This window comes from Nostoc sp. NMS8 (assembly GCF_017115045.1).
Classification (GTDB): Bacteria; Cyanobacteriota; Cyanobacteriia; order Cyanobacteriales; family Nostocaceae; genus Nostoc.
The window spans coordinates 57672-115342 of the sequence record NZ_JABXKK010000105.1 but is presented as its reverse complement, the minus strand read 5'-3'; the positions used below and the strand labels follow the sequence as shown (position 1 = coordinate 115342).

Sequence of the window (57671 nt, the reverse complement as noted above, 5' to 3'; positions counted from 1 at the left end):
GCAAATGATTTATTTAACAGGTGCAGCATCAGAATTAATTAGTGATGAGCGAGTTAAAAAAGATTATTTAGGGTGATGATTATAGTAGAGTAATAACCCAATAAATTTCTTATGACCTGGATTAGTGTCGATGAAATAAAACGTGACTTATTAGGCTATCTTCAGCGCGTTGAAGCTGGGGAAACTCTTGTAATTATACGTGGTGGAAAGCCAATTGCTGAAATTAAACTGACGGTAAAAGCACCTGATCTCTCTAGACCATTCGGGCTCTGTGCAGGAGAGTTTATTGTACCCGATGATTTTGATGAACCACTGCCAGAGAATATTATAAGTGAGTTTGAGGGTAAATGAAACTCCTACTAGATACCCATATTTTCCTCTGGTTTATTAGTAGCGATAGCCTTTTATCAAATACGTTTACAGAGATTATTCGTAATGCTGATAATGATGTATATCTAAGTATAATTTCTATTTGGGAAGCAACCGTTAAGTATCAATTAGGCAAATTACCTTTGCCTCAATCACCTGAGATTTATCTACCGATACAGCGTGAACGGCATTTGATTACTAGCCTTCCTTTAACAGAGGATAGTGTTGTACAACTTAGCAAGCTTCCTAATATCCATCTCGATCCGTTTGACCGAATGCTAATTTGTCAAGCTTTGCAGCATGACCTTACTATTGTGACTGTCGATGATGCAATTCGTGCTTACCCAGTTAAAATTTTAAACGATACATAATTGTTGTATGTAAAAAATTAGGAAGTACAAGCAGATGGTAAAATCACCAACTAAACCCCTAACTTTAGAAGAGTTCTTGAAACTACCAGAAACAAAACCTAGCTCAGAATACATCAACGGTCAAATTATTCAAAAGTCAATGCCACAAGGAAAACATAGTATTCTTCAGGGTGAACTAGTCAGTAATATCAATTCTGTAACCAAACCTCAAAGAATTGCCCTTGCATTTCCAGAATTGCGATGTACTTTTGGCGGACGTTCAATTGTCCCTGATATAGCTGTGTTTGCTTGGGAACGGATTTTATTAGACGAGCGTGGAGAAGTGGCAAATGTCTTTAAGACATATCCAGACTGGACAATTGAGATTCTTTCGCCGGATCAAAGCCAGACTAAAGTAACCGGAAATATTCTACATTGTTTAAAACATGGTAGTCGCTTCGGTTGGTTAATTGATCCAGATGAGCATTCTGTTTTAGTTTATCCGCCAAAGCAGCAACCAGAACTTTTACAAGAAGAACAAGAAATATTACCAGTTCCCGATTTAGTTAGCGGTTTTCAGTTAACTGTAGGGCAACTATTTGGATGGTTGAAGTTATAAGCAATTGTAGAAATTCATATTTATCTTCATCCTATTTGATTTGTGAGAAGTGCAACCCAGAGATCCCCGATTTCTTTTGATTCAGGATTGCTATGGCCAATTTTTATGAATAAAACTATACTGACACCAGTAATAACTTTTCCTAATCATTAGTATTATTAAATATTATTACGATTTTGTCATACTATATTAATATTTGTAGCCCTCCTTGCAGATATCTATTATTTGTTTAGCGGCGAATTATATTCACCGGAATCATTAAACCTATGAGTCAAATAGTCTGGATAGCAAGACACGCTAACCGCCTCGATTTTGTAAACCCTGATTGGTTTCTTACCGCCGAACGACGCTACGATCCACCCTTGTCTGACGATGGTATGCTTCAGGCACAGCAATTAGCGAAACGATTGAAAGGAGAAAAGATTGGCCATATTTTTGCCTCTCCTTTCCTGCGAACTGTACAAACTGCAAATGCAGTTGCAGAAACGCTCAAATTGCCGATCAAACTCGAAACAGGCTTGAGTGAATGGCTAAATCCAGTTTGGATGACGGAAGAACCCGAAAGACTCTCAACTCCAGCCTTAGCAAAATTATTCCCCAGAATTGACACCAGTTACACTTCGCGCATCGCCGCTAAATATCCTGAAACTCACGAAAAAGTGCGAGAACGTTCTGGGCAAACTGCGAGATGTTTAGCTACTGAATTCTTCCCAGAGGATATCCTGCTAGTGGCACATGGCGCATCTGTGTTGGGTGGGGCAATGGGGCTAGTGGGGGAAATTGCCAAAACAGAAGTCAAAGCTTCTTTGTGTTCTCTGGTAAAAGTGGTACGCCAAGACCCAGAATGGTTATTAGAACTAACGGGAGATACTTCCCATTTAACCCACATAGAAGAAGTTATTCGATTTGCTTAAACCTTTGATAGAGATTTGCGTTCATGGCTTCTGGTACTTTGGGTATATCCTACAAAAAAAGTAATTAATTCACGAATAAATTCTATGACTTTGTTACTAGCGGGAGACATCGGCGGTACGAAAACTATTTTGCGATTGGTTGAAACATCAGATTCACCAGCTTTACATACTATTTATCAGGAAAGTTACCACAGTGCTGATTTTCCCGATTTAGTACCGATAGTGCAGCAGTTTTTGGCCAAAGCTAATACACCAATACCAGAAAAGGCTTGTTTTGCGATCGCTGGGCCCATTGTCAAAAATACTGCCAAGCTAACCAATTTAATCTGGTTCCTAGATACAGAACGTCTACAACAAGAATTAGGTATCCCGCATATTTCTTTGATTAACGACTTCGCCGCCGTTGGCTACGGCATTTTAGGTTTACAAACACAAGACTTGCACACGTTGCAAGTTGGCAAACCTCAACCCGAAGCTCCCATTGGCATTATTGGTGCTGGTACTGGTTTAGGACAAGGATTTTTAATTAAACAGGGAAACAACCATCAAGTCTTTCCCTCAGAAGGTGGACATGCTGACTTTGCCCCTCGGAACGAAATCGAGTTTCAACTGTTGAAATACCTGCTGGGTAAACATGATATCCAGCGCATTTCTGTGGAGCGCGTGGTTTCTGGGATGGGAATTGTGGCAATTTACCAATTTCTGCGCGATCGCAAATTTGCCACCGAATCACCAGATATTGCCCAAATTGTCAGAACTTGGGAACAAGAAGCGGGACAGGAAGAGAAAAGCGTCGATCCTGGTGCTGTTATTGGTACGGCTGCATTGCAAAGTAGCGATCGCCTCTCGGAACAAACTTTGCAATTATTCATAGACGCTTATGGTGCAGAAGCCGGGAATCTTGCCTTGAAACTCCTACCTTATGGAGGCTTATACATCGCTGGCGGAATTGCGCCCAAAATCCTGCCCTTAATCCAAAACAGTAGTTTCTTATTAAATTTCACCCAAAAAGGTAGAATGCGCCGCCTCCTGGAAGAGATCCCCGTGTATGTAATCCTCAATTCGCAAGTCGGCCTAATTGGTGCTGCTTTATGTGCTGCTAGGTTATAACAGCTGGCATCATCAGTGAGATCGGCATCTCAAAAGGTAAAACTTATGACAGTTAAAAGTCTGTTGCCACTAATTGCCGCCACCATAGTCTGTGGTGGCTCTATTCTTGTGGAAGCGCGTCCAGTCAAACCTCCGGTGGCTGTTGTCAAACCAACAGTTTCTCAACCCGTACAGCCACAATGGAAATTGTACAACGCTCCCGATGGACGCTTTAGTATTTTGATGCCGGGAAGCCCAAACAGAAATACTGAATACCAAAAAACTTACATGGGGGAAATTACCTTAGAAATATTTGTTGCTCAACCACCAAAACAGCAAGTAGCATACATCGTTGCTTACAATGATTTTCCTTATAGCTATGGTCAAATGGCTGACCCCCAAGCTGTACTTAATAATGCACGGGATATGGCTTTAAAGACGACGAAAAGCAATTTAATTAGTCAACGAAATATTCGTAGTTACAATAATCATCCTGGCAAAGAAATTGAGTATATTAATTCTGGAGGGAAAATCACTAAAAGTAGAATGTATGTTGCCGAAGGCAGACTATATCAAGTAATGGCAATAACTACAAAAAAACAGCAGAAGACATTAGCTAAAACCATTAATGGATATTTAAATTCCTTCCATGTAGTTTTGAAAAAGTAAAATAATTCAAATATCATTAGTCTGAAATAGCTTATCTCTCGTTCCCATGCAGAGCATGGGAATGCCTATTAGAGGCTCTGCCTCCAGTCAAAGATTGATGATATCAAGCGTATTTGTAACCTGAGTGAGAAAACTATCAGGGAAGGTTTGAACGAGCTGGAAGAACTCAAGGTACTTAGCCGTATTGGAGCGAACGTCCGCCGGAAATACGTGTTAAATGAGATGTACATCAAGCGTGGTAAATAACATAAGTAAAATCTCGCAAATGACTGGAGATCGCACACATTTTACTTATCATTTCGCTTCAACTTCTAGCATGGCAGCCATTGTAGCCAGCCGCTCAGCACTCGAAATGTTCTTCGTAGTGCACCAGTTTTTACCTTATTCTTATAAGCGTTCTTGATGAATCACTTTTAGTATTATCTGCATTGGATTTCAACCAACACTCCTGTGTATCTGAAACTACATCTGAAACTACAATTGCTACGCACTTGGGATTATTTTTACATTCTTCTGTACATTTTTTCTCAGTGGTCTTTAATTCATGTTTAATATCATTACCAAAAGCATCTATGCCATAAAATTTGTTGAGATTTTTAATTGCAACAAAGCCTAAAATTATACCAACAACTAAAAGGAATAATCCAAGGAAAATAGCTAATTGTCTTTGCTGTGATGAAACTTCAAGCGTACCAAATTTATTTACGATTCCTAAAATAAGGAACAATAGTCCTACCACAATTACTATAGTAGGAACAGGCATATCTTTAATTACATTAAGAATTCCAATAGCATCCATGTTGTTTTTAACCTAATAAGTCTAGGTCATATAATACCACTTGGTAACGTCACATCTAATGATGCTACTACTGTCTGTATCCCATCCCCATATTTAACGATCATATTATTGCCTAGATATTATCGCCATATCCGACGATACTGGGGGTTGCTAAAAATCCAGTAGGGTGAGACTATATAAAAATGCTAGGAAACGGACGTAAAAGAAGAATGTTAGCTAAAAAGATTTTTTAGCGGAAAACAAGGAGAACATACTTTAAAAACGCAGGTTATCATCCACCAAAAAAGTAGCCAAATCATCTGTTTAGGGCATGGCTTGGGGAGAATTCATGATTTTAAGCTATTTAAAACCAGTAATGTAAGATTTGGGGAATTACTCAAAGTCATAGCGGATAAAGGGTATCAAGGGATAAAAAAAATCCATCAATTAAGCGAAACACCAATTAAAAAACTGAAGGGTAAAAAGTTAACAAAAGCTCAGAAGAAATATAATCGAGAACTCAATCGATTAAGAATTGTTGTTGAACACGTAAATCGTCGTATAAAGATATTTAAAATTTTGTCTGATAGATAACGAAATCGTCATCGACGTTTTGGGTTAAGATCGAATTTAATTGCGGGAATTTATAATCACGAATTAGCCCTATAAATCAGTGTAAAAAATCAAATAAATTAAATAATTTCAGTCCTTGATTAATTACTGAAATGATGTTTGCTGCCAATTTATTTAGTTATTGATCACTAGATAATACTTAATCAAAGAAATTGATAAATTCTGACTATTTTAATTGCCAATAACTGAAATTAAAACAACCCTTAATCATACCACAAAATATTTATGCAAGAGTTCTATTGAGTCAGAGACTCAATGAATGCATTCCCAGTCGGAGACTGGGAACGAGGAAAACCCTTGCAGCTACCACTTGTGTGTACATCGTAGCGGATAAAGGGTAAAGAAGCATATTTGCGATCTTCCCTCTTTATAGATGGGAATTAAGGGGGGTAATTCGACTTGTATATAGACGGTAGAGATGCTTTGGCGGAGTGAGGTTATTATTTGTGATTTACGCAAGTGGTCAATTAATAATAACTGCCAGATTTGCGATGCTCTAAAGCAGTGATACCATCACTTTCCAATACTTCGCCGTGATTGATGACAGCATAAATTAACCATCGATCGCCACATTCAAGCTGATTTTGCACCGTACATTCTAAATAAGCTAATGCCTCATTTAGAATCAGACAACCATTAAGAGCAGTTTTTGTGGCAAGATTTGCAAAGGGATTATCTCCTAAAGTGCTATGACGAGAAAAATAGCGTCGCAAATTTTTTCCTTCTTTGAGGATATTCAGCACAAATTTATCACCAGGATGATGCATCAAATCTGCATTTTGCTTGTTAGCGATCGCAATCATAATTCCTGGTGGGTTAAAAGTTGCCTGAGATATCCAAGAAGTTAAAACCCCTTTGTGAGTTTCTTCATCACGAGTTGTCACAACACATAAAGAACCAATAATTCGCCCCACAGCTTGTTCTGTACGATCTACATGGGTTTCTGTGACAATCTGGTGGGAAGTACGCAGCTTTTTGGTTTTCTTCAAGTTTTGGGCAAAGGAAGCGCCTGCTTCTTGACACTGCTGGAGAATCTCAGGAGTAGGACTAAAACGCACCCGAATTGTTTCAAATCCTAGTTGATAATTTGCATCTTTGAGCTTGCTTTCGATTAAATCGATTGCTTCTCCACTCCAACCGTAAGAACCAAACACCCCTGCTAACTTAGTTTTAGCTGTCACCGAGAGGACTATTCCTAAAGCTGTTTGAATTTGAGTTGGTGCATGTCCGCCTAAAGTGGGTGAACCGATAATCAAACCATCACAGGTTTCAACAATACGGGTAATTTCTGCCGAGTCTGCTAGTTCACAGTTAATTGATTCTACATTAATTCCATTTTGAATCAAACCTTGAGCGATCGCATTTGCCAAAATTGCTGTATTTCCATAAGCAGAAGCATAAAGCAAAGCAACACTTAATTCTTGAGATTTTTGCCCTTGACACCATTGACGGTAATCATAAGTAAAACGACTCAGGCTGTAACGAACAATTGGGCCATGTGCAGGGGCATAACATCTAGCTCCCAAAACTGATATTTTATCTAATGCTGCTTCGACTTGTTTTGCTTGGGGCGCATGGAGACATTCAAAATAGTAACGGCGTTCTGCATCTAATCCCTTCCAATCTTCATCAAACAAGGTATCTTCGCAAATATGAGCGCCAAAAAGTTTGTCTGTGTAGAGAATTTTTGTGGCGGGATCGTAAGCACAAAGTCCATCCGCCCAACGGGGAGTTGGTACGGTGATAAATGATAGATTGTGTCCTTGTCCTAAATCTAAAATATCCTGCGATCGCATCGCTTGAATAGGTGATTCAAATTCGGGAAAGGCAGTTTTGAGAGCATTGGCGGCGGGGCGAGAACAAATTATCGTGGCTTGAGGAACCAGAGAGAGCAATACTTGTAAGGTTGCTCTGCGGTTGGGGTTGACATGACTGAGAACAATGTAATCGAGGTAGATGAAATCTAGATGTTGTGCCAGTTGCTCAAGGTAAATTTCGGTAAAAGATTCGCCGGGAGGATCAATTAAAGCCTTTTTATCAGCTTGAATCAGATAAGAATTCGCCGTAGTTCCCCGTTGACGGGAATACTCCACCTCAAATTTTAGTCTGTCCCAAGTCCGCGATCGCAAAATCAGAGTATTTTTAGCAATTTCAGCAACTTGTACATCTCTTGGATGGCTGGTAATTAAACTATTTGCAGACATTATAACCTCTGGGAATGGGGCATTGGGCATTGGAGAAGATTCTATTTCCTACAGACGCGATTAATCACGTCTCTACTGACTCCCTACTCTTAATGGCTATTGGTTTGTATTAATTCAGACTTGGCTCGATTCCTATAGCGTTTAGATATTTCTTGTTCCGGATCGATACCTTCAAAGGTTGGGGGTAGCCAAACTCGAAGGAACTGTAGTACTCCCAGTACTAATAAAAAGGCGCAAGTTGCTAAAACTTGACTCCAACTTGCTTCTAGAACACCTTTAACAATGACTTCTCGCAAGGCAGAAACGATAGAAACTTCAACAGCTACCCCAATAGATACTCGATGCTCTTGTAGGTAAATAATCAGCAGTCGGAATAACTCTACTAAGATGAGTAAAAAGAGAATATCGGCAGTAACAGCATGAAAATCTAGAGGTGGAAGCAAGGAAAGAAACATATCTTTCACCTGAAGCACCATAAAGCTAAATAAACCAATACACAAGCAAATCACAATCACATCTTGGATAAATTCCAAGGTTCTCACGACGCGTGCCCGATTGATTTCGTACATGTTAAGTGAGGTATTTTCAACAGATTTATACATAGTTTTTAGGAGTGTATTGTAGAAACGCGACGATTCATCGCGTCTATGGAGAGTAGAGGAGACAAATGACAAATGACCAATGACCAATGACCAATGACTAATTAGTAATGATTGCCCATTTTGCGGTGATGGGCGGCAGTAAGCGCATTTAACTTGGCAATTCTTCCAGTTTGGACTGTGCTATAAATTACCCAATGATCTCCACAATCCATACGGCTAGTAATTTCACATTCCATATAAGCTAAAGCTTCAGCTAAAACGGGCGATTCATTGGTGGCTGGATATGTTTTCACTCCAGCAAAGCGGTCTGCACCAGGAGCAAAACGTTTGAGGAAATGTTTCATTAATCCTTGATATTTACCTTCTTCTAAAACATTTAAGACAAAGCGATCGCCAACGTGCATCAAAGATTCAATTGCCCGATCTTTAGATACTGCGATCGCCACTCCTAAAGGCTCAAGACTTGCTTGTGTCACCCACGAAGCTAGCATTGCACTCTGAATTTCTCCTTTTTTGGCGGTGATAATGTATAATCCTGTGCTAATACGCCCTAAAGCTTTTTCTAGCTCGGTATTGATGGATTTAATCTGTTTAATGGTGCGATCGCGGTTCAACCATTGACCCATATCTGTACCCGCTTCATCACAAAGTTGCTCTGTTGCTTGGGTAGGAATTTCCTTAACTAAGATTGGTGGAAAGGCTTCAATTAATCCCAATTCTTGAAATTTATTGCGTAAGGGATAAACTGGTTCATCTTCTCCTCCTCCTGACTCTAATAAACCAATTGCTTGTTTCTTATGAACAGCAGCTAAAATGGTACTTAAACCAGCTTGAGCCACTCCCGAAGACTGATTTGGCATTCCAATTACTAAACCAGAAGCTTGTGCAACTAATTCTCGAACTTCTTGAGGTTCAGCACTATTGAGGTCTACCAATTCTACTGCTGCACCTGTTTTTGCACATCCATGAGCTATAGTACGGATTAAATGCTCGCTATACCCGTAATCTTCAACATAAAATAGAGCCACTAATGTCTCTGTTTTTGCTTGTTCTAAACTCCAGCTTTGATACCGTCCAAGCCATTCGGAAATATAGTTTTGTAATAAAGGGCCGTGTCCGGTCGCAACTGTGACTATTTCTAACTTTTCAATCCGTTTTAAAGCTGCTAAAACAGACCGGGCATTGGGGCCCATGAGACATTCATAGTAATATTTAAAATCCTCCTCTATTAAGCTAATATTTTCATCATAGGTATGGTCATCACAGTAGTGCATTCCAAACACATCACAAGTGTAAAGAGTGCAAGTCTTGTGGTCATAAGTCAAGATTGTATCAGGCCAGTGTAAGTTAGGTGCAGAGATAAATTCTAATTCGTGTCCGTTGCCTAAATCTAATCGCTCTCCACTTTTCACCTGCATTGATTTAAAAGGCTGGTGAACCATACTTTCTAGAAATTGAATAGCTACCTTAGCACCAACAATAGTAATCGCAGGCGCTAATTGTAAAATATTTTTTACTAAGCCACTGTGGTCGGGTTCTGTATGGCTAATAATCAAGTAATCTATTTTAGCCGGATCTATTAAACCCAGCAATATCTCAATATATTGCTGCTCAAACTTGCGGTGAGATGTGTCAACTAAGGCAATCTTTTCTCCCTGGATTAAGAAAGAATTATAGGTCGTCCCATTCCGTAAACCAAACTCGATATCAAAACGTTCTCTATCCCAGTCGAGACAACGAATAGCTGTGGTTTGAGGAGCAATTTCAACAGTTTGAATCGTCAAACGTCCGGGATTGGGAATAACTTGAGTAAGGTGTGTAAGTGCAACCATAATTTTTCCCCAAAAAAATATTGTCTGGAGCGAGTGTTATGTCTCTTATAATTACCTGAAATACTCAATTAGTAAAATGCTAATTTCTAAAGCTAATCATCAGAAAGATTTATTCTTTTTTTTGATGATCTACCATTGAATTACTCAATGTTTATCATTACTTTTATCTTCAATGATGAACCTGAGAGAATGTAAAATCTAAGTTAGAATGCTGACAGATGTCGTTAATCTTTATTCCTCCTCCTCTACAACTCAACACCAGCGAAATTGCCCGTTACGCTGGTGTTGAGTTGTATGTGCTGCGGCTCGATCTGATGCACCCGTGGGTTAACGGCAATAAGTGGTTCAAGCTGAAATACAACCTTTTAGAGGCTAAGGAGAAAAATTTCACAACGCTGCTGACTTTTGGCGGCGCTTATTCTAATCACATCTATGCAACTGCGGCGGCTGGTAATCTGTTCGGATTCCGTACCATTGGTGTAATTCGTGGAGAGGAAAGGCTACCGCTGAATCCTACACTGAGTTTTGCTGTACAGCAGGGTATGCAGCTTGTGTATCTAAATCGGGAGACGTATCGACAGCGCAATACACCAGCGCTACATGAATATCTGCAACAACGTTTCGGTGAGGTGTTTATCATTCCCGAAGGTGGAAGTAATTTAAATGGTGTGCGCGGCTGCACAGAGATTGTTAGCAAAGCGATCGCCTTTGATTATATATGCGTCGCCTGCGGTACAGCTACTACACTGGCTGGGATTGTTCTTTCCTTACATCAAGGACAAAAAGCGATCGCTTTTCCCGTTCTGAAAAATGGGGCTTTTCTTGCACAAGAAATTGAAAGTCTATTGACAAATTACCTCACCTCTGGTTTACCCGCACCATATAGTTCTCCAGCTTCCTGGGAATTGGTGTGTGATTACCATTTTGGCGGTTATGCAAAGGTTAACAACGAGTTGCGACTGTTCAGCCAGCAGTTTACACAGGAGCATGGCATACCCCTTGATTATGTATATACCGCTAAAATGTTTTACGGAGTGATGGATTTACTAAAGCAGGGATTTTTTTGTAGAGGCGATCGCTTGCTGCTGGTACATACAGGAGGCTTACAGGGTAATATCGGTATGGAGGAGCGATGGAGCGATCGCAATACAGTTTAGTTAAGCCAAAAACCATATATAAAGAGTTTCTACCTCGTGCCTCAAAACCTGTAACTTTGTACTTCATGCAAAAGAAAACTGCTATCAATGAATATTGAGAGTATTCGTCTAAAAAACATCAAACTACAACAAAATAATATACTACAAAAAATTTTTCATTTAGCCTCAAATTCTAATTATGATTCCACCCAAATACGACATTTAAATCAAACTTTAATTAACACAGCAGCAACAATTGAAACAATATGTTCCAGCAAACAAGCAACGCCAGCAAATCTGACTCCTTCATCCCGTAAAATCTACTCGTGGATTAAATTTTTGACAGATGAACAGTATCTACAACTTCACCTGAAAGCTACTGGTTGTATGTTGGAAAGTGCTAAACAACTTCTGAATATACATCGTCAAAACTCACTCCAGCTAATGATTGAAATAACTAATTTAGCTGGACTATACCAGGGTAAAAGGTCTGCGAGTGTAGCGAATATCATTATTAATGAGGGATTTATCAATGCACCAAAAGCAGTTTTGCAAGCGTTAGTAGAATCTGCTCTTGTGGGCAAAAGTCAAGATAATACACAACTTATCAGGTCATTTGCCAGTACAGGAGAATACACCAATATTTTGTTAGAGCTTGATTTGATTGCCGAGGTAGTGGCAGAAAATCCCCAAGGCAAATTTTATAACCTAAATGATTTATTTGATAAAGTAAATCGTGAATATTTCGCGGCAAGTCTTGCCAAACCACGCCTAGCATGGAGCCGAATTAACACTTACCGTAAATTTGGACACTACGAATCAGCAAGAGATAGAGTAGTGATGAGTTTAACCCTTGACGATCCTAAAGTACCTGAGTTTGTAGTTGAGTTTGTGTTGTATCACGAATTGCTGCACAAGTACCACGGCATAAAGTGGGTTCAGGGAAAAAGAATGGTTCACACTAAAGAGTTTCGTGTTAGTGAAAGCCAGTTTAAATCCTACAAGGAAGCATCGAGATGGTTAGAAAAATTGGTATCTTTTGTACATTAAGCTAACTAGCAGCATCATAACTCACCAGGAACTTTTAGAATATCCCCTCTCCAAACCTCTCTCCGTTTCGGGGAGAGGCTTTAAAACCCGCCTTCCCTGTGTTCGGCACGCTGCGCGAACGTAGAGAAGGGGGGTTAGGTGGTGCAAATTTGTGGGATCTAAATCTTTTCTGGAGATGTCTAATAAGGATTTGAATCAATCCGTCCCCTTTTAACACTCCTGAGATAATACCCAGAGGTTGGTCTGTTTCTCAAGTTAAAGGTGTCGCCACTGCGAACTTTCCAAATTTTGTAATTAGAAAAGGTCAAAGGCTTTCGGGGTTCGCATACTTCCGGCTGATGATTGCCAAGTACAAAATACGCCGCACCCCTACCCATAACTTTCACCAAACCGTTTTTATCCACAAGAACCGATGTACTTTCGCTAACCGCTATGCCTAAAACACTGCTAGATACACCATCCTTAATTTGACGGGCAATAAAAGTCATAATTCGACCCATTCTCTCTCGCCTGTCAAAGTGTGTGTCTACAATAGTTCCCTTCAAATTACTCCAATTAAAAAAGTTGTAGGTAAAAGTAATGTCTCGGTAAGGATCTTCGAGTGCGTCTCTAGTTTCAATGCCTTTTTCGGAAGAAGCGCAAGCATCATAGACACAATCACTTTGAATCATTGCACCCGCACTAGTGCCACCGACACCACCTCCCTTCAGGTAAACTGACTTAACGGCGGTTTCAAGCTTGGTATCTTTCCAGTTGCGGATATACTGACATTGGTCGCCGCCAGCAAAGAAAACTACATCAGCATTTCGGACTTTTTCAAAAATCTCGGATTTGTTTGCTTCTTCTCTACTGCTAACCACAAGAGTTTCTACAAAGTTTACGCCCTTCATGGCATAAATTAGCCGATTGTAATCGTGATTACCACTCGTGCGGATAACTACAACATTAACTTTGCTGTTGGAGTTACTACTTCCCCGAACTTGGTTAATCATCCACTGAATAGCATCATCGACATCGGGGCCACCCCCACCCAAACTCAGAACTGGCCCCCCTAAGAAAGGACGGATATCATTGGAGGGAGAGGGGCGGACATCAACAGTGTCACCCAGGAAGTAGCGTTTCCAGTTTTCGATAAAACGGGTTATTAGGAAGGTTCCCATCTTCAACAACTTGATTCCTATATTTTTCAAGCGCCTTGCTATGCTTGGGAATGCCTTTGTCATACTAAGCTTCTAGAGCAAACTGCAATTATTGCTAGGCTGTGACGCATTTTGATGGCTTATTTATTCGTGAAATTCGTCCTTTGTTATTAGTCATTTATCAGTCACCTTTTGTAAATAATCAATAACAAATTACAGTCTTGACGAAAAATGTGCAATCTAGACGCGCCTTAGCTTAACTGTCGCACTAGTGAGGGTAAAATTTCCAGCGTACAGGTCTTGTACTGTTTTTTAACGCAAAATAGCGTAGAGTAATCATTAATTAATTCTCTGCGCTACTGCGCGAAAATCTCCACACTGCTTGTAGCGTTTAATTCCAGCCAGATGAAATCCAAAATAGACTACTAGTCATGCTACCAAACTTGTATTAATCATAACCCCCAAACATAAACAGAGAAACTTGTTCATCAGTAGCATTCATTAAAGCGTGGAGATTACCACCTTTGAGCATGGCAAAGTGTCCAGGTTGTAGTGTACGGATTTCAAAGCAGCGTTCTCGCTCTGGCATTTTGCACCAATCACCTACTACCATAAATCCTTGGCCATCCATCATCAGAAAAACTTCCTGATTATCACGATGGCGATGTAAACCAATGCCACAGCTAGGATTGAGGACGTGTAAATCTATGTAATCTACAGCAAAAAATCGTTCAAAACCGTTGCCATGATTTTTACTACCAAAGGCATTGAAGTTCCATGATTCTAACTGGCGACCCAATTCGGGTTTACTGGAGTAGCGCCCATAATTAGACATCAAATTGCGATATTCCAAAAAGCCAACACCACCGTGAGGGTTAGGACTGATGCCTGTTCCCAAAAAGTGATCCCATCCCCGGAGGGTCATGTTGAATTCGTAGTGGTAGTTTGCCCCATTTTGGGAGTCCCAAATTTTTTCGCTAAAATCTGCCCAAGCAAGTTCCACGTGGAGGGGTAACACAGGATGCATTGTGTTTGTGGGGGCAACGTCCAGTATATAGCGATCGCTTAATACTTCTCGGTTGAAGTCTGCGATGCTGCCATGTACTAAGTCAGTCCGTACCTGGAGTTCGCCGCGATCGAAGGCATTGCGTCCCTTGTCGTCTAGCTGACTTCGCAGATCGTTGCCTGGATAACCCCAAAACTCAATTTCATAGCGATCGCTCAGTGGATTATACGGCACTACAAGCAAAGTTGGAGTTGCTACACCTGCGACTTTAATCCAGAGTTTAATTTTTTCTCCTAGTTTATGGTTGGTAGCAACGGATAACTTTGTATCAGGGCCGCCACGGTAAGAAACTCGCAAAAATGGCCCTGTCCACTCTCCCACTGTCACCAAACCCCGAATTAAAAAGGTGTCGGTACTAACGAAATCCTTGACATTTTGTTTTTGGAAATCTGTTTTATTGTCCTGTTGAGTCGGATCGAGAATATTCGCATCATTTCCCTGAGGCCCATATAAAACCAGAGATTCATAGGGAAATAAATACTGGAACTCCCCAGTTAAATAAAAATCACGTTCCGCCGCTAGTTGGGAACGTTCGAGAAAGTTTAACAACTTCAGTAGCGGATTACCCCGACTATACTCAGGTGGGGTATTGGGATCAACTTTAAAAACACTGTCAGAATGAAGGATAAACATGGCAAAGCTTAAGGTTAGATTGTGTGATACAAGAAAGCGATGAATTTTAGGGGTTTTGTACCAGGGTTACGAATGCCATGCATCCCACCACTCTTAGTAAAAATGATGCTACCTGATTTCACCGGCAGTTCTTTAAATTCGCGTTTCCCCAGTCCCATCACTTGACGTTCTACAGTCGGGTATTTGTCGGTTGCTGGATCGTCGCCGACGCGCATGTAGGCAATACCCTCTCCCTCGCTGATGTAATACAATTCTTCCGTGCCAATATGTTGGTGAGTTCCTTCGACTTTGCCGGGAGGAATTGTTACTTCGTGGAAGAAGATGTTGGAACCACCTAGTTCTCGTTGCACAATCCAGCGCATATCAATAATGTTGTCGTTTGCTCTGTCTGGATTGTCGTCATCCATCATTGCATTGCGATAGCGCACAGGCTGAATGTCGGGTGCTTGTAAAAACCAACCGCGTTGGAAGTTGATCAGGTAATTTTGATCCGAGATTGTATTTTGGGGTGAACTGGGGTCTTGGGTGCGGGGTTCTTGGTGCGATCGCGAATAGTCATTATCCCAAGCTGTCTCAGCATCACTAATTTGGTAGCCAGTTGGTAAATTGCGATCGTTTTCCCGAAATGCCAATTCTATCTGCGTCAGTGCTTTGATATCTTGTAAAGCTGGGTTAAATGCCTTGACTCGCGTAATTGGCCCGTTACGCCCCATCTGATCCAAAATCTGAAAATCGTGGTAGCTGGTGGCGGGAGCTTCTAGGGTTTCCCAAATCTCTACAGTGTAAGCATCAATCCACGGGCAATAGTGCAGCTTGACCCTAGATTCTGCTTTTTTGCTTTGATCTTCCGGTAACAGCCTCACCCAAGCAATCACACCATTACTGAGTAACCGCTTTTTCTCGCGTACTTGCTCTACTAAACGACTGCCTCTGTATTCCAGTCGCAGAAAATTACTGATAAACTTGCCATCAAGATATACTTCTCCCTTCAGGGCATTGATACCCAGGTAGCTACGAACCTCGCGCACATTGTAACGGTAGCGGGGACTGCGGGTAGCGTTGAGGTATTCAGCATGGTAAATGCGATCGGGAAAAAAGACGACTTTGAAAATCTCATTCCACGGATTACTTTGAATATCGTTAAATGCTGGATCCATAAAGTTAAAGCCTCTTAAGTAATTCGTCAGCTACCCGAAAAGAATTGGCCTGAATTGTCAAGGTGGGATTCGCGCCTCCTGAAGTGGGCATAAATGAACCATCGGTGACGTAGAGGTTATCAAAGTCCCAAGCTTTGCAATTGCGGTCTAGCACAGAATCATTGCGGTCATTACCAAACCTTGCTCCCCCAAGAATATGGTTAGCAATCCGTGCCAAGGCATTTTCTGCCAGGTACACGCCACCCTGACCTTTAAATTCAAATTTGAATTCGCCGGGAATTGTATTACCACCCAATTTCAAAATCTGGCCACACATTTCAGCCAAGGTGTCCATGAGATATCTGTCGTGACTGTGCCATTGTTTGATGATGTGAGCTACAGGACGACCCCATTTATCTTGAATTGTGGGATGGAGTTCAATCCGATTGGTCTTAAGGGGTACTTGATTGGCCATAAAGCTGACGGATAAACCCCTGCCTATGTTGTTGTCCAAAAAGTCAGTCAACCCTTGAGCCGCTAAACTGGTATCCTCAATAAAGCCTTTCCAAAGCGTGTCTAAATCTCGACTACCGTGGGTACGTCCGAGAGAAATAGGCAAGGCTTGATCGGAAGTATTGTTGTAAATTGCTCCACCTGCCCAAAGCCCTCTGCTTTTGAGAAAGTCGTCAGTGGCACAAGCATCGGTTGCCCAATCAGCATCGAGAGCTAAGGTTTTATCGCTACGGGTAGGCATGAGGGCGCTAGCACCTCCAAAACAGTGGGTAAGGAAGTATTTACCCAGTAAATCATTTTGGTTGATGCGTTTATTGAATTCGGAACTCAGCTGTGCTGACAACTTCAGCAAGCGAATCGATTCAATGGCAGAACAGGCTACGATTACCAACTTTCCTTGAACAAACCGGGTTTTGCCACTAGGATCGCGGTACACGACTCGGTTGATTTTCGCTCCCTCACTTTCTAAATGGGTAACTACGCAGTTGGTGCGAATTTCAAAGTTTGGTAAATTAGCGATCGGGCTGAGTAAAGATACCCAAGTACTCGATTTCACACCCAAAGGACAGCCAAAGCGGTTCACATAACTGGTTTTGAGGGTTTCGGGGTCTTTGGGAACTTTGCGCCCACTGGGTTCATGGTCACGGGTAATCACCGCTAGGGGTGTGCGGTAAGGCTTAATCGGCTTACCAGCACCCAATTGTTCACCTAGCTTGTCCATGCCCGCTTTGGCATAGTTACTAATTGGGTTAGGTTCTAGGGGCGGTTGATAGCTATCTTTACTAAAAGGCTTGAGTTGGTTGTCAGCAGTGCCGTTAAGACCGACAAGGGATTCAGCTTTCACATAATACGGTTCTAATTCGTCGTAACTGACAGGCCAATCACGCGCTTCTCTCTGGACATCGCCATTCGGGTCATTTTTCAAGTCATTACGTCCAGCATTAAAGCTTTGTAGGCGTAAATCGGTAGGCGTAAACCGCAGGGAAACACCACCATAAAGTTGAGTACCGCCGCCTACTACTTGGGCTGTATAGCCTTCGATTGTGGCTCTATCTTGTCCATTGGGATCGCGGTAGATATGCGGCTCGTCATTAATATCTGGTTCAACGTGGCTAGAATAAAAGGCTTCATTGAAGTTAGCAACTCCCGGAATACGGATGCGCTTTTCTGGGCCATCAGCAAATAATTCGTCACGCTTAAAGTCACTTAACCCTTGCGGACTCTGATATTGGGGTCTAAATAGCGGGCCTTTTTCCAGGATCAGCACTGATTTCCCAGCCTTCGCTAATGTGTAGGCTATGGGTGAACCCCCAGCACCACTACCAATGATCACTACATCAAATTCAGTTTGCATATATCTTCTCCTGAGGAAATCAATTAGCCCCGATAATCGCTGTTAAGCCCAAGGGGTGCTTCTATCGCCCTGCGCCAATCAAATAAGGTTTTGCCGTTCTGATCTCTATACCTTTCTGAGAGATAAGCCCAACCTGTTCCTCCCACATTTCCGCCATATTTCGGATGAGAAAATGCACCTGAAAATGTGTGACGGCGCAGTAATTGGAGGAAGAAACGAGGTTCTTGATATTGCTGATAATTCCAACCATTGACTTGGTTAGTAGCCATTTCGTTATACAGGTCGATGTACAACTCTTTAGAGACATTTTTTGGTTCAACGTAGGGATTGCGCTGTCTCAATATTTGGTTAATTTGACCTAAGCAAATTTTGTAATCAATTAAATGATGATTTTCTTCTCTAGCTAAAATGTTGTCAATAAAGTTTGCTGCTCCTACAGATTCATCTAGACGATAAGCATAGGCATATTGCACTTGTTTATCTTGTTTACCCAAAATATTGTAATAACGGTTCAAAAAGTTTTCCCCTTCCTTGGTTCGGAAAGGCAAAATATGATCTACTAACCGAGTTACAATGTCAAATTCCCAATCTTCAAAGTTTAATGGTTCAGTGCATAATTGGGTAAAAAACCGTGACCATAATTGACCGTTATCAAGCTGGGCGCGTTGGGGATTGATTGGGTCTATAATCGCCTGCCCATCAACGATAAATTTATAGGTATGAAATTGTGCTTTCGGTACCACAATCGATAAAGCATAATATCCTGTGGGTTCCCCAACAAAGTTAACAGGCTTAAGTGGAATTGGCTCATAAAGGTTGGCAAAAGTCCCAATCACAGCAACATTTTTTGGCGGTGTTGCTCCTGGTTGTTGATATACGAAAGTTACTACGTTGGAAGAATAACTTTTAACAAAATCTTTGCCATCGCTGTAACTATCGATAATCGGAAATCGCCAAGATTCCGCAATGCGAGAACGAGGATCATCGTCAGTCAATTGTCCAAAGTTATGACGGGGATCTTTATTATCTCTGGCGATAAATTTAGTGCAGTGGTTAAGTACGTATTGGTCGTCTGTTTGCAGAATTTCAATAGCCATTATTTTTTCGTGGTAGATATTTATTAATGGGTTTTGGCGTCAGAAAAGCTTTGGAGTGCAGTACTTTTACACTCCTTCTTTCATCTATGGCGATCGCTTTTATGAGTGTACTACTCACTTACACAAGAACTCTCTGAAACTCTGATTTTTTTGTATATAACGGCTCCCACTCAAATGCAGTACAAAATTATATCGCAAGGTGTAGGGGCAACTTATGTAGATGCGTACCCCTGCGGGCAATACCCTGCGGAGACGCTCCGCAGGGTATTGCCCCTACGGATGTACCTTACGTCTATATATGCGCCTTTTGCGGTAGCTTTCTCTTTCGGATATCTACGCCAACGCCAACGCTAACGCATCTACGTTTTTCATAATTTTGCGTCAGTCCGATGATTGAGAGAAAATCAAGACGCCATAAGCCCCAATCCCAACATTGGCACGGAAGGGCATACCATTGGAATGATTGGGATTGCTGCGATCTGCAAAGATATCATAACCAGATTGATCGATTGCATCAAACTCCAGCCTTTAGGAATATAATTTTCAGGCTCGTTGTTCTTGCCGTAAATATTACGAATAGTGAGTCTTGTTCAAAAATCAAATAGGAGTCCCATATCACATTTCTATATATAGATTCATACTGCAATTGAGCAACGTCAAAACCAAGTGAAATTTGTACTGCTGAAGAAATTACAGCAGTGCCTCTTGTGGAATTATCAAAAGATGACTAGGAATTTATGCAGGCTTTAACAAAGTTTACATTTATTCACTTACAGCAGTTTGCAAGTCAATGAGGTACAAAATGCTGGGCTCCAGATTCAGATATAAACAGTTTCTATCTCCTGTCTCCTGACTCAAAACCAGTAGCTTTTGTACTTCATGCAAAAGAAAACTGCTGTACTTGATTGATTACCACACAATTTGCGATCGCTCTTGCACCACTTGCTGATAAACTCGATCGGTTTGCTTGGCTAACTTTGGCCAGCTAAAGCGCCGTTCTAAATCTTTATAGGCGTTATCTACCAGCCATTGGCGATAACCTGGATTTTTCAACACTTCCAAAATTCCCCAAGCTAAAGAATCAGGATTGTTCACCCAAGTTACAATACCTGTTTTGGTATGTTGCACCACTTCAGGAAAACCACCAGTATCAGAAACTACGACAGGAACACGAGAAGCAAAGCTTTCTAAAGCCACAATTCCAAAGGGTTCGTAAAGACTTGGAAAAACCGCGCAGTCAGCGACAGTTTGGAATCTATCTAAGTATTGATCGGAGAGAAAACCTGTAAAATAGCAATGATGCCAAATTCCCAAATCCCAGGCTTGGCGCTTGAGATGGTCAGTATTGCCACCACCAACGATGACAAATTTAACGTTACCTCCCATTTGGGAAAGGATCTTAGGTGCAGCATTGAGCAATATAGGTACACCCTTTTCGTAGGTCATGCGACCAAGATAATAAACGATTTGCTCATGGTCTGTGGCGAATTGGCGGCGAAAATTCAGAGCATGAAAATCTACGTTATGCTGTTTCTTTTCGGCTCGGATACCGTTATAAATGACATCGATTTTGTCCCAAGGACTGTGTAGCGCTCGTTCTACTTCTTGGCGCATATAATCGCTACAAACAATAATTCGCCAAGCATTGTAAGCCAGCAAGGTTTCTTTGCCATTTATATAACCTTGAATGTCTGTGTTAATACCGTTGTAGCGTCCGAATTCTGTAGCGTGAATTGTGGCGATTAGTGGTATTTTAAAATTATGCTTCAGAGCGATCGCAACATCTCCAACTAACCAATCATGGGCATGAATTAAGTCAAAGGGCCCTTCCTCCAAAATTAACTTACCACCATGATCTCCCATACTCAGGTTGAGATTGACTACCCAGTGGAAAAAGTCGTTACTATGTGCTACTGGTACTCGATGTACTTTTACTCCCTCAACTACCTCATACATCGACGCTTGACCAAACTCCGCTGTAATCAGATGGATTTCATGTCCTAGCTTTACCAACTCCGGGTACAATTCCGCTACATGCCGCGCAATTCCCCCAATAATCCTTGGTGGAAACTCCCAACTCAATACCAGTATCTTCATCTACTAGACTCCCCGACGTATTACAAATATCTAATATCTAAACAACCACATTTACCTAAAAATACAGGTCTAGCGAATGCAGTGAGTACTTTTACTAAAATTTTTAGATTTTTTAACAGTGATTTCATTAAAGGTTGTCAACTGTAGGCTAAGGATAGGAAGCAATATGATACTAATTCGTAATTCGTAATTCGTAATTTAGGACTATTGCCCGTTTTGCAACTCAGGCTTTAAGAAGGAGTAACGACGGAAACAGCATGAAATCATCGCGCCCTTGCTGTTTAGCGATATAAAGTGCTTTATCTGCTGCATTAATCAAGTCGGCGAAATTTCGGAATTTGGTACAATGCTGACAACGCCTAGAGTAACGGTAACGCGATCGCGATCGTCTGGATGAGTGAAATCTAACCAACTTTTGAAGAAACCAGAATTCCACCCTTCGGGGGCAATGCCTAATAATTGTTGCAGTTGTGGACTAATATAAGCTTCTTTAGTTGTGTCATTAATGGGTGAGACATAAACAACACCGGGAATTTGTTCTACCAGAGTGCGATACTTTTGTTCTGCCTCAGAGAGTTGTTCTTGGGCCTGCTTGCGACTCATGATGTTTTGAATTTCTAAAATAAATTATCATTTTTTCTGTTAGAAATCCTGCACGAGAGACACACTTAAGAATGGTTAAACCTACCAACAGCAGGCTGGAACTCATTTGAGGCTTTTGTAATGAAAATTAATGAATGTTGAAGAAGAATACAGAATAACAAAATTTGGTGTGGGACTGAAAATAGTAGATTTAGATGCTCTTGCTAGTACAGCACGGCGTAAATAAACAGACCATTTCAAATAGTGTAAGAGCTTGGAATACAATTCTTTTGACTTTTGACTTCCGCCTTGCGGTACTAGCTTGCTTCTTTGCAGGAGTACGCGGACTCGCTTTGCGTAGCGATATCCGCCCCTCGGAATCAAATTCATTCTGAATTCTGACTCCTGACTCCTGACTCCTATTAGTTTTGATCTAACCGAAGTACTGCCATAAAGGCTTCCTGGGGTACATCTACAGTCCCCACAGATTTCATCCGTTTTTTACCTTTTGCTTGCTTCTGTAAAAGTTTCTTCTTCCGACTGATGTCACCACCGTAGCATTTTGCTAGTACATCTTTCCGCAAAGCCGGGATATGTTCGCTGGCAATAACTTTACTACCAATAGATGCTTGAATTGGCACTTTGAATTGATGACGGGGAATTAGTTCCTTAAGTTTTTCTGCCATTGCCCGCCCGACGTTGTAAGCTTTATCTCGATGCACAATCATCGCCAAAGAATCTACAGGATCGCCGTTAATCATGATATCCAGCTTTACCAAAGGATTTTCACGGTAGCCGATGATGTGATATTCCATACTGGCATAACCGCGCGATCGCGATTTCATCTGGTCGAAAAAGTCAGTTACAACTTCCGCCAAAGGTAGTTCATAAGTAAGTGTGGTTCGTCCTTGGGTGAGATATTTCATATCTTTGAAGATGCCCCGGCGATTTTGTGACAACTCCATCAAGCTGCCAACATAAGTTTCCGGCGTAATCATCTCTACTTGGACGTAGGGTTCTTCAATTCTTTCGCGATCGTTGGGAGAAGGTAAGCGGCTAGGATTATCGATGTACAGTTCCTCACCTTTTAAGGTAATGACCTTATAAACCACCGATGGAGCTGTAATGATTAAATCTAGGTTATACTCTCGCTCTAAGCGTTCCTGAACAATTTCCATGTGCAGCAAACCCAAGAACCCACAACGGAAGCCAAACCCCATCGCGCTGGAAGTTTCCGGTTCGTAATGTAGCGCTGCATCATTGAGTTCTAGCTTTTCCAAGGCTTCCCGCAAATCTTCAAATTGATCGGCATCAATAGGGAACATCCCGCAAAAAACCATCGGGTTCGCTTCTGCGTAACCTGGTAAGGGTGACTCTGCTTTCGCCTTACTGAGGGTAATTGTGTCTCCTACCCGTGCATCAGCGACAGCTTTTATTGCTGCTCCCAAATAGCCTACTTCCCCGGCGTGCAGTTCATCAACTTGCTTTTGAGTCGGAGAAAGGACACCCAACTCATCAATTTCAAATTCTTTACCGGATGCCATTAAATGGATGCGATCGCCTTTTTTCACTGTGCCATCCATCACCCGGAAATAGACAATTACTCCCCGATAACTGTCGTAATAGCTATCAAAAATTAACGCTCGTAAGCGTTCATTTATGGTATTGGGCGGTGGCGGTATCCGTTCCACAACTGCTTCTAAAATCTCATCAATCCCAATTCCTTCTTTAGCAGAAGCCAGAATTGCCCCACTACAATCTAGACCAATAATTTCTTCAATTTCGCCAATTACCCGTTCTGGTTCAGCCCCCGGCAAATCGATTTTATTCAAAACCGGAATAATTTCCAGGGTACTCTCTAACGCTAAATATACATTCGCCAAAGTTTGTGCTTCCACACCTTGGGACGCATCTACTACCAATAGCGCTCCTTCACAAGCAACAAGAGAGCGGGAGACTTCATAAGAGAAATCCACGTGTCCCGGAGTGTCAATCAAGTTCAGCACATACTGCTGACCATCTTTGGCTGTGTAGTTCATCCGGGCAGCTTGCAGCTTAATCGTAATGCCGCGCTCCCGTTCCAGATCCATGTTATCGAGAAACTGTTCCTTCATCTGTCGGTCTTCAACAGTGCCAGTAGCTTGTAGCAAGCGATCGGCGAGGGTTGATTTCCCGTGGTCGATGTGAGCAATAATACAAAAATTGCGAATGCGAACTGCGGGAACGTCAGTCATATACTATCTTTGCCTTAGCAGCAACCAAAGTTAAAAGGGCAATTTACTTAATGTATTTTAATGCTTTCTTAGCCAAGACGCTCCGGTTTTAGTGCTGAGTTCTGAGTTCCGTTAGCGGATAGCTAAGGTTTAGCCCGTGCTGAGTGGGGCAGAGGGGAAATAACCCTTAACTCATTACTCATTACTCAGCACTCCTAACTCAGCACTCCCTTCACGCCATCTTTAACTTTCGATCTCAATAGGTGGACTTTTAAGAATATTATGAAAGTCTATTTGTCGTTGCTAGTATTCAACAGCTGGGAGCGTACAATAAATGTAAATAAGTACATGTAGGGATCGTGTAGCGATCGCGAGCAATTGCAACCTGTAATTGCTCAGAATCACTGATTGATCGGCCAAACATCTAAAGTCATTGTCTAGTCAGTTATATGAAAAATGCGATTTGAAACTTTAAGCTGTTACTTTGGTGCTATTTCAGGGAACTATTTAACTGTGCCCTTAAAGATTTCTCGCGTAAATTAGCCCAAATGATGAATATAACTACTTTACAAAACTTTAGACAAAACCAATTCAGAGAATTCAGAGTATATAAACCTATGAATATGCAAGAAAAAACTACCAAAGCGGGAAACACACAAACCGATAAGGTAGAAATTGCTGTCCGCTTGGACTCAGAGTTACTAGAGCAAATTCAGCATCTTACGAATGATCCAAGTAAGGTGATTGAAGTGGCGATTCGCCAGTGGTTGCGGGGTGAAATCCTCAGAGATGATGAACTAACGCGCACACCTGTGCGTACTCCTGTTCCTCCTCGCGGTGAATGGAACGATTGACGCCATTAGTCAACTGTCAATGCAAGTCAAAAAAGTAAAGTTTGCCAATCTGGTTTCCAGAACGCCAAAAAATACCCAATCAAACACAAAAAAGCTGTAAAAATTTATATATAAATTTGAGCGGCTTTAGTAAAATTACGGTCGGACACCCTTTGTCTATCCAACTCAATTAATGACTATTACTGCCAATTCCCAATTGCCGAATGTATTTTCCCAAAATCTGGAATCTATTACCAGTAAGACTGACGGCTTATTACCAACTCTAGGAGCCGAGTTGATTTATACGCAAGATGGGGCAGGGCGCTATCTGACCTTTTGTTGGCAGTACAGCGAACTTCTGGGGTTAAATACTGAAAAAATAGTTGACGATCTGAACCAGACTCAAACCTTTGCCCCAGTGGATAAGGTTAGTTATTTGGAACGATTGCACCGAATTTTGACAAATTTAGTGCCAGAAAGGTTTCAGTGCTGGTTTAGCTACCACCAGGAATTATTTGAGTTGGACTTAGTGATTAGTCCAATTATGCCGAGTTTGGGAACCACTGCCACTACAGTTTTAGTGATGGGACGCTTAATGCAAGCGACACTCAATAAAAAACAAGCGCGTGTGGCATCAAAAACACCCACGCAAATAGAGTTGGCTCTACGTTCACAGCAACACCAAAAACTGGTAAATCGCATTACCAGAAATATTCGCCGGACATTAGATTTAAATATTATTTGGCAGCAAACAGTTGACAGTTTGGGAAAAGCACTGCGACTAGAACGCTGCATTATTTGTCCTTATCAGCCCTCAAGCTCAAAAGTGCAAGTGAAAGCTGAGTATCGCCAGCCAGACCTCAAATCAATGCTTGGCTCAGACATAGATATAGCTTCTGAGGCTGCCTTTGCTCAAGCCTTGGCAACTCTAGAACCAGTTGTGATGGAAGTGTCTGGATATATGGGATCTTCTGGGCGGCAAAAAACTTTGGTGGTTGCTACTTGCTATCAAGACCAAGCTAATGGATTGATTGCCTTGAATTGGCAAGATGAATGCTACACATTAACAGAATCGGAATTAGAACTAGCGAAAGAAGCAGCAGATCAATTGGGAACTGCGATCGCACATGCTACTTTATATGAAGAATTAGAAATAGCGCGTCAAAAAGCCGAAGAAGCTTCCCGCCTCAAAAGTGAGTTTCTGGCCAATGTATCCCATGAAATTCGTACCCCCCTTAACGGGATGATTGGCTTTTTGAAGCTTATTTTAGAAGGTATGGCAGATGATCCAGAAGAACAAAACCAGTTTTTAGCAGAAGCTCACCACTTATCGATACATCTGCTAAATATCATCAACGACATTTTGGACATTGCCAAAATCGAAGCCGGCAAAATGGAGCTAGCTTACGCTCCAGTCAAACTAGATGAATTATTCAGTGCTGTCGAAAGTTTCATGCGTCCCCAAGCAGAAGTGAGAAACCTCAGCTTTCGGATGCAAATGCCTGCTATCTCCGATGAAATCATTGTCCAAAGCAACTACCAACGGTTACTACAAGTGATGCTCAATTTGGTAGGTAATGCGATCAAATTTACACATGAGGGTGGTGTCACCGTTAGCGCTGATTTAGTACTCAAAAAGGCGAACTTTCAAGATCAGCAATTTCCTGGCATGGTGAGAGTACGCGTGGCAGACACCGGTATCGGTGTTTCTTTAGATAAACAAGATAAACTATTTCAATTATTCTCTCAGGTGGATGGCTCCCGCACTCGCCAGTACGGCGGCACAGGTTTAGGACTGGCAATATCCCAGAAGCTAGTAGAGGCAATGGGTGGCGAGGTACATTTTTATAGTTTGGGCGAAGGTCTTGGCTCAACAGTCACATTCACAGTGCCACTATATCAACAACCAGTCATGGTTTCGTCTAATGATAGCGACTTAACAAACAGTGCTGAATGTTGAGTAATGAGTAATGAGTGCTGAGTAATGACTAATGAGTAGGATTCCTTACTCACAACTCGGAACTGTTTTGCCCCATGCCTAATATGGTTATTAAATAATAATTACTAAAAAACTTTAAAGTTTAAAACTCAAAACCCAGTATTACCAAGTATCCAAACTCATTACTCATTACTCATTACTCAGTACTCTTGAGGGGTATTGGGAAAAAACCTTCCTTATCCTCACCTCCTTACGTTCTCTTCAGTACTTTAAAGGCTAAAGTAGAGTAGGAGGGCTTGCACTAAAAATTGTTCAGCTAATCTAACTATCAAGTTGCTAAAATCAGCAGTGGTTTAGTCAAAAGTCATTAAAAACTGACACCTGACAATCTAGCGGCAATTAGATTTAGGATCGATTTAACAAAGCTGAAAAATAAAATTTTGGATAATGGTAAATGAGTAACGGCGCATCTGGTCAAGGGATCATGATTATTCAATGCCCAATGCCCAATGCTCCATGACGGCAGTTGCTCCACTTGGGGAGACCCCATCGCCCTTGGCGTCTCCCCTTGGGAGAAGACCGCACTGCCTCCCCAATGCCCATCCCTAACTTAGCAGGTCTAAACTATGGAACTCACAATTGACAACGTTGAAACAGTTTTAGATGAAATGCGCCCTTATCTTATGTCTGATGGCGGCAATGTGGAACTCGTAGAACTTGATGGGCCTGTTGTAAAACTGCGGCTGCAAGGTGCTTGTGGTTCTTGTCCCAGTTCTGCAATGACCCTAAGAATGGGTATTGAACGCCGTCTTAAGGAAATGATTCCCGAAATTGCAGAAATTGAGCAAGTAGTCTAGGGATTGGGGAAGGTGGGGCCCCCTCTGGGGATAAGGGGTAATGGGGATTGGGGACTGGGGAAGAATGGATTTTTTCATTCATAATTTATCATTAATACCTAATCCCTAATTTGTAATCCCCAATCCCTAACTCCTAATTACTTGCTATGTCCCATCCTCTCTACATTGCTTTTATCTGGCATCAACATCAGCCGCTGTACAAATCCCCTGGCAGCGGCGTTTCGCTATCTCCAAGTCAGCACTACCGTCTACCTTGGGTACGTTTACATGGAACTAAAGATTATTTAGATTTGGTATTGCTTTTAGAGCGGTATCCTAAGTTACACCAAACGGTGAATTTAGTTCCATCGCTGATATTGCAACTAGAAGATTATATTGCTGGCACTGCTTTTGACCCTTACCTGACAGCCAGTTTGACACCAGATGAACAACTCACCCAGCAACAGAGGGAATTCATCATCCAACACTTTTTTGATGCCAATCACCATACCCTGATTGACCCTCATGCCCGCTATGCCGAGTTGTACCAGCAAAGGCAGGAAAAAGGGCAAGCTTGGTGTTTAGCAAATTGGGAATTGCCAGATTATGGTGATTTGCTAGCTTGGCACAATTTGGCTTGGATCGATCCGTTGTTTTGGGATGACCCGGAAATTGCTGCTTGGTTAAAACAGGGTCGGAATTTTACTTTAAGCGATCGCCAGCGCATTTATTCCAAACAACGAGAAATTCTCAGCCGGATTATCCCCCAACATCGGAAAATGCAGGAGGCGGGGCAGCTAGAAGTCACCACCACGCCTTACACCCATCCGATTTTACCCTTACTAGCTGATACTAACTCTGGGCGAGTAGCCGTGCCCAATATGACGCTACCTAAGCAACGCTTTGAGTGGGCAGAAGATATTCCCCGCCACTTGCGGAAAGCTTGGGACTTTTATCAAGACCGCTTTGGACAGATACCTCGTGGTTTGTGGCCTTCGGAACAATCAGTAAGTCCGGCGGTACTTCCACATATTATTAACCAAGGCTTTAAGTGGATATGCTCAGATGAAGCCGTCTTAGGGTGGACGCTGAAACACTTTTTTCGTCGGGATGGGGCGGGGAATGTGGAGCAACCTGAACTATTGTACCGACCCTATCGCCTACAAACCGCCGAGGGTGACTTGTCAATTGTGTTTCGTGACCACAGATTATCAGACTTGATTGGCTTTACTTATAGTGCAATGCCAGCAAAACAGGCAGCAGCGGATTTAGTAGGACATTTGCAAGCGATCGCTAAAATGCAAAGAGATAGTCAAAGTGAACAACCTTGGCTAGTTACCATCGCCTTAGATGGGGAGAATTGCTGGGAATTTTATCCCCAAGATGGCAAACCCTTCCTAGAAGCTTTGTATCAAAGTTTGAGCGATGAACCCCGCCTCAAACTCGTCACTGTCTCCGAATTTCTGGAAGAATTTCCAGCCACAGCCACTATCCCCGGAGGACAGCTACATAGTGGTTCTTGGGTAGATGGCAGCTTCACCACTTGGATCGGCGATCCTGCCAAAAATCGTGCTTGGGATTATTTGACAGAAGCAAGAAAAATGCTTGCAAGTCATCCCGAAGCGACAGAAGAAAACAACCCCGAAGCATGGGAGGCTTTGTATGCCGCCGAGGGTTCAGACTGGTTTTGGTGGTTTGGTGCAGGACACTCCTCAAATCAAGATGCCATCTTTGACCAGTTGTTTCGAGAACATCTGTTTGGCATTTACAAGGCATTAAATGAAGCTGTACCGCCCTATCTCAAGCAACCAGTGGAAAACCACGAAGCACAGGGAAGCCAGATCCCACAAGGATTTATTCATCCCGTCATTGATGGTAAGGGTGATGAGCAAGATTGGGATAAAGCTGGGCGTATAGAAATCGGCGGCGCGCGGGGGACAATGCACAATAGCAGCGTCATCCAGCGACTTTGGTATGGAGTCGATCACTTAAATTTCTATTTGCGACTGGACTTTAAAAGTGGCGCTGCACCAGGACAAGATTTGCCAGCAGAGTTGAATTTACTGTGGTTCTATCCAGAAAAAGCAATGGTCAATAGCCCAGTCCCCTTGGCAGATTTACCAGATGCAGCCCCACTAAATTACCTTTTCCACCATCTTTTAGAAGTTAACTTGCTGACGCAATCGATTCAGTTTCGGGAAGCTGGAGACAATTATCAATGGCATCCCCGTTTCAGTCGCGCTCAAGTAGCTTTAAATAATTGTTTAGAGTTGGCGGTGCCGTGGGCAGATTTGCAAGTGCCGCCAGATTATCCTCTGCGCCTGATTTTGGTACTTGCTGATGAAGGGCGTTTTTCCAACTACTTGCCAGAAAATGCTTTGATTCACATTGAGGTGCCTTAGAACTCAATACTGTTGGTTTTACGAAATACCTATTAGGGGCATACATCTGTATGCCCCTAAAATCGATTTATTTGGAAATCATATTTAATTTTTCTAGTTCTAAATCTAAATAATCGAGCAGTATTGGGATGCGATTGCCTACGGTGGGGTAAAACGTGATCGTTGGTGGAAGATAAGCAATAATCGATAACATCCAGATTCAGGAGTTGGTGCATGACCGATAACGCAGATAGTACAGCGAACAGACACTTCAGTTCAGGTACTAAAAAAATCAAAGAGAAAGCTTCTCGAAATCAAGTGATCACGGCTCCATTACCAGACCCGATTGCAAAAAATATTGAAGCGATTATTTCACTTCATACCCAGGAAGTTCGAGATATTCCCGTCCACCAGCGGATACTAGAAGCGATCGCTACATTCTTTGGGCGATCGATATTTATGTATAGTTTGCTAGTCATACTGGCTATCTGGATTTTTAGCAGTTTTTTCGATCGCTTTTTGCCATTCAATCTCCCCTCGTTTAGCTGGTCAGGTCAAGGCTTAGACGCAGCGTCATTGGTGATTTCAACCGGAGTACTGGTACGACAAACTCGCCAAGAAAACTTTGCCGAACAACGGGCGCAATTGACGCTACAGCTTAACCTGTTGTCCGAGCAAAAAATTGCCAAGATTATTGCTCTATTAGAAGAACTCCGTACCGATTTGCCTGATGTAATAAATCGGCATGATTCGGAAGCGAAATCGATGCAGGAACCGGCTGACCCGATCGCAGTATTGGAAGCACTCCAGAAAAACCTGGCTGAAGAACTGTCACCCACAGAAGAAAACAATATGAGTTGAGCGCAGTTTTTTAGTAGATTTTTGTTTCTATTGAAAGACAAAAAATAAAACTTAATGTACAGTCTTTGTGTCGGAAATCACAATTTATCGTATATTTAACCAGAGGGATAGATATGGCTCAGCTGAATGGTGTAATGATGCAGTACTTCCATTGGTATATCCCTCCAGATGGCAATCTTTGGAATGAGTTTAAAGATAAAGTCAAAGAGTTAGCTGATGCAGGTGTTACATCTGTTTGGTTACCCCCAGCTTACAAAGGAACAGGGGGTGGCTACGATGTCGGCTACGGAGTCTATGATATGTACGATCTAGGTGAGTTTGACCAGAAAGACTCGGTTCGGACAAAGTACGGCACAAAAGACGAGTATATCGCTGCTATCAAAGCGGCAAAAGCTGCTGGCATTCGAGTCTATGCTGATGTTGTCCTCAACCACAAGTTAGGTGCAGACTTAGAAGAAGAGGTAGAAGCAACTCCTTACAATCCAGACAATCGGCACGAGCCAATCGGTGAGATGCAAACAATAAAAGTGTGGACTCACTTTACCTTCCCAGGTCGGAAGGGCAAATACTCCGATATGGAATGGCACTGGTGGCACTTCGATGCGGTTGATTACAATGTTTACAACGAAGGAGAGAATGCAGTTTACCTGTTTAAAGATAAACAATTTGACGAACAGGTTGACCTAGAAAAAGGCGCTTTTGACTATCTCATGGGATGCGATCTGGATATGGAAAGTTCAGAAGTTCGCGACGAGTTGAATCGCTGGGGTGAGTGGTTTGTAGAAACCACTGATATAGATGGCTTTCGTTTTGATGCCGTTAAACACGTCAGAGCCGGCTTTTTCCCAGAATGGCTGCAACACTGTCGCCAAAAAGCAGGTCGCGATCTTTTTGCCGTCGGTGAGTATTGGTCTTATGAAGTTGAAGCGCTGCACCATTTCATTGACGTCACTGGTGGCGATGTGTTGCTGTTTGATGCGCCATTGCATTATAACTTTAGCGCTGCCAGCAAACAAGGCAATGAGTACGACATGCGGCAGATATTTGATAACACCTTGGTGCAACAGCAACCTGCTTTAGCCGTCACCTTAGTAGAGAATCATGATTCTCAACCCTTGCAGTCGTTGGAGTCTGTAGTAGAAAGCTGGTTTAAACCGTTGGCTTATGCGTTGATTCTACTGCGAAGTGATGGTTATCCCTGTATCTTTTATGCAGATTACTATGGTGCTAATTACAAGGATAAAGCCCCAGATGGCAATGAGTATGAAATTTGGCTAGATAGTCATAAATGGATAATTGATAAATTTTTGCACGTTCGTCAAACCTATGCCTATGGCGACCAATACGATTACTTCGATCACGCCAATACAATCGCCTGGACACGCTTAGGAGATGAAGAACACCCTGGCGGTATCGCGGTTGTTCTGAGTAATGGAGGAGAAGGGACTAAGTGGATGGAAGTTGGGCAACCCAACAGCACTTACATTGACATTACTGAACATATCAGCGAACCTGTCACAACCAATGATGAGGGCTGGGCTGATTTTCGATGCGATGCTGGTTCTGTTTCTGTGTGGGTTCCACAGTCTTAGTCGAGCTTTTAGTAGCATTCACGAAGAAAGTTACGCACTTGACAAAATACTGCTTAAAAGAGAAATTAAGCAGTATTTTGTGGATAAGCCACAACCCTGATTATTCCGTTACAAAGCAATTTAATATCGCCTAAAAAGATTCAATTTAGGCAATGTTTAGTCTAAGTTTCAGATATGCTTTTTACTAAACCTGACTATTTGTAGAACTATGGTTCAAACTATATATTTAGAATTAGGTCTGAAAACGGAGAGGGAGAGATTCGAACTCTCGGAAACGTTTCCGCTTCACAGACTTTCCAGGTCTGCGCCTTAAACCACTCGGCCACCTCTCCAGGTGCCACAAGTTACGATCATACTATAGAATCCTAGAAAATGCAAAGATAAAGAAAGATATTCTAAATTGAATCTGATAGTCCTAATCCCAAAACGCAAATCCAGATGTCCCGTACATACACAATTAAAGTTCGCGATCGCGCCACTGACAAAACATACACCCTAGAAGTGCCAGAAGACCGCTACATCCTGCACACTGGCGAAAAACAAGGGGTAGAACTACCGTTTTCCTGTCGCAACGGGGCTTGCACCGCTTGTGCTGTGAGAGTGTTGTCAGGAGAAATTTATCAACCAGAGGCGATCGGCTTGTCGCCAGATTTACGTCGCCAAGGTTATGCCTTGTTGTGTGTGAGTTATCCCCGTTCTGACTTGGAAGTGGAGACACAAGACGAAGATGAAGTCTACGAACTCCAGTTTGGACGCTATTTTGCTAGGGGGAAAATTAAAGCGGGTTTACCCTTAGATGAGGAATGAAGAAGAATTCAGAATGGGCTAAACGCCCCGCTACCGCTAACAGGAGTCAGAATTCAGAATTCTGTCTCGATAAACAATTCAAAATCACCGAATTTCTGATGCCTTTACATTTTGGTGACTGGATGCGAAAAATAGCTATTTTGGCTTGTTTATTGCTCTTGGTGAGTTGCCAAGCCAAAAACCAGCTGCCAAACAATGAAGCCCAGGTGAAAGTAGCACGGGTAGTTAGTGGGCAAAGTTTGGAAGTTTTAGGCATGGCTGAACAACCAAATTTGATTTCCCAAGTGCGGTTAGTGGGTGTTGATGCACCAGATTTGCGACAGCGTCCTTGGGGGGAAGCAGCAAAAGAACAGTTAGAGAATCTAATTGGTGGTGTAGAACAATCGGTAACGCTGGAGTTTGATTTAGAAGCAAAAGACAAAATCGGGCGAACTCTAGCTTATGTGTGGAAAAATAAGGTGTTGTTGAATGAAGAACTAGTCAAACAAGGGAATGCAATGTTTGTGGGGCGATCGCCCAACCACAAATATGACCAGCGTTTAGAACGTGCCCAACAATGGGCTAGACTCATGAGCCAAGGAATCTGGAACTCAGAAAAACCCATGCGCCTCACTCCCGCCGAGTTCCGCCGCCAAAATCTTTGAGGAGTGGGGGCTGGGGACTGGGGACTAGGAGAGATGAATCAATGCCCAATGACAAATGACAAATGACAAATCTACAAATTTTTCTAGATATTGCTACAGAAGCAGCCTTAGCTGCTGGTGCTATTTTACAAGGTTACTTGGGTAAGTTAGAAGACGCAATTATTGAAAAAGGACGCCCTGGTGATTTAGTCACGGCTGCTGATAAAGCCTCGGAAGAGTTGATTTTAGAAATTTTGCGTCGCCACTTTCCTCAGCACTCGATCCTCGCTGAAGAATCAGGAAAATTAGGTAATCAAGAAAATGAATACCTCTGGGCAATAGATCCTCTAGATGGCACAACCAACTACGCTCATCAATATCCATTTTTTGCTGTTTCCATCGGGTTGTTAATTAATGGCGTTCCCCAAGTTGGTGTCATTTATGACCCCTTTCATAATGAGCTATTCAGTGCTGCTGCTGGCTTAGGAGCAACGCGTAACCATCAGCCCATCAAGGTTTCAGCAACATCTGAACTGGGTAAAAGCCTACTAGTAACGGGATTTGCCTACGATCGCCGTGAAACCTCTGATAACAACTACGCAGAATTTAGTCACCTCACCCATCTTACCCAAGGAGTTAGACGTAGCGGTTCGGCATCGCTAGATTTGGCGTATGTTGCCTGTGGACGTGTGGATGGTTACTGGGAACGGGGGCTTTCCCCTTGGGATATTGCCGCCGGAATAATTTTGGTACAAGAAGGTGGGGGCAAAGTCACCGCCTACGATGGTACTCCTGTAAAAATTGAGTCAGGTAGAATTCTGGCTACAAATGGTTATATTCACGACTCCCTCAGTAGCGAACTTTTACAGGTTCCACCACTGTCAGCCTGGGTGTAGTAGGTGGGGGCTTTACCCCCGACTTTGGGTAAACTAAGAGGAATCCAACTGCTCCTTTGGTGTAAAACCTCTATATGTCTTTTAAAATAGACCGCGGACTATTTAAATATGATTTCATAGATCATCACGCAGTATTGTGCGTTCCAGTTGATGCGGATGTCAAAGAGATTCGCAAACGCTATCTCCAAGTCGCCCGCCGTTTGCATCCAGACAGTAGTTTTACTGAAACGGCTGCTCAAAAACAGCTAGGTAACGAATTGTTATCAAAGCTGGTTAACCCAGCTTACGAAAAACTTGTCGGCGATCGCACTCGCACTGAATATATTCTAATTTTGTCGCAAATTGGCAAGCGTCTAGTACAAGAGTCTACTTCGGTAACTCTCAACACTGACTTGGCGAAACAGTTAGTTGAAGCAGGTAATACCGATCATTTCTATAAAACTGCGATCGCAAAACTAGCCCAAACTCAATATGATTCTTTAGAACAAGCACTGCAAGTCATTGCCCAAGCTAGTGAGCTGAATTTAGTGTATTTAATGCGGAGTGCAGGCAAATCATCCGCAGCGCCGCCACCTACTCAACCCAAAGCCCAATCAGGTACACCTCAGCCAAATAGACCAAAAAATACAGCACCAGCACCAGCACCAGCGCCACCAAAAGAAGACTTGGTTGTAGAACAGTATGTTCGTCGCGCTCAATCTTTGATTGAGAAAAACCAGTTTGCCCAAGCCAAAGTAGAGTTGCAAGAGGCCCTAAAGCTAGAACCTAAAAATAGTCGCTGCCATAGCTTAATTGCAATGGTGTATTTGAAGCAAAATCAGCTAAAAATGGCAAAAATCCACTTTGACAATACTTTAAAACTAGACCCCAGTGACGAAACGGCTCTGCAATGGAAACCTAAAATAGATAAGGCTTTAGGACAACAAATTAGCGATCATAAGGTGACTTCATCCCCCAATAATGGAGATAAGCAACCAGATAAATCTGGTAGTGGTGGTTTGTTCGGTGGTTTGTTTGGTGGGAAGAAAAAATAATGGTGTATCAACCAGCAGCGGGAGCCAGGGATTTATTGCCCTTGGATGTAGAGAAAAAACGCTGGATTGAAGAGCGGTTACAACAGGTGTTTCACCGTTGGGGATATCACAGGATTATCACCTCGACTTTAGAGCGAATGGATACCCTAATGGCAGGGGAAGCAATTCAGCGTCAGATGGTGATTCAACTACAACAAAATGGCGAAGATGATGAATTAGGGCTACGTCCAGAATTAACAGCATCTATTGCTCGTACTGTTGTGACTCGGATGGCAGGTCTACGTTATCCACAACGGCTGTACTACAATGCCAATGTGTTTCGCCGCACTTGGGAAAGTAGACACAATCGCCAACAAGAGTTTTATCAAGCTGGGGTAGAGTTGCTAGGTGCTGGTGGGTTGCTAGCAAACGCCGAAGTACTGCTGTTAGTAGCAGACTGTTTAGAAGCACTGGGTTTGCAGGGATGGCATTTAATTTTAGGTGAGGCGGGAATTACGCGATCGCTCCTGAGTGCCTTTCCTGACAATCTCCAACATCAAGTTCGCAGTGCGATCGCTCATCTCGATCGCATTGCCATAGATAATTTACCTCTGAGTGACAAACTACGCGATCGCGCCCAAATCATCCTGGATTTACGCGGGCCAAGTACAGATGTGTTGCAAAAAGTCAGTAGTTTGGATCTTGATGAAGAACAGCGAGAGGCAGTGAATAACCTCAAATCCCTAGTAGAATTACTAGAATCCGAGAAAAAACTGCCGTTAATCCTCGATCTCAGCCTGATCCAGACCATCGATTACTACACTGGTATTGTCTTTGAGGTTGTCAACGATACCGAATCCCAAGCCAGAGTTTTAGGGCGTGGTGGTCGCTATGACCAGCTTTTGGGGCTATATCATCCTCAAGGAGAAAACATTCCCGGAATTGGTTTTGGACTGAATATCGAAGATTTATACCAGATTTTATTATCTACTCAGCAATTACCACAGGTAACTCCAGCGAGTGACTGGTTAGTAGCACCAGAGACAGCCAGTGCTAACGCGGCCGCTTTTGCCTACGCGCAAAAACTCAGAGATTCCACTGATTTGGTGCGGGTAGAAATTGATTTAGGAGGAAGGGATGCTGATGCTATTCGCCAATATGCAGGCGATCGCAGCATAGCCCAAATTGCCTGGATCAAAGCTGACGGCTCACCAGAAATCGAATCATTGCGTTAAGTGAGTGGGGGATTGGGCATGGGAAAGAGGCAGAGGGGCAGGGTGCGGGGGGCAGAGGGAAAACTCTCCTCCCTTGCGCCCTGCTCCCTGCTCCCTTGCTTCTTCCCCCTGCCCTGCTAGGCTAGAAATAGCCGATACAGAAAAGAGGGAATCGAGAACAAACATGCCGCACACAATTGTTACAGAAGTCTGTGAAGGCGTTGCTGACTGCGTAGATGCCTGTCCAGTTGCTTGTATTCATGATGGCCCAGGCAAAAACGCCAAGGGAACTGATTGGTACTGGATTGACTTTGCCACTTGCATCGACTGTGGTATATGTCTCCAAGTTTGCCCAGTAGAAGGGGCGATTCTTGCAGAAGAACGACCAGAGTTGCAAAAAACCCCACAATAGTCCATAGTCAACAGTCAATAAGTTATGTTTGACTGTTGACAAATGACCAATGACAAATGACCAATGACAAATGACTATTTATTAGATGTTCAAAATGTCCACGCTGGATACATCAAAGATGTAGATATCCTGCAAGGTGTGAATTTTCAGGTTTCACCAGGAGAATTAGTGACAGTGATTGGCCCCAACGGTGCGGGGAAATCTACTTTAGCAAAAGCAATTTTTGGGCTTTTGATTCCCCACACAGGCACAATTACCTTCAAAGGTGAAAATATCGTGGGGCTAAAGTCCAATCAAATTGTCCAACGAGGAATGTGCTATGTACCGCAAATCGCCAATGTCTTCCCCTCTCTCAGTGTTGAAGAGAACTTGGAGATGGGTGCTTTTGTGCTTAACGTTCCCCTGAAGCCAATTAAAGATAAAATATTTACCATGTTCCCCAGACTAAGCGATCGCCGTCGTCAACGCGCTGGTACTCTCTCTGGAGGAGAACGCCAGATGTTAGCGATGGGCAAAGCTTTGATGTTGGAACCTGGTTTGCTGATTTTAGATGAACCATCTGCTGCCTTGTCGCCGATTTTAGTGACACAAGTATTTGAGCAGATTAAACAAATTAATCAGGCTGGTACTGCGATCGTATTAGTAGAACAAAATGCCCGTAAGGCTTTAGAGATGGCTAATCGTGGATATGTATTAGAGTCGGGACGTGATGCGATCTCCGGCCCTGGTGAAGAATTGTTGAATGACCCGAAAGTGGGTGAACTATATCTGGGAGCGGGTAAGAGACATTAATCTTTCTTAATCACTCTTGCCCCATTCAACATAACACCGGCTTAATATAGGAGCTTCACTAGGCGATAGCGATGCCTAGTTTAGGCTGCGCCTACGCTATTCTATAACTAATATAAATCCTGCCACTGCCGCGACCGTCGTTTTCGATGCTCAAAGAATTCTCCCCAATAATCCTTGCGTTTCTAATCACATCTACAGCTAGTCAAAAGACAAAACAGGACATTCATTGAGGAAAAATTGACCAAAACGTAAATTACCCCCATTTGCCAGAACCCTCATTAGCAATTTGTAATTATGTTGAGTGCTTTTGGCAATTTGGCATCCAAAATTTTTTTGTTGCAGTTTTAATTGATATATCAGCAGGGTTACAGGGATATTGAGAAAATTCTACAAGGGATTAATTCCCATCTCAAAAATCCCACCCAATGGCCAGTTGTTGACGCTGACGCTCTCCGAACCACCTTAAGGTGGATGCAGCGCCAACGTCACCGCTTCACGACAACTGGCTAGAAATCAAACAGAAAACACATAGTACAAATGGACTTATGCCATTTCAGGAAATATCTGATATGGATGTAGGGGCCTACAGTCGATTCATTCTGCTGTAAATATTCTTGGCGGAGATATTAACATACCCAGGCGATCGCTACCATTTATTTAATCTGTAGTTGTCTTAATTTATTATTTGCTGATAGTAGTAATTCTTGAGCTTTCAAATAGGTTGTTGTGCCATTTTGTACCTTTTCTAATTGATGAATAATACTTTGCAATTGACTCAACACACGATTGCGCTCTCCATCATGAGCATCCGTAGGAATTGAAGCCAACAAGCTTTTGATTTCTCGTTGCGCTGCCTCTAAAGCCTCCACGACAGCCGCCTCAGCTTGCCGTCTAACCTTAAATTGACCGTAAATTAGCCTTATAAATGAAGTAAGAGTTCGCAGTCAGCCGATTCGCCTCTATATCAATGGCTTAGATATGTAAACATGAGTAGTAAAACAGCATTTTGGAACAAAATGATACTCACTTACGTTTTAGGCTGTTGCGTCTGCAAATTGCATCACAAGCATGATTAGGCAAAACCTCTAAATCCTCTCCCTTGCACCCTACTCCCCTGCCGCCTCAATGTGCAAACTATAATCACAACAGCTTATAAGTGTCTCGCCCCTAATTTGGAGTGACGCACATTAGCAGGATAAAAATTCTGAAGAGTGATTGCGATCGCACAGACTTCCCATCATCATAAGTACTTTTATCTTCAGAATACGCCTATAGAGAGGTTTAAAAACAGTCAGAAACAAACTCAGTGAATCCTCGTCATTAAATACATCACATACACAAAGGATAATGCTCTTATGACTCGCCTACATCAATGGAAATATGGAACCGCTGCATTTATGGCAATGGCCGTTACTACAAGTACCATTAGCCCCTTATTCAGCTTGGCTCCTGCTAATGCTCAATACAACATTGGGCAAAACAGAAATGGGCAATACGGAAACGTGACCATTCCTTCTGGAGTTGCTTTTCCTGTCACCTACGAAAAAGAGACAATTACTATTGCCCCTGGGGAAAGTAAATCTATAACCTTGAGAATAGCCAATGACATTATCGACAGAAATAGAAATGTCTTAATTCCTGCTGGTACTAAAGTTAATGGACGGCTAGAATCGGTTGACTTAGATAGTTATTCAAGAGATACAAGAAATACAGATGATAATCAAGGAAAAGGCGTAAGGTTTGTAGCTCAAGAATTAGAATTTTCTAACGGTCAGCGTCAGTCGATTAATGCAACTTCTCGGACATACACCACAACTCAAAGAGTTAAACAGGGGCCCAACACCAGTCAGGTTTTAACTGACGCAGCTATTGGTGGGGGTGCTGGTCTTTTAGGTTCACTACTTACTGGTAATCGTAGAATTGACGATTTAAAACCTGTTCTTGGTGCGGCTGCGGGTGCGGGTGCGAGTGTCTTGTTGCGGAAAAAAGAAGCAAATGCTTTTGTCCTCAGACCTGCACAAGATTTAAGGCTCACACTAAATTCTAACTTGAATTTAGTACCACAATCCCGCTACTAAATTTCACTTCATTCAAATTGTGAATTTAATCATCTCTTATATGCGATCGCTACTTTAACTATAGTGTGCGATCGCCTTCATTTTTTAACCAGAAAAAATTATATTTAACAGCATCTCTTTTACCTCTATATTGTCTTAATTAGTATCAATATTTATTGGAATAATTATTTAAGTATGCTATGGGAAAGCCAGTAAATTTGACTCTATTGTATTCTCTATCCAAAAGAGTATTCAAACTTACGAAATATCCTGGTACTTTTATTAAGTAGTGACGATAAAGGAGTCTTTTATTGTGGTACTTCAAAGTTTTGGTTTAAGCGCATATCTGGCAATTCCCGTAGTATTAAATATTTTGGCTCCGGGAGAAAGGATAAAAGTATCTTTAGCTGAAAACGTCCGTCAGGTTTCCACTAACAAGGAAATAAGCTTATCCAGTCGTGAGCTAATCAGCGCGAATTCAACACCAAAAACATACTATGTTAGTGGTAGTGGAAACGACAAAAATAGCGGACTCTCTACATCATCCGCCTTTAGGACAATTCAAAAGGCAGCAGACCTTACCAACCCTGGCGATACAGTTTTGATTATGAACGGAGTATACACAAATTCACCCAAAGATGGGAGTGTAATAAATATTAAACGTTCTGGAACTGCAAATGCCTGGATTAGGTATAAAGCATATCCTGGGAATTTCCCAAAAATCCAACACAATACATGGAACGGTATCCTAATTTCAAGTGGAGCTTCGTATATCGAGATCAACGGGCTGGAAGTAGTAGGAAACAATGCCAATATAACCCTTGATTATGCGATGAGTGAGAAAACCAACAAACAAAATCCGCTGACAAGTGGAAACTGTATCAACCTTGATGGACGAATTAATGGTCATGTTCATCACATCCGTATTGTCAACAACAAAGTGCATGACTGCGGAGGAGCAGGTATTTCAGCGATTCAATCAGACTATGTGACAGTAGATAATAACGTGGTGTTCAATAATGCCTGGTATAGCGTTTATGGTTGCAGTGGCATTTCGATGTTGAGCAATTGGAATTTTGACAACAACCAGGGATACAAGATGTTTATTACCAACAATAAGACTTACAACAATCGTATGTACATCCCTTGGATTGCAGTTGGAAAGATTACAGACGGTAATGGCATTATTATTGATAGTACAAGAAATGATGGCAACCCCAAATTGGGTGCATATAAAGGACGTACTTTAGTTCAAAACAATCTTGCATTTAATAATGGCGGGTCGGGTATTCATGCCTTTTTCAGCGATCATGTTGATATTGTAAATAACACAGCAGTTTTAAATAATCAAAGTCCAGAAATTAAAGGTGGGCAAATATTTGCTCATACATCATCGGATGTCAGAATTCTCAGAAACATTCTCTATGCTTTTCCTGGGAAGGATATTAATAACAACACTAAGAATACAAATGTTGTTTATGATTATAATATCTACATAAATAGTTCTAAGATCAGTGTTAAGGGGTCTCACGATATTGTTGCAGACTCAGAGTTTTTAAGTAAGCATCCCACTATAGAAAAAATATCTGGTGATTGGAAATCGCAACTAGATAAACAAAATCCGCCCACACGGACTGATGTAGAGTCTAAGTTGGCAAGTTTTGTTTGTGAACCAGTGACTTATCCTTCACAAGAGAAAGTTACCAAAGTGGGATGTTCCCCGCTATCTTTAGCTCAAACTGCTTTTTCTGATGTTTCATCTGACTATTGGGCAGCACAATTTATTCAACAATTATCTCAGCGAGGTGTAATTGCTGGATTTCCTGATGGCACCTTCCGCCCAGAAGAACCGGTGACACGCGCTCAATTTGCCGCGATGATCGATAAAGCTTTCCAAAAAGCACAGCAACGGCAGGCAATCAATTTTACTGATGTGCCTAGCAACTATTGGGCATCTAGTGCCATTCAGGAAGCTTATGCGATTAGTTTCTTATCAGGATATCCTGGTAATCGCTTTGAGCCTAACCAAGCGATTCCCCGCGAACAGGTTTTAGTTTCTCTCGCTAATGGTTTGGGATATACTCCTGGCGGCAATACCAAAAGTACTCTGCAATATTTCAACGATGCTTCTAACATCGCTAGCTATGCCCGTAGCCCGATCGCAGCCGCTACTGAAAAGCAAATTGTGGTGAACTATCCTGATGTGAAGTTCCTGAAGCCAACTGCAAATGCTACACGGGCCCAAGTAGCAGCTTTTATCTACCAAGCATTAGTCAGTTCTAATCAAGCCTCAGCAATTAACTCGCCTTATGTTGTGTTAAGACTCAGCAATTAATTCACCATATACAGTACAGCACTTTCGGCAGCTATGAGGTACATCCTCAAATCTGAAAGCTTTGATAGGAGAGGGCAAGGAGAAAAACTGTATTGCATAATAGCCGGAAGCACTGTATCGAGTCTACTACCGCAACACCTGTATCGGTCACAATTAAAATCTGTTGATTTAGTATAGTTATTCAATAGGCGATCGCACACTATGTTTAAAGTGGCGATCGCCTAAATTTTTAACCCAAAAAAATCAATTTTTCGGCAACTATTCTATTCTTGTATCGTCTTTACTAAGTATCGACATTTATTACAATACTAATTTAATTCTGTAAAGAGGTAATAGGGTGATGATACTACTTCTATTACCTACTTCGGTTGATGAATATTTTTAGATTGTCACTGTATGACTAAAGTCATGGCTTTTACAAAAAGCACAAAAGAATGGAACCTAATACTTTAGTACATGTCTAATTAATTAAAAGTAAAAAAAATAATTGAACTGGAGTAAAAAAATAATGTTTAACTTAAATCGTTGGCAATCTAGAACAGCTGCACTTATGGCTTTGAGCGTCACAGTCGGAACTGTAGCGCCTTTCATGACAGCTTCGCCATCTTTAGCTCAAACTACTTTTTCTGATGTTTCATCTAACTACTGGGCGACACAATTTATTCAACAATTGTCACAGCGAGGTGTTATTGCCGGATTTCCTGATGGTAGCTTCCGCCCAGAAGAACCGGTGACACGCGCTCAATTTGCCGCGATGGTCAATAAAGCTTTCCAAAAAGCACAGCAACGGCAGCCAATCAATTTTGCTGATGTGCCTAGCAACTATTGGGCATCCAGTGCTATTGGGCAAGCTTATACTATTGGTTTCTTATCAGGATATCCTGGTAATCGCTTTGAGCCTAACCAAGCTATTCCCCGCCAACAGGTTTTAGTTTCCCTCGCTAACGGTCTGCAATATAGCCCCAGTGGTAATACCGAAAGCACTCTGCAATATTTCAACGATGCCTCTAGCATCGCTAGCTATGCCCGTAGCCCGATCGCAGCAGCAACCGAAAAGCAAATTGTAGTGAACTATCCAAACGTGAAGTTCCTGAATCCAACTGCAACTGCCACTCGCGCCCAGGTAGCAGCTTTTATCTATCAAGCATTGGTTAGTTCTAATCAAGCTTCAGCAATTAACTCGCCTTATGTTGTGGCTGTCGGGTCTACTACCCTAACACCTGTTTCAGTCACAATTCCCCAAGGGACTGCTATTCCTGTGAAGTATGAGAAGGCAGAAAAAATTCTAGTTACCAAAGATGAAACATCACCTTTGACATTGACAGTATCCCAAAACGTGGTTACGCAAGACGGATCTGTAGTGATTCCTGCTGGTAGTCAAGTTATTGGCCAACTCAAACCTGCTACAGGCGGTTCTCAATTTGTTGCTGAGAAGCTGGTTTTGACCAATGGTCAAGAGTATCAGCTTAACGCTAGTTCTGACGTAATTACCAAAACTGAAACCGTCAACAAGGGTACTAGTACTGGTGCAATTATCAGAAATACTGTATTGGGTGCAGGTGCAGCCGCAGCAGTATCTGCTGTCACAGGCGATCGCGCCATTGCCACAGAAGAAGTCTTGGGTGGCGCTGGTATCGGTGCATTGATTGGTCTGTTCTTCGGTAAGAAGAGTGTTGACTTAATTGCCATTGACCCAAATACCGATTTACAAATGACAATCAATCAAAACTTGTTGGTTTCACTAAGATAGTCATTAGTAATTAGTCTTTACAAAGGACAAATGACAAATTCTAAACTTCCGGCAACCAAATAATAAATGTAGTTCCCGGTGCATTGGGTGAAGTTAACTTAGAGTTGATTGCAGGGCTGAAAACCTCAATTTCGCCCTGCATTTGCTCTATTAATTGTTTAGCGATCGCTAACCCCAAACCTGTACCTGGAATTTCTGTTTGCGCTTGTACACCCCGATAATGCCGTTCTCCAAGATGTTCTAAATCTTGGGGTGGAATTCCAGGCCCGTTATCACTAATGACTATTCCCTGAAAATTCGCTTTTTCTTGCCCCGCCTGAATCAAAATTTTGCCACCAGTGGGAGTGTATTTTAAAGCATTATCAATAATGTTAGTTAACACCTCTCGTAATGCTTTGACATTGGCACGTACTAGAGATGAATTTTGTTGAATTTCAGTTATGAGTTTTAGCTTTCGCTCTTGGGCGATCGCTTTGGCTGATATTAATAATGGTTCCAATATATCTGCTAGGGAGCAGTCAACTGCTTTATCTCCCGTTCCCGGCAATAATAGCGGCGGTTTCGCGTCTTTTTGGATCGTTGCTTCTACAAATACTTCATCTTCTGTCAGAAGTGGTGCTAAATCTGTCTCTGTCAAGTCAATTACTTGCTCAAATTGTTGCAGCAATTCTTGGAGGCGATCGCTTTCTCGGACAATACTATTTGCCACATCCCGGTTAGCGTCTGCTGGTCGTAATCGTTTTAACAGCAGTTTACCAAAAGTCCGCAACGCCGTTAATGGGTTACGAAACTGATGCAACAGATTATCCAGCAAATCCTGCTGTTTTTCTTGGAGAATTTGTTGCTCACGCAACTGCTGCTCAAACCATGCTCGTCTCTGATCTAAAATACATGCGATCGCTAATGTTTGGGCTATCCTTTGAATCTGACTTTGCTCATGTTCATTCCATGCCCGATCATTCCTACCTGTCACTAGTAACCCCATCATCACACCCTCATAGACCAGAGGTAAAACAATTTGGTTGCCACTAAGTAGGTATTCCTCTTTTAGATCGGGTTGAGACGCATCTGGTATCTCAGACTCCCGCGACGAAGTTGGAGATTCTAAACCTGCTGTCAATAACCTTCGGTGATGATTGGGTAATATCAACGCATTTTCAACTTGAAGTTGCTTGTATGCTGTCCCCTCAGCATTCTCCTCTCCTGGCGGTAGTAATGCTGTTTCTGGGTAAATCACTACAGGAATAAGTTTTGCATCGCCTGAAGGAGTTTCTACCAATTCTTGTGTTAAGTACACAATACTTAAAGTTGCTCCCAGCCCTTGGGTTAGCAGCGCTATTTGCTCTCGACACAAAGCAAGAAAATCGGAACTGGCAGACATTAACATTTTTTAGCTCTTGCTCAAGATTATAGATTTTGAGGCATGATGTAAGAGAGGATACTTAATTTTTACCTCACTCATTTAATAAAGCTTAACTAAAATTTTCTTAGAGATAGTTTCTACTAAGGGATTATATTCTTAGGTGATTTTGTTTTGTCTATTTTCAAAGATATTAACTTTCTTATATTAAAAGGTTAAAAACTATTGATATTCTGAACTAGAACCTATATAATGACGACGGATTTTGTAGCTATAACTACAATCTATAGCTTGAAAGAGGAGGACAATAAATTGGCAAGGAGACGCAAAAGGAAGAGTCGTCGTCGTCAGGAAGGACGGCGCATTTTGGAACACGTGCCTCAATATAGCATCGAAAGTGGCGAAGAAAAGCCTGTGACAGCAGCGAGAAGATTCATTCAAGCTGAAGGGATTTTGCCACCAGCGTTGCTACTCGTAAAGCGCAATGAACACACTACAGATCGTTATTTCTGGGCAGAAAAGGGACTGTTTGGTGCTCAATACGTAGAGGAAAACCATTTCTTGTTTCCTAGTTTGAGGGTGTTAGAACCTTCGCCAGGTCAGGAACCTCTTGCTTTAGCTGGTAGGTGAACCATCAATGGTCATCTTAGGCATTGAATGTGGCTCCTGACTATCATTAACTGGCAAAATTGCTAAGTTTATGCAAAATTTAATTTTTTTTTAGTTTGTAGCTGATTGCCAGTAAATCTAGTCCAGGTAGTTGGAAAGTAAATTTGTCTCAAACCACGCTAGATTGCATGGGTTGATACTATTTTGATGATGCAGAAGGGAGTTGGTATAGAGCCAGGCGCGTTTAAAAGTGCTAGTGAAGTTGCGCTCTTATGCCGTAGATATTGAGAAAGCTCTGTCAATGAATTTAAGTTAATGAATTTAAATTTTTTCCCCACGACTTATGTCGCGGGGAAAACTGACAAAGCATTGGTCTTGATTTCCTCCTTCCTACTTTCCATTGCCTAAAGAGTAGGTCAGGTCAGAAGTCTGCATATCATAGTTAAAAGATGGTCACGAAAATCAACAATTATTTCCCAGGCTTTAGCTGTAGAGTCCTTTGCAACTCACTGAGTTCATCTCGATGGGCAACTACGGTGATCCTACTTGAGGAGGTTTGTTCGCTCTGAGTTGTTTCTACTTTGAGCAACACCTTCTCAAGTCTTCCAGACTTTTTCCAATAAAATAGACCACTTAAAGGCGACAGCAGAACCATCGCCAGAACAACAGTACTCAGGCGAGGAAAAAGCAGGTATACAACCAGAAATAAACAAACAATCCCGGTAGCTGCAAGTAAAGTTAGGAATATAGCTAAGAACCAGCTGGGGCGAACAAAACCTTCAAAAGTCACTTGGTTTTGTTCTCGGTCTACCGCTGCCACTCGGTAAGACCGCGATCGAAAATACTCTTTTAATTGAGACATCAAAGCAGCTTCGTCTTGCTCAGATACCAGTTGCACTATTTCTGTGCGGTCTTTAGTCGAGGCACGAATAAAGAAAAACAGCCCAACCGATAACAACAAAGTTAGCAGGAACGTAGATGGCAGAATAGCAGTATCCATAACGAATTGTTAATGTTTGACTGGAGGAGACTTATTCATTATCAATTATTCGTTATACCGATTTGAACAATGATTGCGACAAATAGAGCGCCAAAAAGCGATTACTAGCGACTCTTCCACAATCCAAAATCTAAAATCTAAAATCCTATTACTTTGTCCTCCCGTTAATGTAGTGTTGCCAAAGAAAAGCTAAATCCTGAGCTTGAACTTGCCATTCGGGAGAAACTTGGTACATCCGCCTGGGGCGTCCCCGTCCTTCGAGTTTCTTCCAATATCCAGTGATTGCCCCTTGGTCTTCCAGAAATTTGATTGCACTATAAAGTACGGTATCTGAAAGCCGATAGATGGGATATTCCGTTTCTAATTGCTCGATCAACTCGGTTCCGTAGGATTCCCCTTGTAATAAAACAAACAGTATGTAACAAACTGCAAGTTCCTGACAAAGGTAAGTTGGCGGAGGATTCTCAAAAAATTGATATATATCCTCAAGTTTCATGGTTAGTGAATGGCTAAAAAAATGCCTTAGGGTAAGGTCTACAATCCTTGTAGTCAGTATACAGTGCTACTGCTAAGTGAGTAATACATATAAAGCTACTTAGACTAGATATCCATTGCGTAAAGACCAAATAATCACCCACATCTGTGAAATAGTGGGAAGAGTTTGCGAGTTTTAGGGGTACAAAATAATGTATCCCTACCTAAGCTCGATACAGTGTCTTGAGGAGCCAACAGACAGTGGCGAAGTCACTATCTTGGTGTTAAGTGATGCCAGAGTGGTTAGAACCGCTTAAGCAATAAAATGCCATCGAAGAAATTTTACAGGTAAAATGCTATTTTGTCTGTAAATGTTAATAAACACTTTGTTTTACAGTAATTTTCCCAATGCGAATTCTAAAAGCTTACGCTAAGGGATATGTCTGGGTTAAAGCTGCTACGCCAGTGAAAACACTTAAGTAGCAACCATTGCTGGTTTCCTCGACAAGAGAATCTCTTGTCTGTTGTGGCAAGTGTGATAGTAAATTTATCAAATAAGACGCAAGGGACGCGGGTAAAGAACTCTCCATGTCCCCACGTCCCTGTTTACTCTTGTCCCTTAATAAAGCGCAGCACATTGGTACTATGTCACAAACTCCCGATGCCCCATCATCTTCCTCAACTCTTAGGGTAATTGCCCAAACTTTTCGCCTTACAGGTTGGATTAGCTTCTGGATTCAGCTAGTGCTAGGCGTTGTTTCTAGCATAATTGTGCTGCTGTTCGCCGTCTTTAATCAAAAAACTGGCAGTCCTACTAATAATCCTGGGACTGGCTTTGGTGTATTTTTAGCAATTTGTGGACTGGTTGTTTTGGGTGGGGGAATTTATTTAGCCTACCGTTATACTAGAATTGGCAAGCTATTGGAATCCTCCAATCCCAGCAACCGCCCTCGCAAAAGTGAGACTGTGCAAGTATTACGCTTAGGGCTGTGGGTGAATTTAGGGGGAACGCTGGTGACTCTATTGGGGGCGCAAGCGATCGTTGGCACACTGGTAGCAAGATCCATCTCTCCGCAAGCGATAACTACCCAATTTTTTGACCCTACCCGAATTATTAGCGGTCTAGATATGCTTGTCGTACAGGCAAACACCAACACCGTCTCAGCACACTTTGCAGGGCTTGTAGCATCGCTTTGGCTACTCAATCGCATTAACCGTCCTTAATACAAGTGGGGAATTGAGGAGATTAAGGAGGCGGAAGGAATCCCCATAAATAATACTTAGTGGATTTAATAAGGACGCCGTATTTCTTGCGCCCTTCGGGTTCACCAGTCGCCTACGGCGGGAAACCCGCCTACAGCACTGGTTCACTGCGCCACTAGTTATACATATTTCTTTGTTTTTTATAAATAAATTTACTTGCTTTAAACCCGTTTGGCAGAGGGCAAAAAATATATTTTCTTCCTCCTGCCGACGCCCTCTACGAGACGCTAAAAGCGAACGCGGACTCGCTAACGCTGCGCTATCCTGCCCTCTGCCTTTCTTCGGTAAATAATTTCTCCTTATCTTTTTTTATTTAGCAAATTAATTGCGTAATCCTATTCTACTTTTCCGTAACATATAGCCCAAGGTGTGAAGACAACTATAGATTATTTGAAAAAAACATCCTGCTAAAAAGTGGCACAGGGATGATACACATCTTTTTTGAAAGTCTTAACATTATGAAAAATCAACCAGAACGGAAATTTAATCAAGAAGCTTGGAGATTTAGCGTACAGGTTTTCTTTAGTAGCATCGTACTGGGACTGTGCATTTTCAAACTTGGTTCACCAGATAACGATAAGAATGTTGCCCTTTACTGGGGTGGTTTATCAAGTGTGCTTGCATACTGGCTACCTTCACTTGGACAAACTAGAGACGATAGGGAACAACCGAGTATCACTCAAAAGACGTTTGCCGCAACTGAAAACGCTAATGGCAATGGTCAGATTCTAGCTCAGGTTGCTGAAACGACAGTGACTTCAAATACCAATCCATGATTGGTTAAATGCATTATCTACTTTCGTAGCCCTGGCAGTGATGCTAGGGTAAAATTTTGATAATAGGTTAAGACTAATTTTTCTAAAAAACTTTGTTTTTCCAGTCACAGCAAACCGAAATTACTATATGCTGGATGCTTATGTGTTAACTGTATTGACAAAAAGATAATAGGCTAAAAACTGAGAAAAATCTGTGCTGGATATCAAGCAAATACGAGAAAATCCGCAATTCGTTCAAGAACGATTGAATAGTCGTAGTGGTAAATACGACATTGAACCGATATTACTGTTAGATCGGCAACAACGGGAACTTGAGGGGACACGTAGTCAACTCCAAGCCCGGAGCAACGAAATTGGTAAAATTGTCGGGCAGAAAATTAAATCTGGGATCAATCCTCAAGACCCAGAAATTCAAGCTTTGCGGGATGAAGGTAACTCTGTTAAAGCTACTTTGAGCCAACTTGAACCCCAAGAAAAAGAACTCAAAGCTGAAATTGCTCAACTTGTGTTGGCACTTCCCAACTTGCCAAGCGACTCTACACCCCTTGGTAAGAATGAGGAAGATAACGTAGAAGTGCGTCGTTGGGGTGATGAGTATATTCCCCAAAATCCGAATATTCTCCCTCACTGGGAAATTGGCGAAAAGCTAGGTATTCTCAATGTCGAACGAGCTGTAAAAGTTGCCCAAAGTCGCTTTGTGACATTGATAGGTGCTGGTGCGGCATTGGAGAGGGCATTAATTCAATTTATGCTGAGTCTCCATACTCAAGCAGGGTATATAGAAGTTAGTCCGCCGCTGTTGGTGAATACTGAGTCTTTGACGGCGACTGGTCAGTTACCTAAGTTTGCGGAAGAAAGCTTTAAATGCGCTGATGATGACTTGTGGCTGATTCCGACGGCGGAAGTTCCAGTTACAAATCTCTACCGGGGTGAAATTCTCGCTGCTGAAGATTTGCCTATTTACCACTGTGCCTTTACCCCCTGTTTTCGCCGCGAAGCTGGTAGTTATGGACGCGATATGCGGGGATTAATTCGTCTCCATCAATTTAACAAGGTGGAAATGGTGAAGTTTGTCGAACCCAGTACGTCTTTTGATGAATTAGAGAAATTGGTAGGGAATGCAGAAGCAATTTTACAGGCGTTGCGGTTGCCTTATCGAGTAGTAAATTTAAGTACTGGAGATTTGGGATTTGCCTCTACCAAAACTTATGATTTAGAGGTTTGGTTGCCCTCTTCTGGCAAATACCGCGAAATTTCTAGCTGTTCCAATACTATAGATTTCCAAGCACGACGGGCTGATATTCGCTTCAAGGAGGCGGGGAAGAAAGGAACTCAGTTCGTACACACCCTTAATGGTTCGGGTTTGGCGGTGGGAAGGACAATGGCAGCAATTTTGGAAAACTATCAACAATCTGATGGGACGGTGAAGATACCAGAAGTATTGCAACCTTACTTGGGACGTGAAGTTTTGTAATTTGTCATTAGTCTTTTACCAATGCCCAATGCCCAATGCCCCATGCCCAATACCCAATTAGAATGAAGATAACTATAGCTTAATATCTTCACTAAATTTACTCTATGTCAGTTTTAGCAGCGATCGCAGTCTTGGCTGTTTTGATCTTGGTACACGAGTTGGGACATTTTGTTGCAGCACGTTCTCAAGGCATTCTTGTTAACCGTTTTTCTTTGGGTTTTGGCCCAGTTCTTTTGAAGTACCAAGGTTCACAAACCGAATATGCTGTCCGCGCTTTTCCTTTGGGCGGTTTTGTGGGCTTTCCCGATGATGACCCCGATAGCGATGTTCCACCCAATGACCCAAATCTGCTGCGTAATCGTCCAGTTTTAGACCGGGCGATAGTTATCAGTGCCGGAGTAATTGCCAATTTAATATTTGCTTACTTGGTGTTGGCTCTGCAATTGGGTATTGTCGGCATTCCCAAGGAATTAACCTATCAAGCTGGTGTCCTTGTACAGCCTGTTAATCAAGAATCTGTTGCCTATCAAGCAGGAATTCGGGAAGGAGATATTATTCTGGCTGTTAACGGTCAAGAACTCCCGGCTTCTGATAAATCAACTCCTTTGCTGACAAAAGAAATTCAAACTCATCCCAATCAGCAAATCGAACTGAAAATTCTGCGTGAAAAACAACAACAAATCCTGAAATTAACACCAAAATTGGGAGCTGATGGTAAAGGTGTAGTTGGTGTGGCACTCAGTCCAAATGCTACAGCAATTTATCGCCGTCCTAATAGTCCTTTTGAAATTTTCGGTCTTGCTGCCAATAGATTTCAACAATTATTTGTTGGAACACTCAGCGGTTTTGGACAGTTGATTACCAACTTTCAACAAACTGCTGGACAAGTTTCTGGGCCAGTTAATATTGTCAAAATAGGTGCAAAGTTAGCTGAGGACAATAGCGTAAATCTGTTGTCTTTTGCCGCAATTATCAGCATTAACTTGGCTATTATCAACATTTTGCCTTTACCAGCTTTGGATGGCGGACAACTGGCTTTTCTGCTAATTGAAGGTTTGCGCGGTAAGCCTGTACCTGCCCGGATTCAAGAAGGTGTAATGCAAACTGGTTTGGTGCTACTCTTAGGCTTAGGAATTTTTCTGATAGTCAAAGAAACTACCCAATTAACTAGCCAATTGGAATGGGTGCAAAAATTATTCCAGTGAAAATAGCGAGTGGGAAGTCGGGAGTGGGGAGTAGGAAAGAGAAACTTTCACCTTTAAAGAAGCGATCGCTAGAAATTTTAGCTCGTCTGAAGCGTCTTTATCCAGATGCTACCTGCTCTTTGAACTACTCAACACCAGTACAACTATTGGTAGCAACGATTCTCTCGGCTCAGTGTACTGATGAGCGAGTGAATAAGGTAACACCAGCTTTATTTGGTAAGTTTCCTGATGCTGCAAGTTTAGCGATCGCTGACTTGGTAGAATTAGAAAGTTTGGTGCGTTCAACCGGATTTTATCACAACAAAGCTAAAAACATTCAAGCCGCCTGTCGGATGATTGTCACTGAGTTTAACTCTGTTGTCCCCAACCAAATGGAGCAATTGTTAAAGCTTCCAGGTGTGGCGCGCAAAACAGCAAATGTAGTCTTGGCTCATGCTTATGGAATTAATGCCGGCGTGACAGTAGATACTCACGTCAAGCGCCTCAGCGGACGTTTGGGTTTAACTGAAGCAAAAGACCCCGTTCGCATTGAGCAAGATTTAATGGGTTTATTGCCGCAGCCTGATTGGGAAAATTGGTCAATTCGGCTGATTTATCATGGTCGTGCTATTTGTAAAGCCCGCTCTCCCGTTTGTGTTGCTTGTGAGCTTGCTGATTTATGTCCTGCTGCGAATCAGCCAGTGGTTGTAGGGTAAGCGACACAAGTAACCCCAGAATTGATGGCGAGACTGTAGAATGGAAAACGGTGTCTTTAAATTAAGTTAGAGAATTTATGGCAAAAAAGAGCTTGATTGAGCGCGAGAAAAAGCGCACCAGGTTGATAGAAAAGTATGCTGACAAGCGAGAAGCCCTTCTAGAAGAGTTCAGAAGTGCGGCATCTCCTTTGGATAAGCTGGAAATCCATCGGAAGATTCAACAGCTACCCCGGAATAGTGCGCCCACTCGCCACCGCAATCGTTGTTGGTTGACTGGTCGTTCTAGAGGTGTTTACCGCGATTTTGGGTTGTCTCGGAACGTGCTACGAGAATGGGCACATGAAGGTCTTTTGCCTGGAGTTGTTAAGTCTAGTTGGTAGTTAAGAGTCATTAGTCATTGGTCATTAGTCATTAGTCACTTGTACTGAGCGTAGTCGTTGGCGCAGCCTCTCCAAGAGTTGTATTCGTCATTGGTAAATAACAAAGGACAAAGGATAAATGACAAAGGACAAATGACAAATGACAAAATATTATTGACCACAACATTTATCAATTCCCAGACTTTCTAAGAGTAGATCGCTGACGGCGTTGGCGATCGCAAACTCTCCGTAAAAGCTATTAGAAAAATCATAGGACTGCATCTCTGTGACAATGGCAATTACCAGAGAACCAAGGTCATTTTCTCCCTCCATCCGTTGACGCACAAAAATCTGTGCGGCTCGTTGAGCAATATTTTGGTTGACTGCTTCGGGGATAAATTCTGTATCTAACCACCGTTGTAAGCGTTCTCGTAACCATTCACCTTCGAGTAGAGGGTTTTCGGGCGGTGGTAGGGTGATGGGTGGAATTGGTTGAGTCATCTTTTTTAAACGCAGAGGGACGCGGAGGGAAACGCAGAGGAACGCTGAGGTTGACTGTTAGCATCAAATTGCGTTTCTAAGAGTGTTTTTTTATATTTATTTATGCAATATGATATCGCCGCTATTGTTGAGGGCTATGCACAAGGCTATTTTCTCATGGCTGATGAGCGCGATCGCCTGAGTTGGTACGGAAGTCGCGATCGGACTTTGATTCCTTTGGATGAACGGTTTCGCTACCCCAAATCTTTACAGCGCGTTATCAATCAAGAACGTTTTACAGTGGCGATTAATCGGGATTTTCAAGCTGTGGTAGCTGGGTGTGCTGACAGAGAGACAACTTGGATTTCACCGGAATTACGAGAGATTTATTCGCTACTTTACCAGAATGGTTATGCTTATAGTTTTGAAACTTGGCAGGGTGACGAATTAGCTGGGGGAATTTTAGGGATTGTCATTGGTGGCGCTTTCATTGGTGAGTCGATGTTCTACCGCATTCCCGAAGGTTCAAAGGTGGCGATGGTGAAGTTGGTAGAAAGATTGCGCCAGAGGAAATTTGTGTTTTTTGATGCCCAAATGATGAATCCCCATTTGGAAAGGTTTGGTGCTTGTCGGGTTGGGGATAAAGAATATCAAATCCTACTTCAACAAGCGTTACAACGTGTTTGTAACTTAGTATAAATTAGGAGAAAACTATTAATATTTAAGAAGTGGTTTGATTGATGGTTTCCATTGGCAAGTCTGAATCCCCCACTGATTATTGAATTCTGACTCCTGAATTCTTCTTCAATCTGTTTCGGTCAGATGCCCAATACCCTAATCTAGATGCATCTTATGGAATTTCCTCAAATATCAATATCCATAGGAGACTAAAGAAGGAAGAATAAAAAATATCTCATAAGTCTTGCAGTAGCGAAGGCTGTAACTAGTTAAGGAGAATTTATGCGTGCAGTACTGATGGCAGGGGGTTCGGGAACGCGGCTTCGCCCATTAACTTGCGATCTGCCGAAACCGATGGTGCCGATTCTAAATCGACCAATTGCCGAACATATTATCAATCTCCTCAAAAGACATCAAATTACGGAAGTTATTGCGACATTGCATTATTTACCTGATGTCTTGCGAGACTATTTTCAAGATGGCAGCGATTTCGGCGTCCAAATGACTTATGCGGTTGAAGAAGATCAGCCTTTGGGTACAGCCGGCTGTGTAAAAAACATTGCCGAACTTCTTGATGAAACTTTTTTAGTCATTAGCGGTGATAGCATAACAGATTTCGACCTCACAGCTGCGATCGCATTTCACAAACAAAAGAAGTCAAAAGCTACTTTGATTTTAACCAGGGTTCCCAACCCGATTGAGTTTGGGGTAGTGATTACCGATGAGGAAGCACGAATTCGGCGATTTTTAGAAAAACCCTCTAGTAGTGAAATTTTTTCTGATACCGTCAATACTGGTACTTACATTCTCGAACCAGAAGTTTTGGAATATCTGCCAGCAAATATTGAATGTGACTTTTCCAAAGACTTATTCCCCTTACTATTAGCAAAAGATGAGCCAATGTATGGTTACATTGCTCAAGGTTATTGGTGTGATGTTGGTCACTTAGACGCCTATCGGGAAGCTCAGTATGATGCTCTAGATCGGAAAGTCAATCTCGATTTTGCCTACAAAGAAGTTTCTCATGAGTTATGGGTAGGCCAAAATACTTACATTGACCAGACGGCTGTGATTGAAACCCCAGTAGTGATTGGTGATAATTGCCGCATCGGTGCAAGAGTCCAAATTGAGGCGGGAACCGTCATTGGAGATAATGTCACTATTGGCGCTGATGCTAATCTCAAACGTCCCATAGTGTGGAATGGGGCATTTATTGGCGAAGAAGCGCATCTTTCTGCCTGTGTAATTTCCCGTGGCACTCGTGTAGACCGCCGCGCCCATGTATTAGAAGCTGCTGTTGTGGGTTCGCTTTCCACAGTGGGAGAAGAAGCCCAAATTAGCCCTGGTGTGCGTGTTTGGCCTAGTAAAAAGATTGAGTCAGGGGCAATTTTAAACATTAACTTGATTTGGGGCAACACCGCCCAACGAAATTTATTTGGGCAACGTGGTGTCCAAGGATTAGCTAATATCGACATCACCCCAGAATTCGCCGTGAAATTGGGATCTGCTTACGGTTCAACCTTGAAACCTGGTTCTAAAGTAACGGTTTCCCGTGACCAGCGTAATGTCTCTCGGATGGTGACGCGATCGCTCATTGCTGGTTTAATGTCAGTAGGTATTGATATTCAAAACCTCGATGCCACAGCTATTCCCATTGCCCGCACAGTTATACCCACAATGTCGGTAGCTGGTGGTATCCATGTGCGGGTACACCCCGATCGCCCTGACTACATTTTGATTGAATTCATGGATGCTAAGGGCATTAATATCTCCAAAGCCCTGGAAAAGAAAATTGAAGGGGCTTACTTTAAGGAAGATATGCGGCGGGCGCTAATTCATGAAATTGGTGATGTATCTTATCCTAGCCAAGTCATGGAGCGCTACTGCACTGCTTTTGAAAAATTGTTGCATGTTCATACACTCCGCAACAGTCGGGCAAAAGTGGTGATTGATTATGTTTATGCAGTATCCGGGGCAGTTTTACCCCAAATGTTAGATAAATTTGGCGCTGATGCAGTAGTGTTGAATGCCAGTGTCAATAAAACGGCAATGTCAATCACTGACCGCGAAGCATTGCTGACTCAGTTAGGCCATGTTGTGGAAGCATTAAAAGCTAACTTTGGCGTGCAAGTATCCGCGAATGGGGAACAACTAATTTTAGTTGATGAATCAGGCTACCCAATTCGTGGAGAAACTTTAACAGCACTGATGGTAGATATGATTCTGACGGCTAACCCCAGAGGAACAGTAGTAGTGCCAGTTCATGCTTCCAGTGCGATTGAACAAGTCGCCCGTCGCCATGATGGCAGAGTGATTCGCACCAAAGCCAACCCGACAGCTTTAATGGAAGCTTGCCAGAAAAACCCAAATGTGGTATTAGGAGGTAGTGGAGAGACTGGTTTTATTTTCCCGCAACTGCATCCGGGATTTGATTCCATGTTCTGCATTGCCAAGATCATTGAGATGTTGACTATACAAGAGCGATCGCTTGCGGCGGCGCGATCGGAATTACCCCGTGTAATTCACAAAACTTATACAGTCCGCTGTCCGTGGACAGCTAAGGGTGCTTTGATGCGTTACTTAGTGGAAACTCACCCCGCCCAAAACCTTGAGTTAATCGATGGAGTGAAAATTTGTCAACCTTATGATGACAGTTGGCTGTTAGTTTTACCAGATGCCAGCGAACCACTGGTGCATTTGTATGCAAATAGCAACGATCGCGAATGGGTAGATGAGACTGTGAGAAACTACCGCACCCGTGTCCAATCGTTTGTGGAAAGACAACAAGAATATCAACCCACCGAAGTGTAATTACTAATTCGTAATTCGTAATTAAAGAATTACGAATTACGAATTATGCTGAGAGGTGTTCACAATTCTCA

The 57671-nt window shown here is 42.3% G+C and carries 51 protein-coding genes, 1 tRNA gene and 2 pseudogenes (2 of these 54 cut by a window edge); 35 read left to right on the top strand and 19 right to left on the bottom strand.

Annotated features, from left to right (window positions below):
- The 7 genes from HWQ39_RS27890 to HWQ39_RS27860 all read left to right on the top strand — a co-directional run.
- Positions 1-8 carry the 3' portion of a hypothetical protein gene (locus tag HWQ39_RS27890; protein WP_292852586.1) on the top strand. Its footprint begins 313 nt before the window's first position, so 8 of the gene's 321 nt are visible here — the last part of the coding sequence; its start codon lies off the left edge, out of view; the stop codon is at positions 6-8.
- A gap of 103 nt (positions 9-111) precedes the next feature.
- A complete protein-coding gene (locus tag HWQ39_RS27885) occupies positions 112-351 on the top strand; it encodes a type II toxin-antitoxin system Phd/YefM family antitoxin (RefSeq protein WP_292852584.1) in 240 nt (79 codons plus the stop codon).
- On the top strand, positions 348-740 hold the full coding sequence (locus tag HWQ39_RS27880; protein ID WP_292852581.1) for a type II toxin-antitoxin system VapC family toxin: 393 nt from the start codon (positions 348-350) through the stop codon (positions 738-740). Before HWQ39_RS27885 ends, HWQ39_RS27880 begins: the two co-directional genes overlap by 4 nt.
- Positions 741-774: 34 nt before the next feature.
- Positions 775-1338: a Uma2 family endonuclease gene (locus HWQ39_RS27875; protein WP_292852578.1), complete on the top strand. Its 564-nt coding sequence runs from the start codon at positions 775-777 to the stop codon at positions 1336-1338.
- A gap of 266 nt (positions 1339-1604) precedes the next feature.
- Complete coding sequence (locus HWQ39_RS27870) at positions 1605-2252, top strand: histidine phosphatase family protein (protein WP_292852575.1); 648 nt, start codon at positions 1605-1607, stop codon at positions 2250-2252.
- 84 nt (positions 2253-2336) lie between these two features.
- On the top strand, positions 2337-3362 hold the full coding sequence (locus HWQ39_RS27865; protein WP_292852572.1) for a glucokinase: 1026 nt from the start codon (positions 2337-2339) through the stop codon (positions 3360-3362).
- A 45-nt stretch (positions 3363-3407) separates the two neighbouring features.
- Complete coding sequence (locus HWQ39_RS27860) at positions 3408-4010, top strand: hypothetical protein (protein WP_292852569.1); 603 nt, start codon at positions 3408-3410, stop codon at positions 4008-4010.
- A gap of 376 nt (positions 4011-4386) precedes the next feature.
- On the opposite strand, the gene HWQ39_RS27855 is transcribed toward HWQ39_RS27860, so the two are convergent.
- On the bottom strand, positions 4387-4809 hold the full coding sequence (locus HWQ39_RS27855; RefSeq protein ID WP_292852566.1) for a PAN domain-containing protein: 423 nt from the start codon (positions 4807-4809) through the stop codon (positions 4387-4389).
- 219 nt (positions 4810-5028) lie between these two features.
- Between HWQ39_RS27855 and HWQ39_RS27850 the strand changes: the two are divergent.
- A pseudogene (locus tag HWQ39_RS27850) lies at positions 5029-5457 on the top strand (transposase family protein); the annotation flags it as partial.
- Positions 5458-5888: 431 nt separating this feature from the next.
- Here HWQ39_RS27850 and HWQ39_RS27845 read toward each other — a convergent pair.
- The 3 genes from HWQ39_RS27845 to HWQ39_RS27835 form a co-directional block, all read right to left on the bottom strand.
- On the bottom strand, positions 5889-7625 hold the full coding sequence (locus tag HWQ39_RS27845) for a diflavin flavoprotein (protein ID WP_292852563.1): 1737 nt from the start codon (positions 7623-7625) through the stop codon (positions 5889-5891).
- Between the two features lie 89 nt (positions 7626-7714).
- On the bottom strand, positions 7715-8227 hold the full coding sequence (locus HWQ39_RS27840; protein WP_292852561.1) for a phosphate-starvation-inducible PsiE family protein: 513 nt from the start codon (positions 8225-8227) through the stop codon (positions 7715-7717).
- Positions 8228-8328: 101 nt separating this feature from the next.
- Positions 8329-10059 carry a diflavin flavoprotein gene (locus HWQ39_RS27835; protein ID WP_292852558.1) on the bottom strand — a complete coding sequence of 577 codons (1731 nt, stop codon included), beginning with the start codon at positions 10057-10059 and terminating at the stop codon, positions 8329-8331.
- A 218-nt stretch (positions 10060-10277) separates the two neighbouring features.
- Between HWQ39_RS27835 and HWQ39_RS27830 the strand changes: the two genes are divergently transcribed.
- Positions 10278-11216 (top strand): 1-aminocyclopropane-1-carboxylate deaminase/D-cysteine desulfhydrase, encoded by a 939-nt coding sequence (locus tag HWQ39_RS27830; RefSeq protein ID WP_292852555.1) that lies wholly within the window; start codon positions 10278-10280, stop codon positions 11214-11216.
- Between the two features lie 87 nt (positions 11217-11303).
- Positions 11304-12245 (top strand): M48 family peptidase, encoded by a 942-nt coding sequence (locus tag HWQ39_RS27825; RefSeq protein WP_292852552.1) that lies wholly within the window; start codon positions 11304-11306, stop codon positions 12243-12245.
- Between the two features lie 179 nt (positions 12246-12424).
- Here the strand turns inward: HWQ39_RS27825 and HWQ39_RS27820 are convergent, their stop codons facing one another.
- The 8 genes from HWQ39_RS27820 to lepA all read right to left on the bottom strand — a co-directional run bounded on the left by HWQ39_RS27820 (position 12425) and on the right by lepA (position 24096).
- On the bottom strand, positions 12425-13468 hold the full coding sequence (locus HWQ39_RS27820; protein ID WP_292852549.1) for a Type 1 glutamine amidotransferase-like domain-containing protein: 1044 nt from the start codon (positions 13466-13468) through the stop codon (positions 12425-12427).
- A 364-nt stretch (positions 13469-13832) separates the two neighbouring features.
- The gene (locus HWQ39_RS27815) at positions 13833-15083 is read right to left on the bottom strand and encodes a cupin domain-containing protein (RefSeq protein ID WP_292852546.1); all 1251 of its coding nucleotides are present in this window, start codon (positions 15081-15083) and stop codon (positions 13833-13835) included.
- A 14-nt stretch (positions 15084-15097) separates the two neighbouring features.
- Positions 15098-16240: a cupin domain-containing protein gene (locus HWQ39_RS27810; protein ID WP_292852543.1), complete on the bottom strand. Its 1143-nt coding sequence runs from the start codon at positions 16238-16240 to the stop codon at positions 15098-15100.
- Between the two features lie 4 nt (positions 16241-16244).
- Positions 16245-18086: a GMC family oxidoreductase gene (locus HWQ39_RS27805; RefSeq protein ID WP_292852540.1), complete on the bottom strand. Its 1842-nt coding sequence runs from the start codon at positions 18084-18086 to the stop codon at positions 16245-16247.
- Positions 18087-18109: 23 nt separating this feature from the next.
- Positions 18110-19183 (bottom strand): gluconate 2-dehydrogenase subunit 3 family protein, encoded by a 1074-nt coding sequence (locus HWQ39_RS27800; protein ID WP_292852537.1) that lies wholly within the window; start codon positions 19181-19183, stop codon positions 18110-18112.
- 909 nt (positions 19184-20092) lie between these two features.
- Complete coding sequence (locus tag HWQ39_RS27795) at positions 20093-21280, bottom strand: glycosyltransferase family 4 protein (RefSeq protein WP_292852534.1); 1188 nt, start codon at positions 21278-21280, stop codon at positions 20093-20095.
- A 315-nt stretch (positions 21281-21595) separates the two neighbouring features.
- Entirely contained in the window at positions 21596-21883 is a 288-nt protein-coding gene (locus tag HWQ39_RS27790; RefSeq protein WP_292852531.1) for a PAS domain-containing protein, read from the bottom strand.
- Positions 21884-22284: 401 nt separating this feature from the next.
- Positions 22285-24096 (bottom strand): translation elongation factor 4, encoded by a 1812-nt coding sequence (gene lepA, locus HWQ39_RS27785; RefSeq protein WP_292852528.1) that lies wholly within the window; start codon positions 24094-24096, stop codon positions 22285-22287.
- Positions 24097-24692: 596 nt separating this feature from the next.
- Between lepA and HWQ39_RS27780 the strand changes: the two genes are divergently transcribed.
- The 6 genes from HWQ39_RS27780 to HWQ39_RS27755 all read left to right on the top strand — a co-directional run bounded on the left by HWQ39_RS27780 (position 24693) and on the right by HWQ39_RS27755 (position 32517).
- Positions 24693-24929, top strand: a complete 237-nt coding sequence (locus HWQ39_RS27780; protein WP_292852526.1) for a hypothetical protein — start codon at positions 24693-24695, stop codon at positions 24927-24929.
- Between the two features lie 172 nt (positions 24930-25101).
- Positions 25102-26868, top strand: coding sequence for an ATP-binding protein (locus tag HWQ39_RS27775; protein ID WP_292852523.1), 1767 nt, complete (start codon positions 25102-25104; stop codon positions 26866-26868).
- 605 nt (positions 26869-27473) lie between these two features.
- Complete coding sequence (locus HWQ39_RS27770) at positions 27474-27704, top strand: NifU family protein (RefSeq protein ID WP_012408256.1); 231 nt, start codon at positions 27474-27476, stop codon at positions 27702-27704.
- 146 nt (positions 27705-27850) lie between these two features.
- Positions 27851-30085, top strand: a complete 2235-nt coding sequence (locus HWQ39_RS27765; RefSeq protein ID WP_292852520.1) for a glycoside hydrolase — start codon at positions 27851-27853, stop codon at positions 30083-30085.
- A gap of 213 nt (positions 30086-30298) precedes the next feature.
- Positions 30299-30925 (top strand): DUF1003 domain-containing protein, encoded by a 627-nt coding sequence (locus HWQ39_RS27760; RefSeq protein ID WP_292852516.1) that lies wholly within the window; start codon positions 30299-30301, stop codon positions 30923-30925.
- 113 nt (positions 30926-31038) lie between these two features.
- Complete coding sequence (locus HWQ39_RS27755; RefSeq protein WP_292852513.1) at positions 31039-32517, top strand: alpha-amylase; 1479 nt, start codon at positions 31039-31041, stop codon at positions 32515-32517.
- 245 nt (positions 32518-32762) lie between these two features.
- On the opposite strand, the gene HWQ39_RS27750 is transcribed toward HWQ39_RS27755, so the two are convergent.
- Positions 32763-32849, bottom strand: a tRNA-Ser gene (locus tag HWQ39_RS27750).
- Between the two features lie 106 nt (positions 32850-32955).
- On the opposite strand from HWQ39_RS27750, the gene HWQ39_RS27745 reads away from it, so the two are divergent.
- The 7 genes from HWQ39_RS27745 to HWQ39_RS27715 all read left to right on the top strand — a co-directional run bounded on the left by HWQ39_RS27745 (position 32956) and on the right by HWQ39_RS27715 (position 38274).
- Positions 32956-33324: a 2Fe-2S iron-sulfur cluster-binding protein gene (locus tag HWQ39_RS27745; RefSeq protein ID WP_292852510.1), complete on the top strand. Its 369-nt coding sequence runs from the start codon at positions 32956-32958 to the stop codon at positions 33322-33324.
- A gap of 98 nt (positions 33325-33422) precedes the next feature.
- The gene (locus HWQ39_RS27740) at positions 33423-33968 is read left to right on the top strand and encodes a thermonuclease family protein (RefSeq protein WP_292852643.1); all 546 of its coding nucleotides are present in this window, start codon (positions 33423-33425) and stop codon (positions 33966-33968) included.
- Between the two features lie 62 nt (positions 33969-34030).
- A complete protein-coding gene (locus HWQ39_RS27735) occupies positions 34031-34843 on the top strand; it encodes an inositol monophosphatase family protein (RefSeq protein ID WP_292852507.1) in 813 nt (270 codons plus the stop codon).
- A gap of 74 nt (positions 34844-34917) precedes the next feature.
- Positions 34918-35877: a J domain-containing protein gene (locus tag HWQ39_RS27730; protein WP_292852505.1), complete on the top strand. Its 960-nt coding sequence runs from the start codon at positions 34918-34920 to the stop codon at positions 35875-35877.
- Complete coding sequence (locus tag HWQ39_RS27725; RefSeq protein WP_292852502.1) at positions 35877-37091, top strand: ATP phosphoribosyltransferase regulatory subunit; 1215 nt, start codon at positions 35877-35879, stop codon at positions 37089-37091. Before HWQ39_RS27730 ends, HWQ39_RS27725 begins: the two co-directional genes overlap by 1 nt.
- A 163-nt stretch (positions 37092-37254) precedes the next feature.
- Positions 37255-37482, top strand: coding sequence for a ferredoxin family protein (locus HWQ39_RS27720; protein ID WP_292717925.1), 228 nt, complete (start codon positions 37255-37257; stop codon positions 37480-37482).
- Between the two features lie 63 nt (positions 37483-37545).
- Positions 37546-38274: an ABC transporter ATP-binding protein gene (locus tag HWQ39_RS27715; protein WP_179063897.1), complete on the top strand. Its 729-nt coding sequence runs from the start codon at positions 37546-37548 to the stop codon at positions 38272-38274.
- Positions 38275-38927: 653 nt separating this feature from the next.
- Here the strand turns inward: HWQ39_RS27715 and HWQ39_RS27710 are convergent.
- On the bottom strand, positions 38928-39143 hold the full coding sequence (locus tag HWQ39_RS27710; RefSeq protein ID WP_292852498.1) for a hypothetical protein: 216 nt from the start codon (positions 39141-39143) through the stop codon (positions 38928-38930).
- Positions 39144-39629: 486 nt separating this feature from the next.
- On the opposite strand from HWQ39_RS27710, the gene HWQ39_RS27705 reads away from it, so the two are divergent.
- From HWQ39_RS27705 to HWQ39_RS27695, 3 genes and pseudogenes are all read left to right on the top strand, one after another.
- Positions 39630-40352 carry a conjugal transfer protein TrbI gene (locus HWQ39_RS27705; protein ID WP_292852496.1) on the top strand — a complete coding sequence of 241 codons (723 nt, stop codon included), beginning with the start codon at positions 39630-39632 and terminating at the stop codon, positions 40350-40352.
- Between the two features lie 1654 nt (positions 40353-42006).
- Positions 42007-42648, top strand: a pseudogene (locus HWQ39_RS27700) (S-layer homology domain-containing protein); the annotation flags it as partial.
- A gap of 526 nt (positions 42649-43174) precedes the next feature.
- On the top strand, positions 43175-44416 hold the full coding sequence (locus HWQ39_RS27695; protein WP_292852493.1) for an S-layer homology domain-containing protein: 1242 nt from the start codon (positions 43175-43177) through the stop codon (positions 44414-44416).
- 40 nt (positions 44417-44456) lie between these two features.
- On the opposite strand, the gene HWQ39_RS27690 is transcribed toward HWQ39_RS27695, so the two are convergent.
- Positions 44457-45803 (bottom strand): GAF domain-containing sensor histidine kinase, encoded by a 1347-nt coding sequence (locus HWQ39_RS27690; protein WP_292852490.1) that lies wholly within the window; start codon positions 45801-45803, stop codon positions 44457-44459.
- A 285-nt stretch (positions 45804-46088) separates the two neighbouring features.
- On the opposite strand from HWQ39_RS27690, the gene HWQ39_RS27685 reads away from it, so the two are divergent.
- Positions 46089-46406: a DUF3155 domain-containing protein gene (locus tag HWQ39_RS27685; RefSeq protein ID WP_099100497.1), complete on the top strand. Its 318-nt coding sequence runs from the start codon at positions 46089-46091 to the stop codon at positions 46404-46406.
- Positions 46407-46854: 448 nt separating this feature from the next.
- Here HWQ39_RS27685 and HWQ39_RS27680 read toward each other — a convergent pair whose 3' ends face one another.
- Positions 46855-47385 (bottom strand): cofactor assembly of complex C subunit B, encoded by a 531-nt coding sequence (locus HWQ39_RS27680; RefSeq protein WP_292852487.1) that lies wholly within the window; start codon positions 47383-47385, stop codon positions 46855-46857.
- A 148-nt stretch (positions 47386-47533) separates the two neighbouring features.
- Positions 47534-47881, bottom strand: coding sequence for a PadR family transcriptional regulator (locus tag HWQ39_RS27675; RefSeq protein WP_292852484.1), 348 nt, complete (start codon positions 47879-47881; stop codon positions 47534-47536).
- A 623-nt stretch (positions 47882-48504) separates the two neighbouring features.
- On the opposite strand from HWQ39_RS27675, the gene HWQ39_RS27670 reads away from it, so the two are divergent.
- The 6 genes from HWQ39_RS27670 (at position 48505) to rpsN (ending at position 53652) form a co-directional block, all read left to right on the top strand.
- Positions 48505-49083 (top strand): DUF3611 family protein, encoded by a 579-nt coding sequence (locus HWQ39_RS27670; RefSeq protein WP_292852481.1) that lies wholly within the window; start codon positions 48505-48507, stop codon positions 49081-49083.
- 497 nt (positions 49084-49580) lie between these two features.
- The gene (locus tag HWQ39_RS27665) at positions 49581-49898 is read left to right on the top strand and encodes a hypothetical protein (RefSeq protein ID WP_292852478.1); all 318 of its coding nucleotides are present in this window, start codon (positions 49581-49583) and stop codon (positions 49896-49898) included.
- Positions 49899-50091: 193 nt separating this feature from the next.
- Complete coding sequence (gene serS / locus HWQ39_RS27660) at positions 50092-51372, top strand: serine--tRNA ligase (protein WP_292852475.1); 1281 nt, start codon at positions 50092-50094, stop codon at positions 51370-51372.
- Positions 51373-51476: 104 nt separating this feature from the next.
- On the top strand, positions 51477-52577 hold the full coding sequence (gene rseP / locus HWQ39_RS27655) for an RIP metalloprotease RseP (protein ID WP_292852472.1): 1101 nt from the start codon (positions 51477-51479) through the stop codon (positions 52575-52577).
- Positions 52553-53272: an endonuclease III gene (gene nth / locus HWQ39_RS27650; RefSeq protein WP_292852470.1), complete on the top strand. Its 720-nt coding sequence runs from the start codon at positions 52553-52555 to the stop codon at positions 53270-53272. Before rseP ends, nth begins: the two co-directional genes overlap by 25 nt.
- Positions 53273-53349: 77 nt before the next feature.
- Entirely contained in the window at positions 53350-53652 is a 303-nt protein-coding gene (gene rpsN / locus HWQ39_RS27645) for a 30S ribosomal protein S14 (RefSeq protein ID WP_292724399.1), read from the top strand.
- Between the two features lie 150 nt (positions 53653-53802).
- On the opposite strand, the gene HWQ39_RS27640 is transcribed toward rpsN, so the two are convergent.
- Complete coding sequence (locus HWQ39_RS27640; protein WP_012410384.1) at positions 53803-54132, bottom strand: hypothetical protein; 330 nt, start codon at positions 54130-54132, stop codon at positions 53803-53805.
- 102 nt (positions 54133-54234) lie between these two features.
- Between HWQ39_RS27640 and aat the strand changes: the two genes are divergently transcribed.
- Together aat and HWQ39_RS27630 are read left to right on the top strand one after the other, a co-directional pair.
- On the top strand, positions 54235-54810 hold the full coding sequence (gene aat / locus HWQ39_RS27635) for a leucyl/phenylalanyl-tRNA--protein transferase (RefSeq protein WP_292852467.1): 576 nt from the start codon (positions 54235-54237) through the stop codon (positions 54808-54810).
- A gap of 261 nt (positions 54811-55071) precedes the next feature.
- Positions 55072-57600, top strand: a complete 2529-nt coding sequence (locus tag HWQ39_RS27630) for a mannose-1-phosphate guanyltransferase (protein ID WP_292852464.1) — start codon at positions 55072-55074, stop codon at positions 57598-57600.
- Between the two features lie 68 nt (positions 57601-57668).
- Here HWQ39_RS27630 and HWQ39_RS27625 read toward each other — a convergent pair whose 3' ends face one another.
- On the bottom strand, positions 57669-57671 hold the final stretch of the coding sequence (locus HWQ39_RS27625) for a hypothetical protein (RefSeq protein WP_292852461.1). It continues 300 nt past the right edge of the window; only the last 3 of its 303 coding nucleotides appear in the window; its start codon lies off the right edge, out of view — the gene reads right to left on this strand; the stop codon is at positions 57669-57671.

Coding starts and splice junctions, on each gene's coding strand:
- HWQ39_RS27715 (WP_179063897.1), top strand. CDS start 37,546: ATGACAAATGACTATTTATTAGATGTTCAAAATGTCCACGCTGGATAC.
- HWQ39_RS27765 (WP_292852520.1), top strand. CDS start 27,851: ATGTCCCATCCTCTCTACATTGCTTTTATCTGGCATCAACATCAGCCG.
- HWQ39_RS27830 (WP_292852555.1), top strand. CDS start 10,278: ATGTCGTTAATCTTTATTCCTCCTCCTCTACAACTCAACACCAGCGAA.
- nth (WP_292852470.1), top strand. CDS start 52,553: ATGGGTGCAAAAATTATTCCAGTGAAAATAGCGAGTGGGAAGTCGGGA.
- HWQ39_RS27670 (WP_292852481.1), top strand. CDS start 48,505: ATGTCACAAACTCCCGATGCCCCATCATCTTCCTCAACTCTTAGGGTA.
- rseP (WP_292852472.1), top strand. CDS start 51,477: ATGTCAGTTTTAGCAGCGATCGCAGTCTTGGCTGTTTTGATCTTGGTA.
- HWQ39_RS27770 (WP_012408256.1), top strand. CDS start 27,474: ATGGAACTCACAATTGACAACGTTGAAACAGTTTTAGATGAAATGCGC.
- HWQ39_RS27725 (WP_292852502.1), top strand. CDS start 35,877: ATGGTGTATCAACCAGCAGCGGGAGCCAGGGATTTATTGCCCTTGGAT.
- HWQ39_RS27735 (WP_292852507.1), top strand. CDS start 34,031: ATGACAAATCTACAAATTTTTCTAGATATTGCTACAGAAGCAGCCTTA.
- HWQ39_RS27795 (WP_292852534.1), bottom strand. CDS start 21,280: ATGAAGATACTGGTATTGAGTTGGGAGTTTCCACCAAGGATTATTGGG.
- aat (WP_292852467.1), top strand. CDS start 54,235: ATGCAATATGATATCGCCGCTATTGTTGAGGGCTATGCACAAGGCTAT.
- HWQ39_RS27880 (WP_292852581.1), top strand. CDS start 348: ATGAAACTCCTACTAGATACCCATATTTTCCTCTGGTTTATTAGTAGC.
- HWQ39_RS27835 (WP_292852558.1), bottom strand. CDS start 10,059: ATGGTTGCACTTACACACCTTACTCAAGTTATTCCCAATCCCGGACGT.
- HWQ39_RS27875 (WP_292852578.1), top strand. CDS start 775: ATGGTAAAATCACCAACTAAACCCCTAACTTTAGAAGAGTTCTTGAAA.
- HWQ39_RS27840 (WP_292852561.1), bottom strand. CDS start 8,227: ATGTATAAATCTGTTGAAAATACCTCACTTAACATGTACGAAATCAAT.
- HWQ39_RS27665 (WP_292852478.1), top strand. CDS start 49,581: ATGAAAAATCAACCAGAACGGAAATTTAATCAAGAAGCTTGGAGATTT.
- HWQ39_RS27820 (WP_292852549.1), bottom strand. CDS start 13,468: ATGACAAAGGCATTCCCAAGCATAGCAAGGCGCTTGAAAAATATAGGA.
- HWQ39_RS27885 (WP_292852584.1), top strand. CDS start 112: ATGACCTGGATTAGTGTCGATGAAATAAAACGTGACTTATTAGGCTAT.
- HWQ39_RS27640 (WP_012410384.1), bottom strand. CDS start 54,132: ATGACTCAACCAATTCCACCCATCACCCTACCACCGCCCGAAAACCCT.
- HWQ39_RS27790 (WP_292852531.1), bottom strand. CDS start 21,883: ATGAGTCGCAAGCAGGCCCAAGAACAACTCTCTGAGGCAGAACAAAAG.
- HWQ39_RS27825 (WP_292852552.1), top strand. CDS start 11,304: ATGAATATTGAGAGTATTCGTCTAAAAAACATCAAACTACAACAAAAT.
- HWQ39_RS27810 (WP_292852543.1), bottom strand. CDS start 16,240: ATGGATCCAGCATTTAACGATATTCAAAGTAATCCGTGGAATGAGATT.
- HWQ39_RS27740 (WP_292852643.1), top strand. CDS start 33,423: ATGCCTTTACATTTTGGTGACTGGATGCGAAAAATAGCTATTTTGGCT.
- HWQ39_RS27805 (WP_292852540.1), bottom strand. CDS start 18,086: ATGCAAACTGAATTTGATGTAGTGATCATTGGTAGTGGTGCTGGGGGT.
- HWQ39_RS27745 (WP_292852510.1), top strand. CDS start 32,956: ATGTCCCGTACATACACAATTAAAGTTCGCGATCGCGCCACTGACAAA.
- HWQ39_RS27730 (WP_292852505.1), top strand. CDS start 34,918: ATGTCTTTTAAAATAGACCGCGGACTATTTAAATATGATTTCATAGAT.
- HWQ39_RS27760 (WP_292852516.1), top strand. CDS start 30,299: ATGACCGATAACGCAGATAGTACAGCGAACAGACACTTCAGTTCAGGT.
- HWQ39_RS27775 (WP_292852523.1), top strand. CDS start 25,102: ATGACTATTACTGCCAATTCCCAATTGCCGAATGTATTTTCCCAAAAT.
- HWQ39_RS27870 (WP_292852575.1), top strand. CDS start 1,605: ATGAGTCAAATAGTCTGGATAGCAAGACACGCTAACCGCCTCGATTTT.
- HWQ39_RS27755 (WP_292852513.1), top strand. CDS start 31,039: ATGGCTCAGCTGAATGGTGTAATGATGCAGTACTTCCATTGGTATATC.
- HWQ39_RS27815 (WP_292852546.1), bottom strand. CDS start 15,083: ATGTTTATCCTTCATTCTGACAGTGTTTTTAAAGTTGATCCCAATACC.
- HWQ39_RS27800 (WP_292852537.1), bottom strand. CDS start 19,183: ATGGCTATTGAAATTCTGCAAACAGACGACCAATACGTACTTAACCAC.
- HWQ39_RS27680 (WP_292852487.1), bottom strand. CDS start 47,385: ATGGATACTGCTATTCTGCCATCTACGTTCCTGCTAACTTTGTTGTTA.
- HWQ39_RS27720 (WP_292717925.1), top strand. CDS start 37,255: ATGCCGCACACAATTGTTACAGAAGTCTGTGAAGGCGTTGCTGACTGC.
- HWQ39_RS27695 (WP_292852493.1), top strand. CDS start 43,175: ATGTTTAACTTAAATCGTTGGCAATCTAGAACAGCTGCACTTATGGCT.
- HWQ39_RS27845 (WP_292852563.1), bottom strand. CDS start 7,625: ATGTCTGCAAATAGTTTAATTACCAGCCATCCAAGAGATGTACAAGTT.
- HWQ39_RS27630 (WP_292852464.1), top strand. CDS start 55,072: ATGCGTGCAGTACTGATGGCAGGGGGTTCGGGAACGCGGCTTCGCCCA.
- HWQ39_RS27865 (WP_292852572.1), top strand. CDS start 2,337: ATGACTTTGTTACTAGCGGGAGACATCGGCGGTACGAAAACTATTTTG.
- HWQ39_RS27780 (WP_292852526.1), top strand. CDS start 24,693: ATGAATATGCAAGAAAAAACTACCAAAGCGGGAAACACACAAACCGAT.
- HWQ39_RS27855 (WP_292852566.1), bottom strand. CDS start 4,809: ATGGATGCTATTGGAATTCTTAATGTAATTAAAGATATGCCTGTTCCT.
- HWQ39_RS27860 (WP_292852569.1), top strand. CDS start 3,408: ATGACAGTTAAAAGTCTGTTGCCACTAATTGCCGCCACCATAGTCTGT.
- rpsN (WP_292724399.1), top strand. CDS start 53,350: ATGGCAAAAAAGAGCTTGATTGAGCGCGAGAAAAAGCGCACCAGGTTG.
- HWQ39_RS27705 (WP_292852496.1), top strand. CDS start 39,630: ATGACTCGCCTACATCAATGGAAATATGGAACCGCTGCATTTATGGCA.
- lepA (WP_292852528.1), bottom strand. CDS start 24,096: ATGACTGACGTTCCCGCAGTTCGCATTCGCAATTTTTGTATTATTGCT.
- HWQ39_RS27675 (WP_292852484.1), bottom strand. CDS start 47,881: ATGAAACTTGAGGATATATATCAATTTTTTGAGAATCCTCCGCCAACT.
- HWQ39_RS27690 (WP_292852490.1), bottom strand. CDS start 45,803: ATGTTAATGTCTGCCAGTTCCGATTTTCTTGCTTTGTGTCGAGAGCAA.